Annotated in this window: 49 protein-coding genes (2 of these 49 running past the window's edge); 39 read left to right on the top strand and 10 right to left on the bottom strand. The window is 42.8% G+C overall.

The window, feature by feature from the left end:
• The 28 genes from tssC to EAE89_RS00815 form a co-directional block, all read left to right on the top strand.
• Nucleotides 1–942, top strand: the 3' portion of a protein-coding gene (gene tssC, locus EAE89_RS00950) for a type VI secretion system contractile sheath large subunit (protein WP_036772377.1). 537 nt of this gene lie to the left of the window's left edge; 942 of the gene's 1,479 nt are visible here — the last part of the coding sequence; its start codon lies beyond the left edge, outside the window; the stop codon is at nt 940–942.
• A 6-nt stretch (nt 943–948) separates the two neighbouring features.
• Nucleotides 949–1,389: a type VI secretion system baseplate subunit TssE gene (gene tssE, locus EAE89_RS00945; protein WP_214085214.1), complete on the top strand. Its 441-nt coding sequence runs from the start codon at nt 949–951 to the stop codon at nt 1,387–1,389.
• A gap of 1 nt (nt 1,390) precedes the next feature.
• The gene (tssF, locus tag EAE89_RS00940) at nt 1,391–3,220 is read left to right on the top strand and encodes a type VI secretion system baseplate subunit TssF (RefSeq protein ID WP_036772375.1); all 1,830 of its coding nucleotides are present in this window, start codon (nt 1,391–1,393) and stop codon (nt 3,218–3,220) included.
• Nucleotides 3,184–4,233 (top strand): type VI secretion system baseplate subunit TssG, encoded by a 1,050-nt coding sequence (gene tssG / locus EAE89_RS00935; protein ID WP_214085213.1) that lies wholly within the window; start codon nt 3,184–3,186, stop codon nt 4,231–4,233. The genes tssF and tssG overlap by 37 nt, the downstream gene beginning before the upstream one ends.
• A 6-nt stretch (nt 4,234–4,239) precedes the next feature.
• The gene (tagH, locus tag EAE89_RS00930; RefSeq protein ID WP_054478451.1) at nt 4,240–5,526 is read left to right on the top strand and encodes a type VI secretion system-associated FHA domain protein TagH; all 1,287 of its coding nucleotides are present in this window, start codon (nt 4,240–4,242) and stop codon (nt 5,524–5,526) included.
• The gene (tssJ, locus tag EAE89_RS00925; RefSeq protein ID WP_054478449.1) at nt 5,526–6,083 is read left to right on the top strand and encodes a type VI secretion system lipoprotein TssJ; all 558 of its coding nucleotides are present in this window, start codon (nt 5,526–5,528) and stop codon (nt 6,081–6,083) included. Before tagH ends, tssJ begins: the two co-directional genes overlap by 1 nt.
• Before the next feature lie 2 nt (nt 6,084–6,085).
• A complete protein-coding gene (gene tssK / locus EAE89_RS00920; protein WP_149616128.1) occupies nt 6,086–7,438 on the top strand; it encodes a type VI secretion system baseplate subunit TssK in 1,353 nt (450 codons plus the stop codon).
• Nucleotides 7,438–8,208: a type IVB secretion system protein IcmH/DotU gene (icmH, locus tag EAE89_RS00915; protein WP_214085212.1), complete on the top strand. Its 771-nt coding sequence runs from the start codon at nt 7,438–7,440 to the stop codon at nt 8,206–8,208. Before tssK ends, icmH begins: the two co-directional genes overlap by 1 nt.
• Before the next feature lie 10 nt (nt 8,209–8,218).
• Nucleotides 8,219–10,858, top strand: coding sequence for a type VI secretion system ATPase TssH (gene tssH / locus EAE89_RS00910; RefSeq protein WP_214085211.1), 2,640 nt, complete (start codon nt 8,219–8,221; stop codon nt 10,856–10,858).
• Nucleotides 10,855–11,655 carry a Fis family transcriptional regulator gene (locus EAE89_RS00905; protein ID WP_054478438.1) on the top strand — a complete coding sequence of 267 codons (801 nt, stop codon included), beginning with the start codon at nt 10,855–10,857 and terminating at the stop codon, nt 11,653–11,655. Before tssH ends, EAE89_RS00905 begins: the two co-directional genes overlap by 4 nt.
• The gene (gene vasI / locus EAE89_RS00900; protein ID WP_054478436.1) at nt 11,652–12,299 is read left to right on the top strand and encodes a type VI secretion system-associated protein VasI; all 648 of its coding nucleotides are present in this window, start codon (nt 11,652–11,654) and stop codon (nt 12,297–12,299) included. The genes EAE89_RS00905 and vasI overlap by 4 nt, the downstream gene beginning before the upstream one ends.
• A 5-nt stretch (nt 12,300–12,304) precedes the next feature.
• Nucleotides 12,305–13,720: a type VI secretion system protein TssA gene (gene tssA, locus EAE89_RS00895; protein ID WP_214085210.1), complete on the top strand. Its 1,416-nt coding sequence runs from the start codon at nt 12,305–12,307 to the stop codon at nt 13,718–13,720.
• Complete coding sequence (tssM, locus tag EAE89_RS00890; RefSeq protein WP_422615498.1) at nt 13,717–17,262, top strand: type VI secretion system membrane subunit TssM; 3,546 nt, start codon at nt 13,717–13,719, stop codon at nt 17,260–17,262. Before tssA ends, tssM begins: the two co-directional genes overlap by 4 nt.
• A 51-nt stretch (nt 17,263–17,313) precedes the next feature.
• Complete coding sequence (locus tag EAE89_RS00885; protein WP_214085209.1) at nt 17,314–18,660, top strand: VasL domain-containing protein; 1,347 nt, start codon at nt 17,314–17,316, stop codon at nt 18,658–18,660.
• A gap of 33 nt (nt 18,661–18,693) precedes the next feature.
• Entirely contained in the window at nt 18,694–20,664 is a 1,971-nt protein-coding gene (locus EAE89_RS00880) for a type VI secretion system Vgr family protein (protein WP_214085208.1), read from the top strand.
• Nucleotides 20,664–21,590 carry a DUF4123 domain-containing protein gene (locus EAE89_RS00875; protein WP_214085207.1) on the top strand — a complete coding sequence of 309 codons (927 nt, stop codon included), beginning with the start codon at nt 20,664–20,666 and terminating at the stop codon, nt 21,588–21,590. Before EAE89_RS00880 ends, EAE89_RS00875 begins: the two co-directional genes overlap by 1 nt.
• Nucleotides 21,591–21,612: 22 nt before the next feature.
• Nucleotides 21,613–23,235 (top strand): hypothetical protein, encoded by a 1,623-nt coding sequence (locus EAE89_RS00870; protein WP_214085206.1) that lies wholly within the window; start codon nt 21,613–21,615, stop codon nt 23,233–23,235.
• Nucleotides 23,236–23,248: 13 nt separating this feature from the next.
• Entirely contained in the window at nt 23,249–24,265 is a 1,017-nt protein-coding gene (locus tag EAE89_RS00865; protein ID WP_214085205.1) for a hypothetical protein, read from the top strand.
• Between the two features lie 343 nt (nt 24,266–24,608).
• A complete protein-coding gene (locus EAE89_RS00860; RefSeq protein WP_214085204.1) occupies nt 24,609–24,800 on the top strand; it encodes a hypothetical protein in 192 nt (63 codons plus the stop codon).
• Between the two features lie 55 nt (nt 24,801–24,855).
• The gene (locus EAE89_RS00855) at nt 24,856–25,713 is read left to right on the top strand and encodes a hypothetical protein (RefSeq protein WP_214085203.1); all 858 of its coding nucleotides are present in this window, start codon (nt 24,856–24,858) and stop codon (nt 25,711–25,713) included.
• A 438-nt stretch (nt 25,714–26,151) separates the two neighbouring features.
• Entirely contained in the window at nt 26,152–27,183 is a 1,032-nt protein-coding gene (locus EAE89_RS00850) for a hypothetical protein (protein WP_214085202.1), read from the top strand.
• Between the two features lie 126 nt (nt 27,184–27,309).
• Nucleotides 27,310–28,287 carry a hypothetical protein gene (locus tag EAE89_RS00845; protein ID WP_244866038.1) on the top strand — a complete coding sequence of 326 codons (978 nt, stop codon included), beginning with the start codon at nt 27,310–27,312 and terminating at the stop codon, nt 28,285–28,287.
• A 514-nt stretch (nt 28,288–28,801) separates the two neighbouring features.
• Nucleotides 28,802–29,653, top strand: coding sequence for a hypothetical protein (locus tag EAE89_RS00840; protein ID WP_054481744.1), 852 nt, complete (start codon nt 28,802–28,804; stop codon nt 29,651–29,653).
• A gap of 125 nt (nt 29,654–29,778) precedes the next feature.
• Entirely contained in the window at nt 29,779–30,741 is a 963-nt protein-coding gene (locus EAE89_RS00835) for a hypothetical protein (RefSeq protein WP_214085201.1), read from the top strand.
• A 139-nt stretch (nt 30,742–30,880) separates the two neighbouring features.
• Nucleotides 30,881–31,078 (top strand): hypothetical protein, encoded by a 198-nt coding sequence (locus EAE89_RS00830; protein ID WP_214085200.1) that lies wholly within the window; start codon nt 30,881–30,883, stop codon nt 31,076–31,078.
• 102 nt (nt 31,079–31,180) lie between these two features.
• Nucleotides 31,181–32,212, top strand: coding sequence for a hypothetical protein (locus EAE89_RS00825; protein WP_214085199.1), 1,032 nt, complete (start codon nt 31,181–31,183; stop codon nt 32,210–32,212).
• Nucleotides 32,213–32,338: 126 nt separating this feature from the next.
• The gene (locus EAE89_RS00820; protein ID WP_244866036.1) at nt 32,339–33,313 is read left to right on the top strand and encodes a hypothetical protein; all 975 of its coding nucleotides are present in this window, start codon (nt 32,339–32,341) and stop codon (nt 33,311–33,313) included.
• Nucleotides 33,314–33,613: 300 nt separating this feature from the next.
• A complete protein-coding gene (locus EAE89_RS00815) occupies nt 33,614–33,883 on the top strand; it encodes a type VI secretion system PAAR protein (protein ID WP_054479586.1) in 270 nt (89 codons plus the stop codon).
• Nucleotides 33,884–34,480: 597 nt separating this feature from the next.
• Here EAE89_RS00815 and EAE89_RS00810 read toward each other — a convergent pair.
• Complete coding sequence (locus tag EAE89_RS00810) at nt 34,481–35,209, bottom strand: LuxR family transcriptional regulator (RefSeq protein WP_054479584.1); 729 nt, start codon at nt 35,207–35,209, stop codon at nt 34,481–34,483.
• A gap of 558 nt (nt 35,210–35,767) precedes the next feature.
• Between EAE89_RS00810 and EAE89_RS00805 the strand changes: the two genes are divergently transcribed.
• Nucleotides 35,768–36,361, top strand: a complete 594-nt coding sequence (locus EAE89_RS00805) for an inclusion body family protein (protein WP_054479582.1) — start codon at nt 35,768–35,770, stop codon at nt 36,359–36,361.
• A 261-nt stretch (nt 36,362–36,622) separates the two neighbouring features.
• Here the strand turns inward: EAE89_RS00805 and EAE89_RS00800 are convergent, their stop codons facing one another.
• Complete coding sequence (locus EAE89_RS00800; RefSeq protein WP_149616142.1) at nt 36,623–37,351, bottom strand: autoinducer binding domain-containing protein; 729 nt, start codon at nt 37,349–37,351, stop codon at nt 36,623–36,625.
• Nucleotides 37,352–37,837: 486 nt separating this feature from the next.
• On the opposite strand from EAE89_RS00800, the gene EAE89_RS00795 reads away from it, so the two are divergent.
• The 6 genes from EAE89_RS00795 to EAE89_RS00770 all read left to right on the top strand — a co-directional run bounded on the left by EAE89_RS00795 (nt 37,838) and on the right by EAE89_RS00770 (nt 47,443).
• Entirely contained in the window at nt 37,838–38,359 is a 522-nt protein-coding gene (locus tag EAE89_RS00795) for an AidA/PixA family protein (RefSeq protein WP_054479578.1), read from the top strand.
• Nucleotides 38,360–38,375: 16 nt separating this feature from the next.
• Entirely contained in the window at nt 38,376–38,996 is a 621-nt protein-coding gene (locus EAE89_RS00790; protein WP_214085198.1) for an AidA/PixA family protein, read from the top strand.
• A gap of 471 nt (nt 38,997–39,467) precedes the next feature.
• Nucleotides 39,468–39,989: an AidA/PixA family protein gene (locus tag EAE89_RS00785; protein ID WP_054479574.1), complete on the top strand. Its 522-nt coding sequence runs from the start codon at nt 39,468–39,470 to the stop codon at nt 39,987–39,989.
• Between the two features lie 36 nt (nt 39,990–40,025).
• Nucleotides 40,026–40,589 carry an AidA/PixA family protein gene (locus tag EAE89_RS00780; RefSeq protein WP_214085197.1) on the top strand — a complete coding sequence of 188 codons (564 nt, stop codon included), beginning with the start codon at nt 40,026–40,028 and terminating at the stop codon, nt 40,587–40,589.
• A gap of 682 nt (nt 40,590–41,271) precedes the next feature.
• Complete coding sequence (locus EAE89_RS00775; RefSeq protein ID WP_054479570.1) at nt 41,272–42,939, top strand: ShlB/FhaC/HecB family hemolysin secretion/activation protein; 1,668 nt, start codon at nt 41,272–41,274, stop codon at nt 42,937–42,939.
• 61 nt (nt 42,940–43,000) lie between these two features.
• Complete coding sequence (locus tag EAE89_RS00770; RefSeq protein ID WP_214085196.1) at nt 43,001–47,443, top strand: hemagglutinin repeat-containing protein; 4,443 nt, start codon at nt 43,001–43,003, stop codon at nt 47,441–47,443.
• Nucleotides 47,444–47,638: 195 nt separating this feature from the next.
• On the opposite strand, the gene EAE89_RS00765 is transcribed toward EAE89_RS00770, so the two are convergent.
• From EAE89_RS00765 to EAE89_RS00755, 3 genes are read right to left on the bottom strand one after another with little or no spacing between them, the layout of a single operon-like run.
• Nucleotides 47,639–48,112, bottom strand: coding sequence for a hypothetical protein (locus tag EAE89_RS00765; protein ID WP_214085195.1), 474 nt, complete (start codon nt 48,110–48,112; stop codon nt 47,639–47,641).
• Nucleotides 48,076–48,435 (bottom strand): tlde1 domain-containing protein, encoded by a 360-nt coding sequence (locus EAE89_RS00760; RefSeq protein WP_054479563.1) that lies wholly within the window; start codon nt 48,433–48,435, stop codon nt 48,076–48,078. The genes EAE89_RS00765 and EAE89_RS00760 overlap by 37 nt, the downstream gene beginning before the upstream one ends.
• Before the next feature lie 2 nt (nt 48,436–48,437).
• On the bottom strand, nt 48,438–48,923 hold the full coding sequence (locus tag EAE89_RS00755; RefSeq protein ID WP_214085194.1) for an Hcp family type VI secretion system effector: 486 nt from the start codon (nt 48,921–48,923) through the stop codon (nt 48,438–48,440).
• 256 nt (nt 48,924–49,179) lie between these two features.
• Here EAE89_RS00755 and yhjD point away from each other — a divergent pair, with 256 nt between their 5' ends.
• From yhjD to EAE89_RS00735, 4 genes are all read left to right on the top strand, one after another.
• Nucleotides 49,180–50,175 (top strand): inner membrane protein YhjD, encoded by a 996-nt coding sequence (gene yhjD / locus EAE89_RS00750; protein ID WP_054479558.1) that lies wholly within the window; start codon nt 49,180–49,182, stop codon nt 50,173–50,175.
• Between the two features lie 53 nt (nt 50,176–50,228).
• Complete coding sequence (locus tag EAE89_RS00745; protein ID WP_012776434.1) at nt 50,229–50,435, top strand: 2-hydroxymuconate tautomerase family protein; 207 nt, start codon at nt 50,229–50,231, stop codon at nt 50,433–50,435.
• A 412-nt stretch (nt 50,436–50,847) separates the two neighbouring features.
• Nucleotides 50,848–51,606, top strand: coding sequence for a 2OG-Fe dioxygenase family protein (locus tag EAE89_RS00740; protein ID WP_083451922.1), 759 nt, complete (start codon nt 50,848–50,850; stop codon nt 51,604–51,606).
• Nucleotides 51,606–52,496, top strand: coding sequence for a LysO family transporter (locus EAE89_RS00735; RefSeq protein WP_149616147.1), 891 nt, complete (start codon nt 51,606–51,608; stop codon nt 52,494–52,496). Before EAE89_RS00740 ends, EAE89_RS00735 begins: the two co-directional genes overlap by 1 nt.
• A gap of 92 nt (nt 52,497–52,588) precedes the next feature.
• On the opposite strand, the gene EAE89_RS00730 is transcribed toward EAE89_RS00735, so the two are convergent.
• The 5 genes from EAE89_RS00730 to dppC form a co-directional block, all read right to left on the bottom strand.
• Nucleotides 52,589–54,073 (bottom strand): insulinase family protein, encoded by a 1,485-nt coding sequence (locus EAE89_RS00730; RefSeq protein ID WP_054479554.1) that lies wholly within the window; start codon nt 54,071–54,073, stop codon nt 52,589–52,591.
• Nucleotides 54,074–54,216: 143 nt separating this feature from the next.
• On the bottom strand, nt 54,217–54,951 hold the full coding sequence (locus EAE89_RS00725) for a HAMP domain-containing protein (RefSeq protein WP_214085193.1): 735 nt from the start codon (nt 54,949–54,951) through the stop codon (nt 54,217–54,219).
• 236 nt (nt 54,952–55,187) lie between these two features.
• Entirely contained in the window at nt 55,188–56,207 is a 1,020-nt protein-coding gene (gene dppF / locus EAE89_RS00720; protein WP_054479552.1) for a dipeptide ABC transporter ATP-binding subunit DppF, read from the bottom strand.
• Entirely contained in the window at nt 56,204–57,184 is a 981-nt protein-coding gene (dppD, locus tag EAE89_RS00715) for a dipeptide ABC transporter ATP-binding protein (RefSeq protein ID WP_214085192.1), read from the bottom strand. Before dppD ends, dppF begins: the two co-directional genes overlap by 4 nt.
• Before the next feature lie 12 nt (nt 57,185–57,196).
• On the bottom strand, nt 57,197–57,671 hold the 3' portion of the coding sequence (gene dppC, locus EAE89_RS00710) for a dipeptide ABC transporter permease DppC (RefSeq protein ID WP_214085191.1). It continues 428 nt past the right edge of the window; only the last 475 of its 903 coding nucleotides appear in the window; the start codon falls outside the window, past its right edge; its stop codon occupies nt 57,197–57,199.

Raw genomic sequence — 57,671 nt, 5'->3', positions numbered from 1 at the left:
GCGGTTGGCGCAATGGCTCACGCGCCATTCCTCTCTTCCGTTGCACCTGATTTCTTTGGCATCAGCAGCTTTACAGAACTACCCGCGATCAAAGATCTGAAATCCGTTTTCGAAGGCCCAGCACACACCAAATGGCGTGCACTGCGCGAATCTGAAGATTCACGTTATCTCGGTCTGACAACACCGCGCTTCCTGTTACGTCTGCCATATTCAACAATCGAAAACCCAATTAAAAACTTTAACTACCAAGAAGATGTCAGCAAAGATCACGAGCATTTCCTGTGGGGCAATACCGCTTATCTACTGGCAACCTGCCTGACTGACAGCTTCGCCAAATATCGCTGGTGTCCAAACATTATCGGCCCACAAAGCGGTGGTACTGTCAGCGATCTACCGGTTCACCTGTTCGAAGCAATGGGGCAAATCCAGGCCAAGATCCCAACAGAAGTTTTAATTACTGATCGCCGTGAATTCGAATTGGCGGAAGAAGGTTTTATCACCCTGACGATGCGTAAGGGTAGTGACAATGCGGCCTTCTTCTCTGCCAACTCAGTTCAGAAGCCAAAAGTGTTCCCTAATACCCGCGAAGGGAAAATGGCTGAAACCAACTACAAATTGGGTACTCAACTACCATATATGTTCATTATCAACCGCCTTGCACACTACATCAAAGTATTGCAGCGCGAGCAAATTGGTTCCTGGAAGGAGCGTCAGGATCTGGAACGTGAACTAAATACATGGCTGAAACAGTACATCGCCGATCAAGAAAACCCACCAACAGATGTCCGTAGCCGTCGTCCTCTACGTTCTGCCCAAATTCAGGTTTTGGATGTAGAAGGAGATCCAGGTTGGTATCAGGTGGCAATGCAAGTTCGCCCTCATTTCAAATACATGGGTGCTAGCTTTGAATTGTCACTGGTAGGACGTTTGGATAAGGAATAATCAGTCATGGCTGCGCTGTACAGTTGGAATAGAGAGGGCTCTGCCAGCTTGTTTGAGCGTATTCAGGGGAAGAACTCCGGTTCTTCCCGTCAGTCAAGAATGCGTGAGCTGCTCAACTCCATAAGACGGCACCTGAATAATGTTCTCAATACCCATCCGGGTGCTTGTCAGAGTGCGGTTGATCTCGGCGTTATTGATCTCAATGATGCCACAACCACTGCAACTGACTTTAAACAGAGTATTGAGCAGGCAATAGAGCACTGCATCATAAATTATGAACCAAGAATATCGTCAGTTTCTGTCAGCGCAATCCATGATGACAGTGACCCATTGCTGTTGAGTTTTCACATCAATGCCCAGGTATCCCTGGATGATATTCATGACGTCGTTGAATTTAACATTCAATTGGATAACAACCGGCGCTATTGCCTGGAGCGGACTCAATAAAATGTCACTTGAAAAATACTTCAGAGAAGAATTGGATTACCTAAGGCAACTGGGGCGGGAAGCCGCAGTTGAACATCCTCATCTCGCTTCATTTTTGTCTGAACAAGGCTCTGACCCGGATGTTGAGCGCCTGCTGGAAGGATTTGCATTTCTTGCCGGTAACTTACGAGCAAAAATTGATGATCAGTTCCCTGAGCTGACCCACGGATTACTGCACATGCTATGGCCAAATTATCTACGGCCAACACCCAGCATGACAATTATCCAGTACACACCCGATGAAAGTGTCGTCACAAAAGCCACACAAGTTAAACGCGGAGTTCAAATCAAGAGCCACCCGCTGGCAGATGATGACGATGATATTTACTCAAATAACACCGATCCGAAAAAAACAGAGATAGACAACCGCTGTACTTTTACTTTATGCCGTGATGTCTGGCTGTTCCCGGTGTCAATCCAAGACATTTCTGTCAATAACAGTAATGAACAAGGTGTCATCGGTTTGAATTTTACCTCAAAGACAGCACTCAACTTACAGGAATTACAACTTGATAAGTTACGTTTTTATCTGAGCGGTGATAACTACAGCAGTACACAACTCTATTTCTGGCTCAGTTACTACCTTGAAGACGCAAAGCTCGTCGTAGGCGATATCACCATTCCATTGCCAGATTTTGATTTCGTTCCAGTTGGTTTTAATCGGGAAGATGCTCTGCTGCCTTACCCCAAAAACGCCTACATGGGTTATCGCATCTTGCAGGAGTATTTCTGCTTTTCTGAAGGTTTCCTGTTTTTTGATGTCACCGGTTTCCCTAAATTACCCGCAGATCTTAAAGCCAGCGATTTCACGCTGAATCTCTATTTCTCGGAGGCACTCCCGCCAGAAATTAAAATCCGCCAAGATACTTTTCGACTGCATTGTGTTCCCGCAATCAACCTGTTCCCAATGGATAGCGAAGCGATTCGATTAGATAACAGCCAAGCTGAATACCCATTGAGGGCTAGCTATAGTCATCCTGATCGTTACGATATTTTCTCCGTTGATAAAGTGGAAAGTTGGCTACTCAATGCCGATGGCACACCCAACCGCACCAAAGGTAGTGAACGGAGTTATGTACCCTTTGAAAGTTTTCATCATCAAATCGAACATGAAAGTGAACTCAATACCCGTTATTTCCGTATCAGGCTCAAAGAATCCCCTTTCCGCAAAGGGCTTGAACACTATATCTCTTTTGTCCGTGGCGATGAGTCCCAGCTTCTGTTAAATAATGAAAATGTCTCTGTCAGACTGACCTGTACCAACCGTGAGTTGCCACTGCAACTACGGGTGGGTGACATTAATTTCCCGTCACTGGGCAGTCCATCATTTGCAACATTCCGCAACATAACCCGGCCATCAGTTCCACTTTATCCATTAATGAGCGGCAAGTTTCACTGGTCCCTTCTTTCCAATATGTCGCTGAATTATATGACATTGCTGGATAAAGATGCACTAAAGCAGGTACTAAGGACCTATGATCTCCCCAGCAGACATAATCGACAATCATCACGGTCATCACAAAAACGGCTAGACGCGATTGAACGGATTGAAACTCAACCAATAGACCGCCTGTTAAAAGGGCTTCCAGTGCGTGGACTAGAATCAACATTGTATATCCGGCAACAAGCTTTCAGCTCTGAAGGTGAGCTCTATCTATTCAGTACCATACTGTCACGCTTCTTTGCATTATATGCCAGCATCAACTCCTTCCACATATTGAAGGTGATCAATTTAGATAATCAGGAATGCTATCAATGGCCGGAACAGATAGGTCAACACGCGTTGATGTAATGGATAAAAACTCATCCGATAATCTGGCACCAGATTTATCAAAATATAACTTTTACCAATTGGTTGAGTTACTTAACCAATTGGCGGTAGCGTGGGAAAAAACAGGTCAAACCAATCGCCCTGACCGAGAATCAATTCGTTTCAAGTCCAGTGCAAGTCTGGCTTTTCCAACCAGAGACGTTGTCTCTGTGAACCGTACCGAGCAAGGCCGTTTTCAGGTGAAAGTCTCCTTTCTTGGATTACACGGCAGCCAGTCTCCTATGCCTGGCTACTACCTTGATTCGTTGGCATGGGAAGAAGCTCAGGACGAAAACCGACTGACTGACTTTTTGAATATTTTCAACCACCGTTCAATCGTCATTCTGCATCAAATCTGGCGGAAATATCGCTATTACATCTGTTTTGACAAGAACGGACTGGATGATTTTTCTCAACGTATGTTTGCGCTGGTAGGGCTTGGCAGTGATGTGAACCGCGCTCACTTGCAGATTAATCACAGCAAAATGTTAGCCTATGCCGGTCTGTTAGCTAGCCCTGGTCGATCGCCGGAAGTGATATCCAGCCTAGTCTCACACTGCTTTGATCTATCGGATGTCACGGTACATAGCTGGCAAATCAGGAAAGTCGCTATCGTTCCATCACAACAAAACCGCTTGGGTGGAATACTGAAAATAAATGGTCAGAAAAAAATTCAACAGTCAGTGCTGGGGGGAAACTTTTGTCTCGGTTCATGGGTGAAGGGTTGCAACGGTAAATTCCTGTTATGCATCAATAACCTCTCTCGTGAACACTTTCTATCATTTCTCCCGGATGGCAAGAATTTTCTACCACTGGTGATGTTTATCTGTTTTGTCCTACGCGATCAATTGGCCTGGGATCTACGCCTTGGACTGGCCGAAAACCAAGCTGACGGCATGGTACTTGGCACGAAGCAAAACAATAACCTGGGGTGGACCAGTTTTCTCGGCAAACCGGAAAAGAAACCCTTTATCACAATTTCAGTTGGCAGATAAAGAATTATGGAAAAACAACAACCAACCCTTTCATTACGAGTGCTCAACAGCGATCAACTGGAAAGCGGTAAATCTGCCAGTTGCTTGTTCTCCATTCAAGGCGGCACTGTCGGTAGCAGCGAAAGCCACCTGTGGTCAGTTCAGGATCAGCAGGGCAATATCAATCCGTCACAATTTACTATTCAGTGGCGTGATGGCGCATTCTGCCTGCAAATGATCGCCGGCCCTCTGTTTGTGAATAAATCACCTCTAACCGCCAATGCCGGCCTAATCCGACTGCAACAAGCGGATGAAATTACCGTCGGTAAGCTGGTGATTAAAAGCCATATCAGTTTTTCCGACGCAGATCGGATTGATCCAATGATGGTGTCACCAGAATCACTGGTCTCCAGCTATAGCAATCCATTGGACGCTATGATGGAAAAAACTCCCGTCCAGGATAACGCTTTTACAGAACATCATTCTCTGGCACCAACGATAAACCACGATTTAAACCACGACCCACTTAAGGTTCTCGATAGTGAAAATCTGACCACACTGAGTCAGACACCAATAAGTAACGAAGTAGACCAAAGCCTGCAACAAGGCCGTTACCGCGCACCATTATTTTTCTCTCCCCTCTCAGATAACAGAGGCAATGCTATGGATCGGGATTTTGTTGATTTACCGAGTATCTCTTCACCTTCAAGTGAACAATATCAGGACATGGAGCAACAGCATATTGCTATCACACCGCTGATGCGAGGATTGAACACACAATTACCTTTGCATAACAGCCAGCAGGCCAACGACTTTCTGGAAGAAATGGGTAAAACCATGAAAGCGGCAATTGAAGGTTTACTGGCACTACAGCATGCCCAGCATGGTCTGCGTGATAAACAACTGCGTCCCATCGAAGATAACCCGCTACGGCTAAATATGGATTACAACACCACCATGCAAGTGATGTTCGCTGATCAGAAAAGCCCGGTACATCTTTCTGCACCATCAGCCGTCGCTGAAAGCCTACATAACCTGCAATTGCACTATCAGGCTAACCGGATTGCGATCACTGCCGCATTGAACACGATGCTGGATGCTTTCTCACCAGAACACCTACTGAGCCGTTTTGCCCAATACCGTCGCAGTAATGAGACCCAAGAAAAAGATGCCGCCTGGGCATGGGAAATGTACTCCAGTTACTACCGCGAATTGGCTTCCAGCCGTCAACAGGGATTCGAAAAGCTGTTTGGTGAAGTTTATGAACAAGCTTATGACCGCGCTCTACGCCAAGGTTTAGAGGATACCCAGTAATGAAGCGCTCCGGTGGTAATACCTCATGGTCCGGCATATGGCTTGTATTGCTGGCAGCGCTGATGTTAAGCGGTTGCAGCAGTACATGGCAGGCAACGAAGAAAGTCGGACAGGTTGTCTGGGACCCATCAACGCCTGTCGGTCAACCTGCGGATTTACCTTCCACCGCAGCGATCACTTTGCTAGCAGAGCCTGATATCAACCCCAATAAAAATGGAGAAGCCACTCCGGTTGAAATACACCTGATTTATCTCAGTGAAGATTCTCGTTTGCTTGCTGCGGATTATGACCAGCTTAAAAGTGACGAACTGGATAAAGCGTTGGGGAAAAATTACATCGACCATCAGGATTACACCTTATTGCCGGGGCAATACAAACCACTACCCGTCATCCCGCTGGAAAAAAAGAGCCGTTACATTGGCGTTATCGTTCGCTATGCCGATATCAATCAATCCGAATGGAAAAAAGTTATCCGTGTGAAAGACACGGGACAGCAATACCACATTCTCGTGCACATCAGAGCGAACGAAGTTGAACTTAGAAAAGAGGAGCAATAACTATGCCAGGCAAAAATCGGGTGATTTGGCGCGAAGGATTATTCATCAAGCCACAACACTTTCAACAACAACAAAAACATAATGACTATCTGGCACACAGCCGCCTGACGTCCCTCACCAGTTATGGTTACGGCTTCAGTTCTCTGATTATTGACAAAGATCTCCTCGCGTTGGGACGCATCGGTATCATCGAAGCCAGTGGTATCATGCCAGATGGTACCGTGTTCTCCGTTCCGTATCAGGATGTCACTCCTCAGCCCCTTGATGTCATAGATCTTCACGAGAACAATAGCAAAGATATCTATCTGGCACTGCCAATAACCAACGATACCCTCAATGAAATCTCCCATCCAGAATCCAATAGCGCCGGTGCTATGCGCTACCGCGAACATGTGAATGATATCCGTGATCTGCACACGGAGGGTGGAGATGTCAGTCAGGTCATACTGGCACAACTAACACCGGTTTTGAAACAGGGTTCAGAAGATCTCAGCGCTTTTACCGTACTCCCGCTATGCCAGATAATAGAGAAGCTTCCAACGGGAACCATCATATTAAATGAAGATTTCGTGCCAACCTGTACATCTATTAATGTCTCCAACAAACTCAAAAATTATATGGATGAAGTAGATAGAGCACTGATAGAACGAGCCAGATCACTCTCTAACCGGATTGGTTCTCCCGGTCAGCAAGGAGTAGCGGATGTTGCGGAATTTATGATGCTCCAGCTAGTTAACCGGATTCAGCCGTGGTTTACCCACTACGCCAGACAAACCATTCTGCATCCCGAACACTTTTTCACCCAGCTGATCCAAACCTGCGGTGAACTGAGAACCTTCACTCATGCATCCCGTCAAGTGGGCGATATACCGGAATATAATCACGACAGCCTGACTGATACATTCCATCAAGTCATGCGTTCCATCCGCGAAGCAATGGGTGTTGTCCTGACCCCACGAGCGATCCCGATTAAACTACAAACTCAGTCAAATGGCATTCGGGTGGCAAATATCCATGATCGCGATGTATTGACCAAAGCGGATTTCATTCTGGCCATCCGCGCCGAAGTTCCACAGGAACAATTACTCCGTCAGTTTGTTAAGCAGACCAAAATCGCGTCTCAGGAAAGAATCCGCGAAATGGTCAGCGTTCAGTTGCCTGGCGTAGGACTGATTCCGCTTCCCGCCGCTCCTCGTCAGTTGCCTTATCACGCCGGCTACACCTATTTCCGTTTTGATCAGCAAGGTGCAGCATGGCAAGACATTCTCAAAGGTACCTCCATTGCCTTCCATGTTTCAGGAGATTTCCCCGGATTAGACCTGCAATTCTGGGCAGTCAGAAATGGGAGTGACTAATGAAGAACGAAGCCATTAACGACAATGCCATTTTGATGCAAGCCGAGACTGATACGACTTTGCACCGTCAGTATCAGTTACCGTTGCGCGGAGAAAGCCTAAACCCGATGATTGATGCCGCAACACCGTTGCTCGGCATGGTCATGCGTCTAAAAGACATGGGTGATGAGGCGCTACCGGATCAGCTTTATCAGCAGGTCGTCACCGATATCCAGGCAATCGAACAATTTTTACAAACCAAAGGTTATGAACCGGGCGCAATTGTCTCTTTCCGCTACATGCTGTGTACTTTCATTGATGAAACTGCACTGGGTCATGGCTGGAATAGTCAAAACGGCTGGCTGCAACAATCTCTATTGGTGCAATTCCACAATGAAACCTGGGGTGGTGAAAAAGTCTTTGTGCTACTGGAGCGTTTAATGGGTGAACTTCAACGCTATCAGCATCTACTGGAATTTATCTATCTCTGCTTCTGCCTCGGCTACCGTGGTCGCTACAAAGTGAGTTCGCAGAAAAGTGATGATTTTGAACGTTTATTCCGCCGGTTACATCAACAGTTACACTCGCTGCGAGGCGAAGCACCACCAACCATTCTGCACAGTAATGCCAACGAGCGTGACAGCCGCTACCGTTTGGGTAAGCGTCTAACTATCAAACACCTCTTATGGAGCGGTATTGGTCTGCTCGCCGTGGTCTATGGCTTTTATGCTATCCGGCTGCACAACCAAACCCAGAACATATTACAACAGCTAAATAACTTACTGAGTTAGGAAATAACCGATGATTCAGATTGATCTACCCACATTAGTTAACCGCTTAAATCCGATGACCCGGCATGCGCTGGAAACGGCGGCAGCGCAGTGTGTCAGTCAGCAGCAACCTGAGATCACGGTCTCTCAGCTACTGTTGCAGATGATCAACACGCCTCTCAGTGATGTCAGAGCGATCTTCAGCCAAGCCGAAGTGGACAGTGACTTGCTAAAAGAACAGCTTGATCAGATGGTCCCTCACCATCAGGCAATGGTACAAGCCTACCCCAGCTTCTCACCCATGTTGGTGGAATGGCTACAGGATAGCTGGCTGTTAGCATCAACCGAGATGCAGCATCAGGAATTACGCAGCGGTGTCATGCTGATGACACTATTGTTCAGCCCATTACGCTACCTGACACCACAATCTTCCCGTTTGCTATCGGGAATTAACCGCGAATTACTGCGCCAGAATTTTACTCAGTGGACAGCAGGTTCAGCGGAACAACCGGTTGTAGAAAACGATAAAAACGGACAAGGCAAAAACGCAGCCAATAGTGACAGCTTACTCACCCGTTTTGCCCAAAATATGACAGAACAGGCTCGTCAGGGAAAACTCGATCCCGTTCTGTGCCGTGACGCCGAAATCGACCTGATGATCGATATTCTTTGCCGCCGACGTAAAAATAACCCCATTGTGGTGGGTGAAGCGGGCGTGGGGAAAAGCGCATTAATTGAAGGACTGGCTCTGCGCATTATCGACAATCAAGTACCAGAAAAATTGCGCAACAGTGAATTGATGACACTGGATCTGGGTGCATTACAGGCAGGTGCGGCGGTAAAAGGAGAATTTGAAAAACGTTTCAAAGGCATAATGAGTGAAATCAGCCAGTCATCTGTACCGATTATTCTATTTATCGATGAAGCTCATACGCTAATTGGTGCGGGTAATCAACAAGGCGGACTGGATATCTCTAACTTGCTGAAACCCGCTCTGGCACGTGGTGAACTGAAAACTATTGCCGCAACCACTTGGGGCGAATACAAAAAATATTTTGAAAAAGATGCTGCTCTCTCTCGCCGTTTTCAACTAGTCAAAGTGGCGGAACCCACAGCGGAAGAAGCCATTATCATTATGCGTGGCCTGCGGGCAATTTATGAACAATCTCATGGCGTATTGATCGATGACGAAGCACTGAAAGCCTCCGCCGTATTAAGTGACCGTTACCTCTCCGGTCGCCAGTTACCAGATAAAGCTATTGACGTATTAGATACCGCCTGTGCACGCGTTGCCATCAATCTGACTTCACCACCGCGTCAGATTTCCGCACTAAAAAATCAGCGCCACCAGCAGCAAATGGAATCGGATGTGCTGACGAGAGAACAGCGCATGGGGCTGAACCAACATACTGACAGGCTAGAGGCGCTTCAACAACAACAACAGGAAACGGCAGAAAAACTGGCTGAACTGGAAACCAGTTGGCAACAACAACAGCAATTGGTTCAACAAGTTATTGAACTGCGCCGTCAACTGTTAACAAATGAAACACCCGATGAAACCGAAGAGCATGAAGCACCTGCGGAAATCGTGACGGAAGAACTGGTTACAAAACTGTCTGAACTTAATCAACAGTTGGAACAGTTACAGCAACAACAAACGCTGGTTTCCCCTCATGTGGATAAAAACCAAATTGCGGCGGTTATCGCCGAATGGACTGGCGTCCCCCTTAACCGTTTGTCACAGAGTGAATTATCCATTGTCACTGAACTGCCAATTCATCTGGGGCAAAGCATCAAAGGGCAGGAATTTGCTATCAAATGCCTGCATCAACATCTATTAACTGCCAGAGCAGACCTGCGCCGTCCTGGTCGCCCACTGGGGGCCTTCCTGCTAGTGGGGCCAAGCGGTGTTGGTAAAACCGAAACCGTTTTACAGCTTGCGGAATTAATGTTCGGTGGCCGTCAGTACCTGACTACCATCAACATGTCCGAATTTCAGGAAAAACACACGGTTTCTCGCCTGATTGGTTCACCGCCGGGCTATGTCGGATATGGGGAAGGTGGCGTACTCACCGAAGCCATTCGCCAGAAACCGTATTCCGTCGTCCTACTTGATGAAGTGGAAAAAGCGCATCCTGACGTACTCAACCTGTTCTATCAAGCATTCGACAAAGGAGAACTGGCTGACGGTGAAGGCCGGGTGATTGACTGTAAAAATATCGTCTTCTTCCTGACATCCAACCTTGGCTATCAAACTATCGTTGATAATGCCGATAAACCGGAAAAGATGAATGACCTGCTCTACCCTGAACTGGCGGCATTCTTCAAACCGGCATTATTGGCGCGAATGGAAGTCGTACCTTACCGGCCTCTGGGATACGACACCCTGAAAACTATCATTCAAGGCAAACTGGCTCGCCTCGATAACCTGTTGCGTCAACGTTTCAATGCTGAAGTCACCATCAGTGATGACGTGATTGAAGAAATCCTGCAACGAGCAACTCGTGCTGAAAACGGTGCACGAATGCTGGAGTCAATCATTGACGGCGCGTTGTTACCACCGCTATCTCTGCTGTTGCTGCAAAAAATGGCCTCAGGGAAACAGATCCGGGCTATCCAGCTAACCGTTGATGAACATGAATTCAACGCGGTGGTTGAGGAACTCCAATGAAACAACGGCTGAAAAGCGCATTAGCGTTACTGGAAAATGACTCGATTGAGCAACTGGTTCATCACTTTCTTCAGGTGAACCACCAACGCCAGCGTTTTGATGCCTTGCTGGTTTCCCTACTTAACATGAATGAAAACCGTCTGGAATGTTATCGGTTACCAGCACCAAACCAGATAAGCGCCCTACAACTGGATGTCAATATCGGCGATATCAACCACCCGCTGGTACAAATTCTGTATAAAGGCACACCTATAACATGGGAATCACTCAATCAAGGGGTACGAATAGACAATCAGAACTTTCGCACCTTTATAGAAGAGTTGCCCTACCGCTGTGGCTTACATGCCATCCCACTGTTCAACTGCAACGGACAAGCATGTGGTGTGATTGCTGTTTTCGCCGAAGATGCTCATCGTTTTGCTGACGATAACAACATGTTTTACATCTACTGCCATGTCATGCAGCACCGACTGAAAAAATTACAGGAGTTGGAACAACTGCGTGAACAACTACGCCAAATTCGTCAAGTTTTTCAAGCTCAACGCCAGAAAGAAAAACAACTTGATGAACTACTGGCTTCGTTGAGCACCACCTCAGAAAACAAAACATCGGCCAACATCTCTCACGATTACAGCAAAATCGACAACCTGCCACAGGCACTTGAAGAGTTTGAATGTGCAATATTGGTCCAACGCCAACACATCTATGGCGATAACACCAAACGGATTGCAGAAAGCTTAGGCATTGCACCACGCACACTGACCTACAAGCTGGCGAAATACAGGTGTAAATTATGAGTTTCTTTTTACTTGTCAGTTCATTAATCGCATCCCTGACTGGCACACCTGAAATTCAGCCAGCTCAGGAAACCACAACGGCGCCCTCGCTACCGGCCTTGCTGCAATGCCGTTCAGAACCTTCACCGCTGATCAGGCTGGATTGCTATGACCGTCTATTAGATAAAGTGGATAGTGCTGTCGTCATTCCGTTAGAAAAAACTGGCCCGGCTTGGCGACAAGCCATGGAACAGGAAATGAAACGGACTGACCACTCAACGGGTTTTATCACGACTCAATCCAAAGGAATACCGACCCGCGTCATACTCACTACACCTGCGATCGGCGTTCCACCTCCACGACCGGTACTCGTACTGAGTTGTATCGATAGCATTACCCGGATACAAGTCGCCCTGACGACGCCACAAGACAGCGGCACAGTCATGATTTCGACTGACGTAACCCAATTCAGTGCTGACTGGTTTTTGCGCGAAAACGGTTACTTGCTGGAATCCAGCCGTGGGCTACCGGGCATTGAAACACTCAAACGACTGATGACAGGTGACACCCTGACCATCAAAACCAGCAACGGAAACCGGATGACATTCAACATTTCTCAACTGGAACAGGCGGTAAAACCCTTACGCTCCGCCTGTCGTTGGTGATCCCAATGGATATCAGGAAACAATTTGACTGGCAGGAACTCCTGCTGACACCGCTATCAGACGAACTGACCAGCAAGGAACTGAATGAGAACGAACTGGCTTGGGAATATATTGATGGTGAAATGATTAAGCTGGGATCACTGGCCCATTCCACGATCAACATTGAAGAAATCCAGCGCCAGGCGCTGCAACTATTCAGCGAAAAAAGTAAAGATTTCAGGCTGATGGTTCACCTGTTGCGGACACTACAACACAGCGGCAACCCCGCTGAGCTAATACTGGCAATGGAACTGCTAGCCGATTACATCAAACATTACTGGCAGATTGCCTGGCCACAAAAACCCCTGCTTAAGCGCCGTCTGGCGCAGCAGGTTATTAAACGTTTTGACTCTGCTCAGGCTAGCTTCTGTGAACAAGCGGATGAGACTCAACGGGAAGAAGCACAAGGCGCACTCGCTCATCTGGCGCAATGCTGGCATACCGACGAACCGGCACTGGCTAAAGAGATCGATCAGTTACGTTCCCGCTATGCCCGCAAGCCGACCCCCAAACTGGTAGCAGCCCCCACGGAACCAGCAGAAAACACAACACAACCGGCCGTTCCCCCAGCGCCGGACATAGCGGTAGACAGCTCCAGTGAAAAAGCCTGGAAACAGACACTGCTGACTGTGGCCGATCTACTATGCGAACGCCAGCCTGACTCCTCTACGGGCTATCGGCTGCGCCGTTATGCAATCTGGTACACACTGACTACCGCACCGATAGCCAACAGCGAAGGCAAAACTCCACTGGCGCCCATCTCAGCAGACCGTACTGCGGATTATCTGACGAAACTGCCCGCTGCCGATAAGTCTTTACTGCAACAGATAGAGCAGAGCCTGACGCTCGCCCCTTACTGGCTTGACGGACATGCTATCGCAGCTCAAGCCGCCGAGAAACTAGGTTATACCGCAGTTGCCAACGCCATCCGTGATGAACTGAAAGCATTTCTTGACCGCTTGCCGATTTTACAGACCCTATATTTTTCCGATATGAGTCCATTTATTTCAGCCACAACCCTGAACTGGCTGCAACCCCCAACAACCACTACGAGTAGTGGCGGCTCCACTCAGGATCAAAAAGCTATCTGGCAATGTTTCCAACAACATGGACTGGAAGCGGCACTCAACGCAGCAGAACAACATCAGCAACAACTGACTGAACCCCGAGATCAGTTCTACGGTCAACTGCTCACGGCACAATTGTTTGAAAAAGCGGGAATGACCGCACTGGCGCAACAACATTACCGACATCTATTGCAGGCAGGACAACACATGTTACTCACCCATTGGGAACCCAGCCTGTTGGCAGGACTGGCAGAAAAAGCCTCAACTCACTGCCCGCCAAAGGATACGGCAGCAAACAGGAGCGTTAACCCATGAACTGGCTTTCTCTTCTTCTGAAAAATATCAAAAAACCGGCAATGCCGCGTTTGCCACCACTCAAAGCCACATTCTCGCTGATACTGGCTCTTCTGCCCTGCCTGGCTCTTATCTGGATATGGTGGTGGGGACCGAGCTGGCAGTTCAAACAAACTTACCCGCTGGAAAATCTCTCTGCCCGCTGGCTGGCAACCGCTATCATCATCCTGGTAGTACTAGGTTTTGTCGGCACAAAAATCTGGCGTCGCTTACAGCAACTGGAAAAATTAAAACTAGATGTGGAACTGAAAGTCGTTGATCCGGTGCTGACCGACATTGCTCGTCAGGACAGCTACCTCAACCACTGGAAAGCGCAGCTACAACGCCATCTCGGCACCTGGGATTACCTTTACCAACGCCCCTGGTACTTAATGATTGGCAACACCGACAGCGGCAAAACTTCGCTTATCCAGGAAGGTTACAAATTGACTGACATTGCCGCGCCAGACGCTCTGAAAGGGGAAGATGGTCTTCCACTGCACCTACGCTGTTGGCTAGGAGAAAAAGCGGTCATTATCGACCCGGACGGTTTCCTTATTGACCAAACAGCCATGCCGGATAGCAACAAGCCCCAACTGCCCACTCGTCTGTGGCATGCCCTGCTTACCTGGCTGACTGAAAACCGTCAGCGTCAGCCTCTTAACGGTATTATCTTGACCGTAGATACCCACCGTTTACTGACCGACAACAAAGAACAACGTGAACGGTATATCGCTGCGCTCCACCTGCGCCTGCAAGATCTGCGATTAACCTTACACAACCATCTTCCCTTCTATCTGGTACTGACCAAACTTGATTTGCTACACGGCTTTGGTGCAGCATTCCAGTCATTGGACAGACCACAGCGCGCACAGATCTTGGGGGTCACCTTCAGCCTGAACGCCTCAGATGAGGACGGCTGGCACACCGAACTGGCACAATTCTGGCACCAGTGGATGCAACAGCTTAACGCCGCTATGCCGGATATGATGCTCAACAAAGTGGATATCAGCCAACGCGGTCCGCTATTCAGCTTTACCCGTCAGATACAGGGATTGCACAGTTACCTGATACAGCTGCTGGATGGCCTGCTCTACAACGGCGGACCGGCACAACCCGGGCTGCGCGGTGTTTATCTCACCTCGTCGAAACAAATCGGCCAGATGGATGACACCTTCACCCAATCTGCTGCCGTGCAGTATCATCTGGGACCCCAGGCATTTCCAACCTGGCCGGTCGCCGATACCGCTCCCTATTTCACCCGAACGCTGTTTGAAGAGGTCCTGCTGGCCGAACCCAATCTGGCCGCAGAGAACCGCCTCTGGTTAAGCCGGAACCGCCGAAAACTACTGACCTTCTCAACCGCCGGCTCAGTCATAGCACTGGCCCTGTGGACCGGCTGGCACTACTACTATCAGAAAAACTACCGGGCCGGCGAAGAAGTCCTGACGCAGGCTAAAAACTTCCTATCCGTTCCCCCACCCAAAGGGGAAGACCGTAACGGCAATTTACAATTGCCCCTGCTCAACCCTGTCCGGCAAGCCACCCTCGCCTACGGCGATTACCATCATAAAGGGCTGCTCGCTGATATGGGACTCTATCAGGGTTCGGACGTTGGTCCGTATGTCGAAAGCACCTATCTGCAACTACTGTCTCAACGCTTCCTGCCAGCCCTGATGAACGGCCTGCTAGATGACCTGAATCACGCCCCCAAAGGTAGTGAAGAAAAACTGGAAGTACTGCGTATCATACGGATGCTGGAAGATGGCAGTGGTCGCAATAAATCGCTGGTCGAACAGTATATGCGGGAACGCTGGAGCCATACCTTTAACGGCCAGCGCCCGACGCAGGAACAACTGCTGACCCATCTGGACTATGCTCTGGATCACACCGACTGGCGGGCCGCACGGGAAGCCGGTGACCCAGCAGCCATCAGCAGCTTCGCGCCTTACAAGCTCCCACTCATCAATGCCCAAAAGGAACTCAGTCAGCTTTCCATTTACCAGCGGGTCTATCAGAACCTGCGCCTTAAAGCCCAGGATTCTCTGCCACCACCGCTCAACTTGCGCGACCAGATTGGCCCCAGTTTTGACAGTATCTTTATCGCCAATAATGACAAGCAGCTGATTATCCCCCAGTTCCTGACAATGAATGGTTTGAACAACTACTTCGTCAAACAGGACGACCAGTTGATTGACCTCACCGTGATGGACAGTTGGGTGCTGAACCTGTCACACAACGTCCAATACAGCGAAACTGACCGTAAAGAAATCCAGCGACAAATCACAGAACAATATCTGGGGGATTACACCGCCACTTGGCGCAGCGCCATGAACAATCTGGACATCCGCGATTTTACTGATATCCCGCAGGCCATCGGCGCCATTGAGCAGGTCATCAGCGGAGAACAGCCAATCAGCCGGGCGTTGCAAATCCTCAGCGACAACACCCGCCTGCCGGTGATTAACGATACCCTGCCCGCCAAAGAGCAGCAGCAGTTACGTGATGCGCCGGACTACCGCCTGTTGGTGCGAGTCAACCGAGAATTCGCCCCGGAAACTGCGGTACTGATGGAATACGGCGAAAAAAACAGCACCCTACAGGAAGTTTACCAGAAACTAACTGCACTACACCGCTACCTGCTGGCTATCCAGAACGCACCCGTGCCGGGCAAAGCCGCCCTGAAAGCCGTTCAGATGCGGCTTGAACAGAACAACAGCGACCCGATTTTCGACGTGCAGCAGATGGCGAAAAACCTGCCAGAGCCACTTAACCGCTGGGTTGGCGAACTGGCAGAACAGACATGGCGGGTAGTCATGATGGAAGCCGTCCGCTCGTTGGAAGTTGAATGGCATGACAACGTAGTCAAACAGTACCAGACCTATCTGGCCGGACGCTATCCATTCAACCCGGATGCCACTCAGGATGTCCCGCTCAGTGAGTTCGACCGCTTCTTCCGTCCGGGTGGGACACTGGATGCCTTCTATCAGCAGAACCTCAAACCATTTGTTGAAAACAACCTAACCTACAGCGCTGACGGTCAACAACTTATCCGCCCGGATGTACTGGCACAACTGAAGCTGGCTGACCGTATCCGCGACACCTTCTTCACCCCGCAAAATGGCCTTGGTACCCAGTTTGCCATTGAGCCTATCAGCCTGACTGGCAACAAACGCCGCAGCCTGCTCAATCTCGATGGTCAGCTACTCGATTATGCCCATGGTCGCAGCAGCATCGTACATCTGGTCTGGCCAAACTCCATGCGCGCCGGGGTGGAAAGTCAACTCACCCTGATACCGGATGCCAGCGGCAAATCCCCGCGTTCAATCAGCTTCACCGGGCCGTGGGCCCAGCTGAGGCTGATTAACAGTGGCAAACTGACCAACGTGCGTCAGGATTCGTTTGATGTGCTGTTCTCCGTTGATGGCGGAGATATGACCTACCGTATCTACGTGGATGAATCTGACAACCCGTTTGCCGGTGGCCTATTCAGCCGATTCCAACTGCCTGACACCCTCTACTAATCAAAAAAACCTGTCCCCCGCGCCGGCGGGGGTAGGTAAGGATGAACTGCCATGAGTGAACACCCTGAAAACCTGATTATCCGTGCCGGCGGTAACCCAATGAACCTGCCGGCATTCACCGCGATACGCGAAGAAATCAACAAAATTAACCACCCGTCTCAGCCAGCGGTAAACTGGCAACTGATTGAATCGCTGGCCCTGACCCTGTTCCGCTCCCACGGCGTCGATTTACAAAGTGCAATTTACTACACCCTGGCCCGAATGCAGCTGAGCGGTCTGTCCGGTTTTACCGAAGGCTGTGAACTGCTGGCTGGCGTGATTGTCAGCCAGTGGGATGAACTATGGCCGCCACAGCCGACGGTACGGACCGAAATGCTCGACTGGTTTAACACCCGCAGCGGCAATGCGCTGCGCCAGCACGATTACACCACGCGCGACCTGCGCATGATTTATCGGGCGGAACGGGCCTTACAGCTGATAGTTGACCGACTCCAACAATCCGATCTGAAACGCCTGCCTAAAGTCGAAAACCTATTATGGTTTTTCCAAAACACCGCGAAAAAACTGGAAAGTGCCCGCATCATACCCAAACCCGCAGCCAAACCGGTGCAAATGCCGCCGCTGGTTTACCTCGCCAATACAGAGCCGGAACCGGCAGAACCCGAAACCAGCTACGATACCAGCTATGACGATCAACCCAAAGTACAGGTCCGGTTTCCTGAGCCACCTCCCCGGTCAATGAATGCCTTACAGGGCTTCGGACTGGGTGTACTGCTGGGCGTTTTTGTCCTGACGGGCAGTTGGCTGGGGTTTTACAAACCCTTACAACAACAGCTCACTGCCCTGACCGGAACACAGGATGGCGCGAGACTGGCCTGGTTGTATCAGCCCGACCTGCAAACCTATGGACAACAGTTAACCCGGTTAACCGACACCTCCCCGCTGGTCGTGCTGCAAAATGCCGAACAACTGACCGATATAGCACAGAAAACCTGGCCACTGGACAACAAACAACAACATGAAACCGACCGCTGGCGGCAGTTACAGGCCGTAAGACTGGAGAACGCTCCAGTACAGGGCAGCTGGCATCAGACTCAGCATCAACTCCAGCAACTGGCCGACAAAATCCTTGAACAGGAACGCAACCGTGGCAGTTTCACCCTCTCTTACCTGAAAACAGCTATCTATCAGATACAGAACAGCCACAACCGTGAAGTGCCGCTGGAAGAATTGTTACGCCAATTCTCCACGGCGATAGAACAGGGGCAGACCGTCTCACCCGCACTGATAAAAAAAACTGACGACCGCTTTAATGCCCTGCTTAGCCGTTACTACACATTACAAAAAGACGCCGGACTGACCACACAGAAGCAACCGCTCAACCCGTTAAGCCAATAAACACCCCATGACAATGTCATCAGGAGAAAACTCATGGCAGATTCAGGACTGGTTTTTACCCTCACCGTGGGTAACCTCCCTGCTCAGACTTTTGCAGTCGTTGAATTTACACTGAATGAAGCTCTGTCAACCCCATTCAGTCTCGACACCACGCTCACCAGCGCTAACCCCGACATCGATTTTAAAGATGTCCTGGATAACTCCGCCACCCTGACCGTCTACCGGGACGGACTACCCGAACGCGAGGTGACCGGAATTATCACCCAGTTTGAACAAAGCACCACCGGACGCCATCGTAGTCATTACTCCCTGACCCTCCAGCCAGCGCTATGGCGGGCCGGATTACGCGTCAACTCCCGGATTTTTCAGCATCAATCCATTACCGATATCATTGACACCCTGCTGAAAGAGAATGGCATCCGGGATATGGTCTATACCCTCGGCTATGAACATCCCGAGCGGGAATTCTGCGTACAGTACGACGAAAGTGACCTGGCCTTTCTCCACCGCTTATTAGCTGATGAAGGGATTTTTTACTACTTTGAGTTTAATCAGGGGAAAAACGGCCAGACAATTTTCTTTGCCGATTCCTGCCTGGCACTCGGTAACCGCTTCTCCGTTCCCTATAACCCAACACCGGATGTGCAGGGAATACAGGGCAGTATCCAGCAGTTCCGCTGGCGTGAACAGGTCGGGATTCAGGGCATTTCTCTGCGGGACCGCACCTTTAAAAATCCCCCCTGGACCGCCGAATATTACTTTCACGAGTCTAAATCGGCCAACCAGCGAACCGATTTACCCAGTTATTATCACTATGATTTCCCCGGGCGTTATAAAGACGAACGCGGGGAACGCATGAGCCGCTATCGTCTGGAAGCCTTGCGCCGCAATGACCTCCTCGGCCACGCGCAAAGTGACTGTTTTTTCCTCTGGCCGGGCCTCATGTTTACCCTCGCCCAGCACCCGAAAGAGAAATTTAATATCCCGTGGCAGGTCATCAGCATCCACCACCATGGCCGGCAGCCACAGGCCGATGAAACCCGCTCCGGTGGCACGGGCACCACGCTGACCAACCACTTTACCTTTGGCGACCGCGACCGTTCCTGGCGTCCCTCCCCCTACCCCAAACCCCGTATTGACGGCCTGCAAGTGGCCACCGTGGTCGGTCCCGAAGGGGAAGAAATCTTTTGTGACGAATACGGTCGGGTGCGGGTACAGTTTGCCTGGGATCAATATGGTCAGTTTAACGACCAAAGCTCCTGCTGGATACGGGTCAGCCAGGCATGGGCGGGAAAAGGCTGGGGCATGATGGCCATCCCGCGCGTCGGTCAGGAAGTGCTGGTAGACTTTTTACATGGCGATCCGGACCAGCCGATTATCACCGGGCGCGCTTACCATGCCAGCAACCTCCCGCCAAACCGCCTGCCGATGACTAAAACCCAGATGTCAATCCGGTCAAAAACCCACAAAGGGGAAGGCTTTAACGAACTGCGTTTTGAAGACGAAAAAGATCAGGAAGAAGTGTTTATTCACGCCCAGAAAAATCTGGCGATTCAGGTACGCAACTCCCGGGACGAGCGGATTAACTACAACCGGACCACCAGTATCGGCCATGATGACGAACTGGTGATTGCCAACAACCGCAAAGTAACCGTAGAAGGGCAACAGGAGCATAAAACGACCGGGAACTATCTTGCCCAGATTGACGGTGACAACGCGTTGCAGGTCAAAGGTGATGTGGCCCAAAAAATCCAGGGCGTATTCAGTGTTGACGCGAACGGTGACCTCACTGTGCAAAGTGGCAGCAAAATCAGCCTGCGAGTCGGCGGTAACTTTATCGTCATTCATGCCGGGGGCGTTGATATCAAAGGCCCGGCCATTAACCTCAATTCCGGTGGCAGCCCGGGAGACTTATTGCAACCGGCTAATCCGGCGATTCTACAGGCCGCCGCCAGTGCCGGCTCCCTGTTCGTCGCACACTGTCCGATGAAGGATGATCAGTAATGGCAGAAGAAAAACGTTATGCCGTCATTGACGGTGCCGCCGAACCCCGACTGTTTTTTATCCTGGAACACTTTGATCCGCCTGTGACGTGTCTGTATGACGAATCTTTACAGCCTGAACTCTTGAAAGTGGCCCCATATCTGGTGGAGGTGACCGAAAAAGTCGGGCTTTTTCTGGCAGAATGGGGAACGCCCTGGGGAATACTTCTTCACTCGCAAGCCGACATGAAAACACTGCGCCAGCATCTGCGTAAATATCTTCAGGTCTTATTGCCCGATCAGGCCAAACCGGTGTTTTTCCGATTTTATGACCCGCGCAATATCTGGGATTTTCTCAGCATCCTGAGTGACTGGGAAATTCACTGTTTTCTCGGGCCGATAGATAAAATTGCCACAAATTATCCGGGGATTGACAGGCAGGATAGTTTTCACGCCGCCAGAAAACAATTTCCCGCCGAAGCCCGTTCCAGACAAAAAATGTTGAAAATTACCAAAGAGCAATATGCTCATTTCAACCATCTCTTCGCACAAAGATATATTAATAAATTGACGCATTTTATTAATGAAGTGAGTTATTATCATGCAGCCGATGCAATGAATATTCCACACTCCGTCCTTACGGCACTTTCAGACAAGATATTAATCAACCCGCTTCCTAATATTCCGTCTTCTCCAACCCATATAGATGAAGAGGCATTAATACGTCATCAAAATCTGGCAGAGGCGTGTTTTTATTTTTGTCAGGATAACGAAATCACCGATGAACGTTCTATCCGGGGATTTCTCTATCTGCTGATGGAAAGGCGCATTGAGCAGTTTCAGCACATCCCGCCAACATGGTTAGCTCAACTCAGCGATAATCAAGGGCCAGGCTATTATCGAATGGAAAAATTATTAACCAGCGAATTAGGGTTTATTCCCAAATAAACCCGCTAATAAGGTAATCGATATGACTCAACAACGTACTTCTCCCCCTGCCGGGGCTGCTTGTATGACATGTAACAACCCCGATCCCTGTCTCTGTGAAATCAGTGTCACTTTTGATAAGAAAACTCAGGTCTGGCCTAAAAAGCCCATGATTAACATGAACCTTGTTGATGATGGGAAAGGCCAAACCGGGACAATACACATTGCAGAAAAGTGTGATCACGCCAAACATCAGGCTGTACTGCTTGGGGGACCAAAAGAGAAAACATTAAAATTTAATACGCCTGAAAAGGTCACGTTATTCTACAAAGAGCACTTAGAAGACACCGATATTGAAAACGGTCTGGAAAGTGTCGTGTCTTATCTGTCTAATATTGCTAACCCCACCGATATGTACAAAGCTCCCCGATATTATAAGCTCGTGACAGAAGCCTGTACGGGTCGCCAAAAGTACGTGACGATAGCGGTTTACCCCTCGGTCAGTTTTATGATCTCGGTGGGATTTGGCTTTGATTTTTCCCATGGTGAACGGCCCATTAAAGAACGGCGTGATGAACAGAGAAAAGCCCGTCAGGCTATGGCAAATGTCAAACCTAAAGATGGCAATAAATTGCGTGGCGGGTGGACCGTTCACACGGATAAATTTTACCTGACCAGAGAAACCGCCCTTAACGTTGAGTACGCCTTAACCGTTCAGGATATGGATTACTCAAACAAATTTGCCAAAGCCAATAAAGTCAGGAAAACCCGGGAGAGTTTAGATGCCATCAATCGGGTCGAAAAACTGTTGGGATACACGAAAAAATACCTGGCGCCCGCGCCTGATTCAAAAGGTAAAGGTACCCATGATTACCAACTGTTTGACCTCAAAATTGATCCCATCAACATCGGGCTGGCTTATGCCTATAACCGAACCACCTCAGTCGATGACAGCTCCCATTTTGTGGGTTTCAGCGCCGCCCCGTTTATGGGCATGACGGCCAAACTGGACCTCATCCAAATGGGTGCCGCTTATTGCAAGATAGACAAAATTGCCGCCAAATTCCGGAAAGCAATAGAACGTAAGAATGCGAATGACAAAAACTACTTAGAGATTGAATGTTGCCTTATTTTGACCTGCAATCTGTCCTTTCAGCTGGGTGCTGCCTATAGAAGCAAGCAATGGACTTTTGATGCCGGTAATAAAAATGCGCTGAAATTAAGCCTGGAAGGAAAAATAAATGCCGCCTTTAAGACCAGGATTATGATAATGGAAGTTGCGCTAAATGCGAAAGGCGCTATCAAAACTGCGGCAGGTTTTAAATTCGATCAACATGATAAGGGGATCGATCTCGTCGGTTACCACGATGGGATTACAGCTGAAATTGAGTTAACTGCGGAGGCAGAAATCGATGAGAGACTAAAGTACAGATCAAAAAACATATTAAAAGCCAAGAAAAAGTGGAAATGGGTTATTGCCGATCCGTTAAAAGCCAGTGAATCCCCACTAAGAATTAATCTGCTAGGGGAAGAACGGCCTGTTGTTCGACCGGAAATTGTCCCGGGCGCTGAAACCGCACCATGGTCAATGGGCTACGACCCTAACGCTAAGCCCAAACTGGATAAAATCCCATTTATCACGGCAGGATTCCCAGGAATGAGATAAGAAAGGATAAAAAATGAAATTAAAACTGTTATTACTATTATTAGGAGTGCTTATTATGTCCGGTGCTAACGCAGATGAACCTCGGCTATATATTCGCAGTTTATTCGATATCCAATATGCCTTTTGTGATATTAAAACCAATGGCGTAACAGGGTTCAGTAACCGTAACTCAGCCTTGGAAGGACGAGGGTTTGGTACCGCCAGCACGGGTTCTATGTTATTTATGGAAAACGGCGAAAACGAAATCAGTCTGGAATTTGGTGCACTGGGTTGGTTCTCTCCTGATGAAATGTCAGATAAAGCCCGTAACCATTTCAACCCTGAAGCTACATGCAGGCTAGAGCTGACTGCCATGCGCGGTAAGGATAGTGAGGTGCTAACAGCGATTGAAGTGGCAATAAATAAAAACGGCCAGCCTGTAGCAACCCCACCAGTGAATGAAACCAAATATGCCGCTATCAGCACGCCGGTTGCACGCCATATGATACAAGCGGACAATGTAGAAGCCGGACATATAGATAAAAATTACTTTGATATTCAAAAATTCCCACCCAATATGACCTTATACCGATTTAGCCGTAGTGTGAAAATCAGTAGCTTGCCTGATTGGAAATGGGTGAAGGCAACTCCCTACACTGATACCCCGGAACAACGTCAGCAACTGCAACAGGCTTATATGGCTGTCTGGCAGGCTTATCACATCAAAGATGTAAATGCTATCCGGGAACAACAAAAAGTCTCGCTTAAAGCCTGGGCCTGGGCCACCGGCGAAAGTGAAGAGAATATCTTTACCAGCAAATTTTTTCATCATGATTTCAAAGAAAAAAGCTTCAGAATGAGGACAATTAACTGGAATGACTACCGGGTTAAAATAATGAACCAAGGCAGAATGGTCAGACTAGTGAATAAATCAGATTTAAGGAATTCCCCAATATCCTATTATGTTAATGATGAAGATGGTGATACTGATCTAGTTACAATCGCACCCATTTTTTCATTAATTAACGGTCGCTTTGTCCAGGTAATTTAATTAACCCATATCGGGTTATTTAACCCGATATTTTTTCTTAATGGAAAATGTAATAAATCGGTGACATCTGTAGATCTCATAATCATGATGAATCGACACAAACTAACTCCAATTTTTTAGTATTAAAATAGCAGCTACTTTCCAGATCAATAGGGAAATGTTTTGTACCATATTTATCTTCATTGATAGCAGCACCATAAACATTGATTAACTCCCAATAATAATTCATTATATTCAATTATAAAAACCCACTGACTATATTATTATTTACATTACCCATTACTGGGTATCTAAAGAAAGTTAAATCTCTATAAATAACAAAATAGAATCCATTAATTACAGATTGGAAATTAAAGTAAATAAATGCTCAATAGAATTATTCATTAATGTAATTGGAGAAAAGGCTGAAAATAAAAAACTTAGTGGTTCTAAATCAACAACTATGAGAAATTTACAAGATGAAATTGAAGAAGAGTGGGTACTTCAAGAGCCGTTACCAAAAGAAAAATCGAAATTCAGGATATCGCTGGGTTAGTACTCCGCTAATTTTACTCCTCATGATAAGTTATTCCACATCGGGGAAAACACCTATGATCGAACACAAATATCTGTTGTCGTTTAAAAGCCAGCGTAGTCTCTGTGTGGCGAGAATTAATGGCATGATCGCACTAGATAATATTGATTCACGAACAGGCACACAATCCAGCGGTTTCAATGCTACAGCTTTTGTGGAGAACGGCCAGAACAATATGGAATTATTGATGGGCCGGAAGTCTTTTGACCGGGAGACGAAAAAGTTTCACCCGGAAGCATGGTGTGAAACTACGTTGACCAGAGCTTCCCCGTATGGGGATAAAGATGAAATAGTCAGCCATATCAAGTTGACTGTTGATGATAAAGGCAATGTCACGACACAAGAATCGAAAAGCCAGTTACCAAATGGTAAAGCCGGCCTTGATTACGCAGCCATGTCAAAAATAGAAGCGGAAGAAGGACTATTTGCTGCACAGAAAACCTTTACGCTCAGTGGACTGCCTGACTGGATATGGACAACAGCGCGACCCGTTTCGGAAAAAAATGATATGGAGGCAATAAAAAATTTCTATCTGGAAATCAGCAATACCTTACATCAACGAGATTTAAATAAATTATGGAAAATGAGTCAACCCGCTTGGGAAGAATGGGCAATAGCTGAAAACAGTCAGCCGGAAATTTTCTTTAACTCATTTGGATTTAAAGAAAAACTAGAAAATAGAAATTATGTCGTCAGAGCACCTGATTGGAGTAAATACAGACTAATAAGTTATAAACAAGGGCGATTATTCCGATTAGAATTTGGTGTATGGGGAGGCTCACCTATCCGAATGGATAATAAAAAGGAAGATAAATATTTTGAATACAATCCTTATTTGTCGATTATTAATGGCAAAGTGATGATTGTCCGTTAAGTAAAACCATGGTAATTATTCAGCCTAAGATAAAAATCATCTTAGGCTGAAAATAACAGTCTCCTGCAACAATCATGTATACAGCAATATGTTTTCTCCAAACAACATTCAAGGTAAAACGGAATACAGACTATTTATGAACTATAACCAAAAAAAAACCGAAATTCATTGAGACATAACATTCAATTTTCACCTTTAGATTTTAGTCAATCTAAAATTAATATTTCTCTTGATGGTCGGGTTATTTTTATGTCTCATTCACCACTTGCATTTATTGATAAAAACAATACACTATTAAATTCAAAATATCGTTTTGATGGAAACGATGTGTTTTAACCTGATAATAATTTGAAAGACAAAGAGGATTTACCCTTCTTTGAATAATAGATAAATTATTATTCCATAATAAATTTAGATGAAAGAACTTGAAGGTAAAAAATGAAATTAAAGTTGTCTCTTCTTTCCTCACTATTACTTTCAGCAAGCGCCCTTTTTATGTTTAGCGCTAATGCAGATGAACCCAGACTCTATATTCGTAGTGTATTCGATATCCAATATGCCTTTTGTGATATTAAAACCAATGGCGTAACGGGGTTCAGTAACCGTAATTCGGCTCGAGCAAACCGGGGATTTGGCACATCCAGCACTGGCTCTATGCTATTCATGGCAAATGGCGAAAATGAAATTAGTCTGGAATTTGGTGCTTTAAGTTGGTTCTCCCCAGATGAAATGTCAGATAAGGCCCGTAATCATTTCAACCCTGAAGCTACATGCAAGCTGGAGCTGACCGCCATACGTGGTAAAGACAATCAGGTGCTGACAGCAATTGAAGTAGCAATTGATAAAGACGGTCAACCTATGGTGACCACACCAGTGGATGAAGCAAAATATGCCACGATCAGCACGCCGGTTATACGTCATGTAATACAAGCAGACAATGTAGAAACCGGACATAAAGATGAAAATTATTTTGATAACCGAAAATTCCCGCCTAATATGACTTTATATCGGTTTAGTCGCAATGTAAAAATCAGTGGCTTACCTGACTGGGAATGGATTAAAGCAACACCTTATACCGATACACCTGAACAACGTCAGCAACTGCAACAGGCTTATATGACTGTCTGGCAAGCCTATAATGCCAAAGATGTGAATACTATTCGTGAACAACAAAAAGTTGCATTACAAGCTTGGGCCTGGTCAACCGGTGAAAATGAAGAGAGCATTTTCACTGATCAATCTGTTTACCGTAATATCAAAACAAAAAGCTTCAAAATGATACCGATTAACTGGGATAATTACAGAGTTAAGATAATGAATCAGGGTAGAATGGTCAGATTAGTGAATAAATCTGATTTAAGGAACTCTCCAATATCCTATTATTATGTTGACGAAGATGGCGATACTGTTCTATCTACTATCGCACCCATTTTTTCATTAATTAACGGTCGCTTTGTCCAAGTGATTTAATTAACCAATATCGGGTTATTTAACCCGATATTCTTTTTTAATGGAAAATGTAATTCCCTGGAATGAGATAAGAAAGAAAAAAGGATAAAAATGAAACTATTATTACTATTATCAGGAGTGCTTTTTATGTTTAGTACCCAAGCAAATGAACCCCGGCTATATATTCGCAGCGTATTTGATATCCAATATGCCTTTTGTGCCATTAAAACTAATGACGTACTGGGAATGGATAACCGTAATTCAGCCCGAGCAGGCCGAGGATTTGGTACTGGAAGCACTGGCTCTATGCTATTCATGGCAAATGGCGAAAATGAAATTAGTCTGGAATTTGGTGCTTTGGGTTGGTTCTCTCCAGATGAAATGTCAGATAAAGCCCGTAATCATTTCAACCCTGAAGCTAAATGTAAGTTGGAGTTAACCGCCATGCGCGGTAAAAACAGCCAGATTCTGACAGCGATTGAAGTGGCGATTGATGAAAATGATCAACCCGTGGCAACAAAATCGAAGGATGAAACCAAATACGCCACTATCAGTACGCCGGTTATCCGCCATGTAATACAGGCGGATAATGTAGAAGCCGGGCATATAGAGAAACAATATTTTGATCCAACAGAATATCCACCTAATATGACCCTATATCGGTTTAGTCGTAATGTGAAAATCAGTGGCTTACCTGACTGGGAATGGATTAAAGCAACACCTTATACCGATACACCTGAACAACGTCAGCAACTGCAACAGGCTTATATGGCTGTCTGGCAAGCCTATAATGCCAAAGATGTGAATACTATTCGTGAACAACAAAAAGTTGCATTACAAGCTTGGGCTTGGTCAACCGGTGAAAATGAAGAGAGCATTTTTACTGATCAATCTGTTTACCGTAATATCAAAACAAAAAGCTTCAAAATGATACCGATTAACTGGAATGATTACAGCGTCCAGATAATGAATCGGGGCAGAATGGTCAAGTTAGTAAATAAGTCAATTTTAGAATATTCCCCAATATCCTACCACTACGTTGATGATGAGGATGGCGAAACGGTTCTATCTACTATTGCACCTATTTTCTCATTAATTAACGGTCGTTTTGTCCAAGTGATTTAATTAACTAATATCGGATTATTTAACCCGATATTTTTTCTTGATGGGAAATGCCATAATAATTATGGCAGCTACTTTCCAGATCAATAGGGAAATGTTTTGTACCATATTTATCTTCATTGATAGCAGCACCATAAACATTGATTAATCCCCAATAATAATTCATTATATTCAATTATAAAAACACACTGACTGTATTATTATTTACATTGCCCATCACTGGGCATCTAAAGAAAGTTAAATTTCTATAAATAACAAAATAGAACCCATTAATTACAGATTGGAAATTAAAGTAAACAAATGCTCAATGGAATTGGATAAAAGGCTGAAAATGAAAATAAAAAACTTAGTGGTTCTAAATCAACAACTATGAGAAATTTACAAGATGAAATTGAAAAAGAGTGGGTACTTCAAGAGCCGTTATCTAAAGAAAAATCGACGTATAGGGTATCTTTGGGGTAGTACCTTTCTAGCGTTATTATTGATGGTAAATTCTTCGATATCGGGAAAAACAAATATGGTTGAATATAAATATCTATTGTCACTCAATACGCATCGTAGTCTCTGTGTGGCTAGAATTAATGGTATGATTGCACTGGAAAACAGTGATTCGAAATCTGGAACACAATCGAGTGGTTTTAATATGACTGCCTTCGTTGAAAATGGTCAGAATACGATGGAATTGCTGATGGGATCTATGGATGAAAATTCTGATATTTTTTCTCCAGACAATTGGTGTGAAGCAACCCTCACTAAAGCGTCTCCGTATGGTGATAAAGATGAAGTGATCAGCCATATCAAATTGACTGTTGATGATAAAGGCCATGTCACAACACAAGAATCGCAGAGCCAGTTACCAAATGGTAAGGCCGGCTTTGATTACGCAGCCATGTCAAAAATAGAAGCGGAAGAAGGGCTATTTGCTGCACAGAAAAGCTTTACGCTCAGTGGATTGCCGGTCTGGATGTGGACAACAGCACGACCCGTTTCGGAAAAAAATGATATGGCGGCGATAAAAAATTTCTATCTGGAAATCAGCAATACCTTACATCGGCGAGATTTAAATCAATTATGGAAGATGAGTAAACCTGCCTGGGCAGAGTGGGCAATAACTGAAAACAGTCAACCGGAAATTTTCTTTAACTCATTTGGATTTAAAGAAAAACTAGAAAATAGAAATTATGTCGTCAGAGCACCTGATTGGCATAAATACAGACTAATAAGTTATAAACAAGGGCGATTATTCCGATTAGAATTTGGTGTATGGGGAGGCTCACCTATCCGAATGGATAATAAAAAGGAAGATAAATATTTTGAATACAATCCTTATTTGTCGATTATTAATGGCAAAGTGATGATTGCCCGTTAAGTAAAAAAATCACGATAATCATTCAGCCTAAGATGAAAGCGATCTTAGGCTGAAAATAACAGTCTCCCTACAGCAATATGTTTTCTCCAAACAACATTCAAGGTAAAACGGAATACAGACTATTTATGAACTATAACCAAAAGAAAAATCGAAATTCAGAATATCGCTGGGTTAGTGCTCTGCTGACTTTACTATTAATGATGAGTTATTCAGTATCAGGAAAAACACCTATGGTTGAACATAAATATCTGTTGTCATTTAAGACTCAACGTAGCACTTGCGTGGTGCGAATAAATGGCATAATGGCCCTAGATAATATTGAGTCACGGACGGGGACACAATCCAGTGGCTTTAATATGACGGCTTTTGTTGAAAATGGTCAGAATACAATGGAATTGCTGATGGGACCGCTATCTTTTGAAACAGATTCTGAAGGACTTTATTCCGATTCCTGGTGTGAAGCAACATTAACTAAAACCGCACCATATGACGAGGAAGGAGTGGTTATTAGCCATATCAAGTTGACTGTTGATGATAAAGGCAATGTCACGACACAAGAATCGCAGAGCCAGTTACCAAATGGTAAAACCGGCTTTGATTATGCCGCCATGTCGAAAATAGAGGCGGAAGAAGGTTTTTTTGCCGCACAGAAAACCTTTACGCTCAGTGGATTACCGGACTGGATGTGGACAACAGCGCGGCCCGTTTCGGAAAAAAATGATATGGAGGCGATAAAAAATTTCTATCTGGAAATCAGCAATACCTTACATCGGCGAGATTTAAATCAATTATGGAAAATGAGTCAACCCGCCTGGGCAGAATGGGCGATAGGTGAAAATAGCCGACCAGAGACTTTCTTTAATTCATTCGGTTTTAAAGAAGTATTAGATGATAAAAATTATGTTGTCATACAACCTGTATGGGATAAATATGAGTTAGTACGCTATAACGAAGGACGATTATTTCGTCTGGAAGCCGGGGTATTGGGGAGTTCTCCAGTCAGAATGGAGAATAAGGTTACAAATGAAATTTTCAAATACAATCCTTATTTATCGATTATCAACGGCAAAGTGATGATTGCCCGTTAAGTAAAAAAATCACGATAATCATTCAGCCTAAGATGAAAGCGATCTTAGGCTGAAAATAACAGTCTCCCGCAACAATCATGTATACAGCAATATGTTTTCTCCAAACAACATTCAAGGTAAAACGGAATACAGACTATTTATGAACTATAACCAAAAAAATTTAAATTCATTGAGACATGACATTCAATTTTCATCTTTAGATTTCAGTCAATCTAAAATTAATATTTCTCTTGATGGCCGGGTTATTTTCATGTCTCCTTCACCACTTGCATTTATTGATAAAAACAATACACTATTAAATTCAAAATATCGTTTTGATGGAAACGATGTATTTTAACCCGATAATAATTTGAAAGAAAAAGAGGATTTATCCTTCTTTAAATAATAGATAAGTTATTATTCCATAATAAATTTAGATGAAAGAACTTGAAGGTAAAAAATGAAATTAAAGTTGTCCCTTCTTTCCTCACTATTACTTTCAGCAAGCGCCATTTTTATGTTTAGCGCTAATGCAGATGAACCCATACTCTATATTCGCAGTGTATTCGATATCCAATATGCCTTTTGTGATATTAAAACTAATGGCGTAACGGGGTTCAGTAACCGTAATTCGGCTCGAGCAAATCGGGGATTTGGCACATCTAGCACTGGCTCTATGCTATTAATGGCCAATGGCGAAAATGAAGTCAGCCTAGAGTTCGGGGCGCTAAGCTGGTTTTCCCAAGATAAACTGTCAGATAAAGCCCGTAATCATTTCAACCCTGAGGCTAAATGTAAGTTAGAGTTAATCGCCATGCGCGGTAAAAACAGCGAGGTGCTAACAGCAATTGAAGTAGCGATTGATAAAAATGGTCAGCCAGTGGCAATAGCACCAATGGATGAATCCAAATACACCGCTATCAGCACCCCAGTTGTGCACCATGTAATACAGGCCGAAAATACAGAACCCGGACATATAGAGAAACAATATTTTGATCCCAAAGAGTTTCCACCTAATATGACCTTATATCGGTTTAGTCGCAACGTAAAAATCAGCGGCTTACCTGACTGGGAATGGATTAAAGCAACGCCTTATACCAATACGCCGGAACAACGTCAGCAACTGCAACAGGCTTATATGGCCGTCTGGCAAGCCTATAATGCTAAAGATTTAAATACGCTTCGTGAGCAAAAAAAAGTCGCGCTTAAAGCCTGGGCCTGGTCAACTGGTGAAAGTGAAGAGAGCATTTTCACTGATCAATCTGTTTACCGTAATATCAAAACAACAAGCTTCAAAATGATACCAATTAACTGGGATGATTACAGAGTTAAGATAATGAATCAGGGTAGAATGGTCAGACTAGTGAATAAATCTGATTTAAGGAACTCTCCAATATCCTATTATTACGTTGACGAAGATGGCGATACTGTTCTATCTACTATCGCACCCATTTTTTCATTAATTAACGGTCGCTTTGTCCAGGTGATTTAATTAACTAATATCGGGTTATTTAACCCGATATTCTTTTTTAATGGAAAATGTAATTCCCTGGAATGAGATAAGAAAGAAAAAAGGATAAAAATGAAACTATTATTACTATTATCAGGAGTGCTTTTTATGTTTAGTACCCAAGCAAATGAACCCCGGCTATATATTCGCAGCGTATTTGATATCCAATATGCCTTTTGTGCCATTAAAACTAATGACGTACTGGGAATGGATAACCGTAATTCAACCCGAGCAGGCCGAGGATTTGGTACTGGAAGCACTGGCTCTATGCTATTCATGGCAAATGGCGAAAATGAAATTAGTCTGGAATTTGGTGCTTTGGGTTGGTTCTCTCCAGATGAAATGTCAGATAAAGCCCGTAATCATTTCAACCCTGAAGCTAAATGTACATTAGAGTTAACCGCTATGCGCGGTAAAAACAGCCAGATTCTGACAGCGATTGAAGTGGCGATTGATGAAAATGATCAACCCGTGGCAACAAAATCGAAGGATGAAACCAAATACGCCACTATCAGTACGCCGGTTATCCGCCATGTAATACAGGCGGATAATGGAGAAGCCGGGCATAAAGACAAAAACTATTTTAATATTCGAAAATTCCCGCCCAATATGACCTTATACCGGTTTAGCCGAACGGTAAAAATCAGTGGTTTACCTGACTGGGAATGGATTAAAGCAACGCCTTATACCGATACACCTGAACAACGTCAGCAACTGCAACAGGCTTATATGGCTGTCTGGCAAGCCTATAATGCCAAAGATGTGAATACTATTCGTGAATTGCAAAAAGTCTCGCTCAAAGCCTGGTCTTGGTCAACTGGCGAAAGTGAAGAGGGTATCTTCATTGATCAGCCTATTTACAGTGATATCAACGCAAAAAACTTCAAAATGATACCGATTAACTGGAATGACTATCGAGTTAAAATAATGAACCAAGGCAGAATGGTTAGACTGATAAATAAATCAGACCCAGAGAACTCTCCAATATCTTACTACGTTGATGATGAAGACGGTGATACTGTTCTAGCTACTACCGCACTAACTTTCTCATTGATTAACGGACGTTTTGTTCGAGTGATTTAATTAATAGCATCGGGTTATCTGACCCGATATTTTTTTAATGGAAAATGTAATAATGATTATTTTTCATCAATAAGATTAGATGAAATTATAGATTCATCTGATCTTAAACTTTTACCTTTAGATTTTAGTCAATCTAAAATTGATATTTCTCTTGATGGTCGGGTTGTTTTTATGTCTCCCTCACCACTTGTATTTATTAACAAAAACAATAATAAAAACAAAGAGGACTTATTATGTTAATCTACCTAGGAAAATTATATTTCAAGATAAACTTAACTTCTCTTAAATAAGGAAAACATGATGGGAAATGCAGTAAAAATAGGTGATATCGGTACAGCACATGATGATTGTGAAGCAACATCGGTGATTTCCGGCTCCACCAGTGTGAAAGCCGATGGTATTCCTCTCGCCCGCCAAGGCGATAGCTTAGCACCACATTCGTCTCATCCACGAACTATTGCAGCCGGTTCCAGCACTGTCTTTATTGATGGCAAACCCGCAGCCAGAACCGGTGACGCCGTCAGTTGTGGTGGCGTAGTCATTGGGGGTGGCAGCGTTAATATTGGTTGAACTGATTAGCGTTGACATACAAGAGGGTATCTCCCCCACCTTTGCTCTTCGTGACTTAGGAGGGGGATTCCTTAGCACAATGGGGATTATTGAATAAATAGCACCGTGGATTATCTGGTGAAATGACTCACTACTGATAAACATTTTAGAAGAAAACATTCATCCTTTACTGGTTTAATCGGCACATTACAGAGAATTAATAACCTTAAAATTATACATATATTCAGCAAAGGGTAAGCAGAATTATAATATTCCATTTTTGCCTAAAGAGAAGTGTATTGGATTGAACCTATTTTTATATTTTGAATAAATATTATTTTCATCCATTAGGAAAAATCTCTCCAATTCCTATTTATACCCGTCATCTTTCAAGTTGCTTCTTTGTTGGCTGCGTTCACTTACCCCAGTCACATCGTTATCTATGCTCCTGGGGATGCGTTCTCTTGCCGCCGCAATGCATCTTGAAATCCATAGGGTATATAATAGTACCAATAAAGATGCAGAGGTAAAAATAAATGTCTATTCCCCCCTATCAATCTATTCGAGTAATAATATTAGTAATCCAGATCAGTGTACAAAGTAAAATATAAACATAAGTTATATATAGCCAAGTAATGCAGCTTTAGCTATTGCCTGAAATTTGTTTCTACAGCCAAGTTTCTTAACAATATTCATTAGATGAAAATCAACGGTACCTTTAGTTACACAGATAATCGATGCAATCTCACTTGATATCATTCCATCTGCGGTATATCTTAATATTTCTAATTCTCTATTTGAAAATGAAGTTTCATCTACATAGAAAAATTGTAAATACTTTGTGTGTGAGGTCAAATATCTTATTATCCTAATATACACACCTAAAATTTCCCCACTGCATTTATACATTGTCTCGTTATCAATATGCCCCTCTTTCCCCGCAACAGAAAATATTCCGTAAGTTCCTGAGAATGCAGGAAGCCCAAATGTGATCCCAGAGCGAAACCCATGTTTCTGATTCACATACCAAAGCTCTTGCCCATTAGATTCTGAAAAAAAATCCAAGTCCCATACTTTTGAAAAAGAAGGTGGAGCAGGTCGGAAATTTAAAATAGGATCAATCATCCAATACTTTTTTTCTATATACAGATTTCTCCAGGATTCATGATAATTATTAAATAAATACACTTCACGGTTAGATATAGGAAAGCGCGCCTTTAATATCAGAGAGAACAAACTAAACCCTGAAATTTTGTTAATGGTTTCACAAACTTCAGCCACAAAATGAGTATCTACATCTAATTCATGGAATCTATATGGTAAGGTATATGCCCGATAAATATTCATTCAATGTCCTCTGAAAAATGAAGAATATTGATAGTAAATCTCAATATTTATTATAGTAGTAAAGCTTCCATTTAATAAAGAAAATGATCATTTTCTGTTATACAGGAGCAAAGTATCTAATACGTCAAAATGTGCTATTCGTAAACAAGAGAAATTATATCTATGGGATTGAAATTTTAATCACCATAGGAAATTATATATACCCAATAGATTTCAGGTTGCAGCGCGGTGGTAAGTGAACGTATCCCCAGCATACATATATAACTATGTGACAGGGGTAAATGAAAGCAGTCAACAAAGCAGCAACTTGAAAAATGAAGGATATAGTCACATGAATAATATTAAGCTATTTTCAAGGTAATTTAAGATAAATTTAACTATATAAGTCAGAACCTAATAAATATACGAGTAATTTTTCCATACAAACTATGATTTATACCAGTAGCAGTTTTAACTTTAATAGTTAATTATATAAAAATAAATTTATTAGAATAATAATAAGTAATCAAATTAACCTTGTAATTACAGATGAATAATTTAATTGTGTAAAGAGGTGTTATGATGAGTGAAGTCATTCAGAATAAAGATGATTTTGTTACAGCCAGGAACTCTGTTACAGCTGATGTGACCTTTGTTATTGATGTTGATTCAATCATTGAGTATCTTCGTGATAATAATATCAAAAATTCTCTGGACCCTACAAATCCAATAACTATCCGTCAGCATGTATATATAGCTAATTATACTCCAGCACTTGGACTGAAAGTGGCGAGTTCATCTGGTGCCCGCGTAACTGTTCCTATTAATGCAAATATTAGGTGGAGAGCTACAACTGTATCTAATAATTTCGACTATACGATTATATTGTATAAATTCAAAAAGCTTAGTACAGCAGAAGATGTTATCTCTGTCCCATCACAAATCTGGTCACAAAACCCTATGGGCAAAAAAGTTCCAATGGTCCCTTCAGGAGTTAATGCAGATGGGAATGAACCTACAGTAATTTTTATTGAATCTAAAGATAGTTATTTCCAGGCAACAGCGCATAAACCCGGTGTAGAACAATATACATGGTTTTTTGCCGCTTATGACGGCACTAAGCTTCTGGGTTATTATCGATATGATCCCTATATTGAAGTAACTAATAGTTAAACACCTATATGATGTAATTTCTCACTGGAAAATTATTTTAATAATTTTCCAGTTTTTTTATTTTTCACAATATAAAATATAGCTCAATATCTATAAAAACATTAAGTAAAGAACAAGCAGAACTGTGATATTACAATTCTGCCAGAGGAAAAGAGTATTTGATTAAACGTGTTCTTCGATCTTAAAAAAAATATTATTCCTATTTTGCTAGGTAAAACTATTCCTGATCCCTATTCACTACGGTAACAACAAAAGCTAAAATTATATATACCCAAATAATGCAGCTTTAGCGATTGCCTGGAATTTATTCCTACAACCCAGCTTCTTAACGATATTCATTAGATGAAAATCAACGGTACTTTTAGTTACGCAAATAGTTGAAGCAATCTCACTGGAGATCATACCATCTGCGGTATACCGTAGTACTTCTAATTCTCTACGCGAAAATGAAATCTTATCTATATAAAACGTCTGTAAATACTTTGTATGTGATGTTAAATATCTTATTATTCTAATATATACCTTTAGAATCTCCCCACTACATTTATACATTGTATCGTTATCAATCGGCCCATCTTTCCCTGCAACGGAGAATATTCCATAAGTTCCCGAAAATGCCGGCAGCCCAAATGTGATCCCAGACCGAAACCCATGTTTCTGCGTCATATACCAAAGTTCTTTCCCATTGGATTCAGCAAAGAAATCCAAATCCCATGCTCTTGAAAAATTAGGCGGTACAGGCTGGAAGTGTAGAATAGGATCGATCATCCAATACTTTTTTTCTATATAAAGCGCCCTCCAAGATTCGTGATAATTATCAAAAAAATGCACTTCACGGCCAGATACCGGGAAACGAGTTTTTAATACAAGAGAAAACAAATTAAATCCTGAAATTTTTTCAATAAGTTCACAAATTTCAGCTACAAAGTAAGCATCTACATCTAATTCATGAAATTTATAGGGTGAAATATACGGTCGATGAATATTCATTCAAGTCCCTCTTAGAAATTCAGAGTATTGATAGTGAACCTCAATATTTATCATAGTGGAAGAAATTTTATTTGATAAGTAAAATTTTTATTTATTGTGATAAAAAAGCGAAGAATTGGATAACCAACTATGTTTTATTCATTAACCAGAAGAACTATATCAATATGGTTGAAATTTTTATCATTGTTCCAAACAATATATGCACACATCCCATAGCCATCTGAAAAGCATATTGCACTGCTTTTAAAGCAATTTAATCTATTATTTTAATATATTAATCTAAAATAAATATTTTTTTCTTTTTTAAATAATTAATCACCGGTACATTGCCAAATGTATTTCATGTACTAAGTCAGCCTCTAAACCATATCAGTAATTTTCTTATATAAACTATGATTTATACCAGTAGAAATCTCAACCTTAATGGTCAATTATTAGGTGATAACTAACTCTTCAAGCATCTTAGTTCAGTGAAGGAGCATGGGAATGAGTAATATTGTAGATATTCTTGTTTGTGTAGATGCCAGATCTATTATTAAAAAATATCCTTCTTTAAGCCAAGATCCTGAAAATCCTACTCTAATAAACGATGAATTATTTTACTATATTACTAATTTTAGCAACATCTATATTCCTGAAAATAACACTAATGGAAAAATGGAAATAAAAGCTTATATTGGTGACAATATTAGATGGAGAGCAATATCTCTATCACAACAATTTGAGTATGCAGCAATTTTATATAAGATGACAGGAACAATTATCAACAAGATTATAACAAATCCAAAATTAGATCAAAGTGAAATAAACTCTAGTTATATTGTAAATAATAGTGATAGACTAGATATAGAAAAAGAATTAAAAAAGAAAAGTTTTTTTCAATCAGTGGCTATTGGATCAGGCGGGGGAAAATATTCTTGGTTAATGGCTATATATCAACAAAAAGAACTCAAGGGATATATTAAACATCCCCCTTTAGAAATAGGAAAAATAACATTCCCTATATGATTATTAGGATAACACAATGAATAATATATATAGTTCAAATAACCTTAAAATCCCCAAAAATAATAACAATCAATCAATTGAAATAATTGATATTTTTATCGTTGTTGATGTAGAACTTATCATACAAGATATCCAAACATCGGAATTAAGTTTTAGCCAAGACTACAAAAAACCAACCGTACGTGATGGTAGATATTTTTATTATATGACAAGTCAACAGAAAACTTATAATAATATAGGTAACCTTAAAGTTACAGGAAACATTGGCGACATAGTTAGATGGCGGGCTTCGAGCTTATCTGCCCAATCTGAATACCAAGTACTTTTATACGATATGAAAAAAATAACTGGTGAGAATAATATTTCTTTTCCTGTAAACCTTATTAAAGAGGTCACTGATATTCCCATTCCACAAAAAAATAGCGTAACCCCATCTATTACCTATCAAAAGGAGCATATTTCTTATCAGGAATCCACTTTACTTAACACAGGATTTTCTTATTATGCATTATATCTGGCTATTTATAATAGATCGAAACTTATTGGTTATTGTTCTCATGGTCTATCAAGCAAAGAAAGCCTACAGGGTTTAAATGGCCTGCCGCTTACTGTTACGATTAGTAGTTCAACTGACTGAATATTTTTATTGAATCTAGTTGCAATAAAATAAAGCGAATAATAAACCCGACATTGGATTTAAATTCGTTAATCTCAAGTTCGTATGTAGCAAACTAATTATAATAAAAAATACACCTTAATATATCTAACTCTGTATAGTAAAAAAGCCTTATTGTTACTTAAAATATCCGTACTGAATCTATATATGATTTTGTTATTTATCAATAATTCATTGATTTAAAAAACAATATAAATTTATAGAATAAATCGAAACAACCTATAAAATAACTCAACAGCATTCACCCTTAAAAAGAGCTAAAGGTAATATTTAAATATATTTAAGAAAGACATTGATAAATATATAAGTAGTTTTCTTTTATAAACTATCAATTATACTAGTAGCTTTTTGAGCATTAATGATTAATTATATAAATAGTTATTGAACGACCTAATATGAGCAATCTAGCACTTTTAACGAAGGAGCATAGAAATGAGTAATAATATCGTAGATATTCTTGTTTGTGTAGATGCAGAATCTATCGTTAACAACTATCACCTGTCTCCTGACCATTCCATTCAGGTAGATAATAAATACATGTACTATATAGTTAGAAGTAAAGCTAAAGGTACATATTATGCCCCTACAGATAATGCTACAGGGGAAATGATCATAACAGTTAATAGCGGTGATTCTATCAGATGGAGACCAATATCTTTAACACAACAATTTGGCTACGCAGTACTTTTACAAACAATGTCAGGCGGAGAAGTAGGTCCTAATATAAGCAAGCCACAACTTATTATTAGTAACATTAATGTTCCATATACAGATAGCGACGACCCAAATAACTGTCATGAGGTAACAAGTTATTATCATCAATCAGAAGCTATCGCTCCAACTAAAGATACATTTGATAGAAGTGAAAATTATCTTTGGAATATGTCTATATACCAAGGATCAAATCTTATAGGATATATTGATCATGATCCTTTCATTATCGTTAAGGGTTAATAGTATATAAAAATATCGAACAATGGAGAAAAAATCATGAACAACAATACTATTGATATTCTTGTTGCTGCTGATGTCGAATCGATCTTATCGGATATGCCTGATTTAAACAAAGATAGAAATAATCCAACTAAAGTTAATGGGAAATATTTTTATTATATTACCACTCAACATCAAATATACTCCATAAGCCAGAATGCCTCAGATAAACTTATACTTACAGGTAGAATTGGTGATATAGTTAGATGGAGATCTTCAAGCCTATCTGCCCAATTTGACCATCAAGTATTTTTATATAAGATGGAGACAAAAGCACCCCTAACACTGATTACGGCTCCATTATTACTACCAGAAACGTCTATGGTTATGGTGCCTAATATAGAAACCTCACAAGGAATAACAAATACACCATATACCCCTATACCCGAAAGCGATAAAAATGTCTATCAACAATCTACACTAACCGGTCCAGGTAACGTTGAGTACACATGGTATATAGCTATCTATAATAGAGCGCCAACAACAGGCGATCCTGAGAGTGGATTAGTTGGTTATTGTTATTACACTACAGACAATACTGTAATTAATATCATTAATTAATTTAAATATAACCTATGTAACCAATAGAAAAGTATTTAGATAAGATAACCTTGTACTGGAAAATTATTTTAATAATTTTCCAGTATTGTCCGTTTTATCAATTTTACCTATACCCAATAGATTCCAATTTGCAGCGCAGCGGCAAGTGAACACATCCCCAATAGCATAGATAACTATGTGACTGGGTTAACAATCTTACGACAATTATTCTATTTAAGATTTAAGCGCTATCCCTTCTATTATTCATTTCTATAAAAAATCACTCATAAAAACTATCACATTAGATACTATCATTTTTTAAGTTAAATAACATCGAATAGGAATTTATCTTATCATTACTTATTTGACTTAAAACTCTATTTATTTAAAGATATTCCTAATATGATTATTATATTACCCGTCAAAATCACCTCCTGTTATTCATTCCACTTAAGTTAATTCATTAATAAGCAATAAAATAAGTGCTCTTATTAACTTATTATTATCTGCATAACCAACTAATTGAAATTTCTAATAGAAAATCTAGATGTAAAAGAAACGCCACTCGTTAATCAGAGCATGATATAACCTAGAATATGCTTTAATAACTAATCAGTTAGCCAATACGCATGCAATTACCTATCAGGCTAAAACCCCATATTTTTGTTTTATGGAATAAAATATCATCCTTATTGGTGAATGTATGATAAAAAGAATATCTATTTTAATATTGTGGTGTATTTCCTCTCAAATAACCGCTTCACCCGCAGAGATAAATGATAATCTGCCGATGACTGAGGCCAGGAGAACGTTGCAAGAGAGTTCTCGGGAAATTAACCAATTAATAGAACAACGCCGATATCAGCAATTAAAACAGCAGGCTAGTACCGTCCCCGAATCAACGCCTGTACCTGCATTGCCGGAATCCAGGCAGTGCCTGCCATTAACCGGTGTTTACCTTAAAGGGATTTCTCTTCTCTCTGCACGAGATTTAAATACTCTCAGCGCTTTGTCCCCAGAGTGTATCAGTAGTCATGATATTAACCGGCTCAGCCATGAGCTTACTCGTCTCTATATCAGTAAAGGCTATATCACTGCCCGTATTCAATTTATTGCTCCCGATGCAGATGGCGAGTTAGGGCTAAATGTTATTGAAGGGTTTGTTGAGAAAATCGAAGGCGGTGATCGTTGGGTTAATAGCAGTATGTTGTTCCCCGGTCTGGAAAAACAGCCTCTTAATATCACGCAACTTGATCAGGGTTTAGATCAGGCTAATCGGTTACAGTCCAATAAAACCACACTGGATATTTTACCGGGGACAGTGAACGGCGGTTCAGTCATTAAACTGCATAATCAGCACAGTAAACCTTGGTTGCTGAATATCATTACTGATAATTATGGGCAGAAAAGTACCGGGAAATGGCTGGCTCGCACAAATGCAAGTTTCGATAGCCCGTTTGGTTTATCTGACTTTATTAGCTTGAATGTCAGCAGCACGTTGGATAGCCCATCCAATCGCTACAGTCGCGCGGCAACCCTTCTCTATTCAGTACCCTACGGTGCAGCAACATTCAGTGGATTTGGCAGTTATTCCCAATATGCCAGTCATCCCCATTTGCAAAACAAAACCGTAAAAATCTATGGGAATACTCAGCAAGTTGGGATGCGTTCTGATTTTGCTTTCTATCGTAATCAATCTCAGATTAATACTGTCAGCGGACAACTTATTTATAAGAATTACAACAATTATATTGGTGACGCCAAGATTGGTGTCAGCAGCCAGACGCTGAGTGTATTTGAACTCGGTGTTAACCATTTACAAATTATCCCTACCGGTTTAATCACGCTGAATCTGAGTGTTGAGCAAGGGTTACCTTGGTTCGGTGCACAAACTGCCACGACTTATCTCAATGAACAATTCACCAAAGGTAAGTTGATGGTCAACCTGTATCAGCGGTTTACGTTATTCAACTCCCCTTATCAGCTCAATAACCTGTTTTATGGGCAATACAACCGGCGCAGTTTACCCGGTGTCGAATGGCTGAATATCTCTGATCGAAATGCGGTACGGGGATTTAGCAAAAATACGCTATCCGGCGATAACGGCTGGTATCTGCAAAATACGCTGTCCCGCACGTTCCCAATTGCCAACAGTACATTATCAATGCGTATCGGTATTGATGTCGGCCAAGTTCAAGGCTATCGCAGCCCTCAAGGCTGGCAAAGTAGTGCGGGTATAAGCACCGGAGCCACGTTGAGATACCAACGCATGGTGTTCGATATCGAAGCCAGTCGCGGGAAATGGCTTTCCAACCGCAAAGCCGTTGATGAACCCGTTCAAGTCCTAACCCGTTTTTCTTACACCTTTTGATGGTTTTAAGCAGTACCCAATGTTGTGCACATAAATATAAATAATATATAGAGACTCATGTATGAAAAATAAAAAATTCAAGTTATCTCCTACCGGCAAGCTTGCCGCGTCCATGGCAATCATCCTTGTGTCCTGTTCTACCAGCTTTGCCAATGAAATCGTTGGTGGTGGCGATTCGGCACATCGTCCCGATATTTTAGCTACCGAAGGTAAAGCAACGGTTATTAATATCGTGCCCCCTTCTGCTTCCGGGCTGTCACATAACCAATATTTGGATTATAACGTCGGCCATGCAGGTGCCGTTCTGAATAACGCTTTACAGGATGGCCAATCACAATTAGCAGGCCAACTCGCGGCTAACCCCAATCTAAATGGCCAAGCCGCCAGCCTGATTCTGAATGAAGTTATCAGCCGAAATCCTTCCCTGTTATTAGGGCAACAGGAAGTTTTTGGCATAGCCGCAGATTATGTGTTAGCAAACCCGAACGGTATTACATGTAATGGATGTGGTTTTATCAATACCAACCAAGCTTCTCTGGTCGTTGGTAATCCACTGGTGGAACAAGGCAATCTGCAAGGTTTTAACACCTTTAATAATCAGAATAGTTTGAAAATTAAATCAGGTGGCCTAACCGCCAATGCGGTTCTTGATCTTATCGCACCCAAAATTGATAACCGGGGCACCGTCACGGCTCAAAAAGCGATTCATGCTATCAGTGGTGCGAATACAATCTCAGCCACAAGAGAAGTACTTGACTCTCAGCAAGAGCTGACTGGCGTACTGGATAGCTATTATCTCGGCAGTATGCAAGCCGGACGTATTCATCTGCTCAATACAGCAAAAGGCAGCGGGGTGAATCTACAAGGTTCTCTTACTGCCAGTGACGAGATTATTGTGAATTCTCATGGCAACCTTAATTTAACAGCTGCACATCTACAAGGCGGAAATGTTGATCTCTTGGGCGATAATATTGAGGTAAAAGGCCAAGTCAGCGAATCGAAATATCATCGTGACGGTAGTAATAATTACCAAAGCTTTTTCAATGAACGTTATACACATGACAGTAAAAGCAGCCAATCACTGACCCGGACTAAATTAGCCGGTAAAAATATCTCGTTAGTTGCTAATAATAATAACCAGATTACCGCCACGGATATAGTGGGTGACGGTGTTAATCTCAGTGGCGCTAATCTGACTTTAGATGGGCAGCAATTAATTCAAACCACTAAGAATATTGATAACCAACAGGGTTATACCTGGCGACACGATGTGACTCAAGAGAGTGAAAAACGGCATCAGGAAAGAAACAATATTCAGGCGAAAAAAAGTGTGGCTTTAAACGCGACAGAAGGTGACGTTAAGATCCTGGGTAGCAAAATAGATGCCGGGGATAAACTGACTATTACCGCGGAAAAAGGTGTCCAAATTGCCGGTCTGACTGAAACAGAAAAAACCGCAGAAACAGGTTATAAGAAAAATCACACAGCTAAATTGCAGACAGGAGGTTGGGAAGAAAGTAAACAAACTCAGCGTTTGATCGCCAGCGAATTACAAGCAGGAACTGATCTTAATATTAAAGCAGGAACCCAAGTTGACATTCTTGGCGCGAAAGTTCACGCAGGTCAAAATATGACCGTGAATGCCGGTCAAGAACTGCAAATCAATGTTCAGAAAATCGCTGATAGTCATGCTGTACGTGATGATAAGAAATATTGGGGCGGGATTGGCGGTGGTGATAATAAAGACAACAATGAGTTGAAAGAAACCAGCCATGCCTCTGAACTGACGGCCAACGGAAGTTTATTGCTGTCAGGCCAAAAGGGTATATCCATTACCGGCAGTAAAGTCAAAGCGGTTCAAGGTGCTTTTGTTCATGCCAATAGCGGCGAATTAACGATCGATAATGCGGTCAGTCATCTTAATCAGAACATTGACGAGCGAACGGGAACCGTATTCAACATTACCAACGGCTCACAAAAAACCAACAACAAACAACAGAAATCCCATGGCAGTGAGTTAGTTTCTGAAGCGGATCTCAAATTACTCGGTGATGAAGATTTCAATGTTGTTGGCAGTCAGGTAAGAAGTGCTGGCACTCTCGACTTAAAGACATCCGGTAATATTAAGGTACGCTCTTATGGCGAACAGCAACAGGTTGATAAACAAAACACCTCTTTAGATCTGCAAAGTCAGTTCCAACAAAAGACGGATAAGCAGTATCGTGCTGGCGTGGGGATTGAACATACCAGTAACAACCAGAAAAATCAGACGATAATCCAGAAAACGTCCACCTTGAGCGGAGGAAGTATCACTATCGATACGGATAAAGACGTTATCCTCAGTGGTTCCAATCTGGTGACAACTCAGGGTGATGCGAAGATTACCGGCACCAATGTTCATCTGTTAGCTGCGGAAGATAAAAAATCTGAAGAGAAGTTTCAGAGTAAAAAACACGTCGGTGTTTATCTCACCGGAGGAATAGATAAAGTCGGTTCCGGTATTCACGGTGGCTATGAAGGTAATAACAGCGCTCATACCAATAGTTCCGCCGTGGTTTCTGGTTCTCAGATCGCAGGTGATCTGAATATTAAAGCCAATGGTGAGTTAGTTCAGGAAGGTACAAACCATAAAGTTAATGGCACTTACACTGCTGAGGCAGGTAAAGTCAGCAATTTGGCCGTCACCAATACGGCATCCCATTCCAACAGTAAACTACAGGTTGGCACCGATATTGGCGTCAATATAGATTACAGCGCGGTCACCCGCCCAGTTGAGAAAGCCGTGAAAGAACCTGCTAAAGCCGCGCTGGATGGCACATTCACCAAGAAAGGTACCCCCAATCTGGGAGCCGATCTGGCAGCCAACGGCAGTAGCATTCAGACAGAGAACAAAAAGTCCGAAGCCGTTGTGACATCTGTTCAAGCCAGCCATGTCGTTATTAAAACCCATGGCGAATTGTATGATCAAGGTACTCAATACCACGCCGACAAGGGCAACGTTACATTGGAAGCCGGCAACCATACCAGTGAAGCAGCGCAGAATCGCCACGAAAGCAGCCACAGTGAAACCAGCGGCAATGCTGACCTACGAGTTTATACCACAACCGGCGAAGATATCTCCGCGAATGGTAAAGGTAAAGGCGGCACCCAAAGCAGCTACACCTCCACAACCCAATCTGTTACCAGCCAGATTACCGCAGCCAATGACATTAATATCCGTGTCGCAAGGGATGCTGAATATCAAGGTACCTCTTTGAAGGCTGACACAGGCAAAACCAATATAGACGCTGGAGGTGATATCCGTTTTGATCATGCCACCAACAGCACAACGAAAACCACAACCGGTTATCACGGTGAAGCTTCTGCTAAAGGCGGAAACTCCCCAGAAGGCGAGAATCTTCACATCGGTCTCGGCGGCGGTTACAACACAGATAGCAAAAATAGCAGTACAGCTCAGGTGAGTGAAATTGGCGGTCAGCAAGGTGTCAAACTGGAAGCAGGTAATAACCTGACGCTGAAAGGCTCGGCAGTGATAGGTAAACAGATCGACCTGAATGCTAAACAAGGTAATGTTGAGTTGGTATCAGCTCAGGATCGAGTGAATAACGATGGTTGGGAATTCAATCTGAAAGGCAACGGTGGTCATTCAAGCTCCATCAAAAAAGCGGAAGATGACAGTACAACTACCACCACAAAGCAGAACTTTGGCGGAGAACTAAAAGCCGGCGTTGATCGCTTGCAAGCAACAACTCAGCATAATAGCCATATCAAAGGTGAAAATGTCATCATCAACAGTGGCGGTGATACAACAATTAGCGGAGCACGGATAGACGCAGATCACGTAACAGGTAACATTGGCGGTGACTTGCGGGTCGAAAGCCGTAAAGACACTGAACATGGATTGAATGTCGGTGTTGATGCGGGTCTTAATTACGCGAAAGAATCCAAAGTAAAAAGTGACGACGCACCTAAAGATGAGGTAACGAAAGATAATACGTCTTTGGATGATTCGTCTAAAGATGATGTATCAAAAGACGATCCAGCTCAAACCCCAACAGAAGAGCCACAACAGAAAGGATTGCAGGAAAGGCTAACCTCCGCATTTAACACTATCAATAACATTAAAGGTATTAATGGTGTTACAGGTAAATTCAAAGGCAATGTCGATATCAAAGATCGGGAAAGTGTCAGCGAACAATCAGCCATTTCCGGTCATCAGGACGTTAATCTGGAGGTAAAAGGAAATACACATTTGATCGGCGGGCAGATTAGTAGCGAGAAAGGCAATGTCATTCTTAATACCCAAAATGTAGAGCAACAATCTGTCACAGGTTATGACAATGGTAAAGGAGGTAACGTTGCATTACCTGATTCTGTTAGCGGAATAGTCAAAGCCGTTCAGGAAGGTGTATTGTCCGGCAAAATACCTTTGGTGAAAACCTATAGTAATGAGACAGAAAATGGCATAACTCATGGTGAAATAATTAACCATAAGTCTCAATAATTTTTTCTTTTATAAAAGATCCTTCCAAGGAAGGATCTTTTTATTGCCGTTGATATTTCATAACTCATATTCTTTTCAGCAGATGAGCAAGGCAAACCATCTTTAACAGTTGACCATCCAATGCAAATATTTTATATATCAAATCATAAGATAATAAGCCACCTTGATGAAGGTGGCTTTTAAATAAAGCCAGCATCAATATTTTTTTATTTCCTTTAAAATTTGGTAAATATTCTCTATACCAATAGAACATTCATCATCTGAAGCTAAAGTCGTTGTTATGAAACTGAGTCTACCCCTAGATTTGTTGGTAAATGTTACATGATACATTTGCCTATAAATCGGCTGAGATAAATAAATATCATCAAACTCATGTTTCTCATTCAGTACTTTGCCCCTTTCAGCCTTAGCTATTTCACGTTGTAAAATAATAGCTACTTCACTTTCATTTAATTTCTCAGAAAGAATTAATGATGTTTGCGTTTTATCGAAATCGATATTATGTCTATCAATCCCAAAGTCATCCAAACTATTCGCAGTAAGCTGGGTTGCCCATCCGTTTATATCTGAGCAATCAGGTCCCGCTGCAATAGCAGATATTGACAGTGACAACATAGTCACAGACATTAATATTATTCGACCGTTAAATCGTGATCGCCACTGCACCATATTTGTTTCCTGATGGATAAACTAAGAACAATACAACCGTCAGAGCCTGTTCCAGGATGTTTCCTGTTGTCACCATGAATTTTAAAAGCATCCCTTCCACACATACTATTGCTGCTATTCGGGTATAAAGATAAAGTATAAGCTTTTGTTTTCACACTGTAATGAGGGGCACCTATCTTGTAACTTCCGTGAGGCAGAGGTCCTTTGAAGGGAATACATTCATTGTCTGTATTATTTTTAAATCCAACAGCACCAGAATATCCTTTAGCAATGAAGGTTCCATCATGATATAGCTTGCCCGAATTAACCTGAAATACCCACATATTTATCCCCTCTCAACCAAACTATCTGAATGAATGATATTTCCATCAATGTAATGCCACGTTATTTTTTCATAGCTTAAATCAATATACTCATGATGGGTGTGTTTTTCAAAAACACCATTTTTAATATCATGCATGAATGTAGCAATAGAAGAAACTCTAACGTTTTCCAATATAATTTTGAAATACTCCTTTTCTTTACCAGAGTCATCTATCTTATAGAATCTAAACTCAGCCTTCTTTAAGGTTTGCCCTATACTTAATGCTTTATATAAATAAGGTGACGATGAATCGATTTCTTTCTCAAAAGCAAATCCACCATGCACACATTTCCCTGTAATCTTTCCTGTCATATCATCCGTTGGTAACTCGACAGTATGCATAAGTTCCAACACTTCAATGCTACCTTCTCGGCTCATTACGTCTACAGATCCTTTTATATCTGAACCACCATCGTCTTGAAGCCAAAGATAAACCGGTATAGCCATATTAATTACCTCCTGAGTTATTGTTTCAATGGTTAATATTACACCTATATGATTAATAAATGAAAGGTTAATTTTTATCCTCGACTGCCGTCTGGAAAATCAGCGTTACCGAAAGTTTATCGTGACCACATTCTCCCCGTTAAGCAGACAACATATCACTTGGATAAAAGCTCACATTTGACAACAGAGTAATCTCGTAGAAATATGGCATTATGAGATCACTCATATTTATTCAAAGTAACTATTGAGGCTATACATGCCAAAGGATGCAGAAAAACAGGAAATAGCAGCACATCAGCCGGAAAGGTTATCCAGAACACCTTTGGAGAAGGGAATTCATCACGGTAAAAAAGCCTTTTCTCTGACGGTCAGAGTAGGAAATTACATCCGCAATATTCCTGTCGTCGCTCACTTTATTCGTGCAACGCTGCGCTTTCATGATCGGATGGGTAATCAGTTTGGCGCCGCAATAACGTATTTTTCATTTTTATCACTTATCCCAATCCTGATGCTTTCTTTCGCCATTGCGGGTTTTATTCTGGCCTCTAATCCCGATTTGCTGGCAAAACTGATCAATGGTATCGCAAACAGTATTAGTGATCCGACGCTCGCCAATACGCTGAAAAATAGTGTCGATACCGCAATTAAACAACGTACTACGGTGGGGTTAACCGGTTTAGCCATTGCTCTTTATTCCGGTGTGAACTGGGTAAGTAATTTACGCCAAGCTATTCTCGCTCAATTTCACCCTGTTTGGGTACGTAATCAAGAAGACGAAAAGAAGATCTATTTTAAATATATTCGTGATGCCATTTCTTTAATTGGGCTACTATTAGCGCTGGTTATCACGCTGTCGCTGACCTCTATCGCTGGATCTGCACAGGCAATTATCGTCGAAATATTAGGATTAAGTGGCATTGAGTGGCTGCGGCCATCTTGGTTCCTGATTGGCTTGGCAATTTCTATTGCAGCTAATTATTTGCTGTTCCTGTGGCTATTCTGGGTGTTACCCCACCACCAGCCAGAACGCAAGGCGCTGTTGAAAGGGACGTTGATGGCAGCTATCGGCTTTGAAGTGATTAAGTATATTATGACCATGACACTGCCACGCCTCGCCAGTTCCCCTTCTGGTGCCGCATTCGGCTCTGTTATTGGTTTGATGACATTTTTCTATCTCTTTGCCCGTTTAACGTTATTCTGCGCTGCCTGGATAGCCACCGCAGATAATAATCAAGATAAAAATACCGAATAAGTGTGTCCTGGCAGATCTCATCTGCCAATAATAACTCATGAAAGGAGCTGTTTATGCCATTTGTTAATATCAGAATTACCCGTGAAGGTGCTACAGCAGAACAAAAGAAGCAATTGATTGAAGGAGCGACTCAGTTACTGGTCGATGTATTGGGTAAAAATCCTGCAACAACCTTTGTTATCATTGATGAAGTCGAAACGGATAACTGGGGAATCGGCGGTCAGAATGTGACTGAACTTAGAGCCGCAGCTAAAAAATAGCTCGACTTTAGTATGATAAAGGCGGTATTTCCGCTAAGGTATCCTCGTAAAACGAGGCAGGCATAGAGTTTTGTGATCTTATTAGTTATTCCAATAATTCAATGAGATAGCTCTATGCCTGTTTATTTATTATGCCAGAATTTTTTCCAGGATGGGCTTGTTCTTCTGCATATCCTATCGTCAAAGAGTCCTCATTGACGTCATTGTGATGTAACCCTTTCTTTATGTGACTAATTAAGTTACAGACATCAAATAAGCATTAGTAAATCTACTAAGTTTTTAGCGATTTCCCCTCCGTTTATTGCTTCATTTTTAGTTATGTATTTGTTAATTTAAAATTAAAATAATTATAGACATAATATTCATTTTTGATATCATCACATTACAATAAAACATAAATTTTTTTAATAATATGGCTAAGAATAACTTAAAATCTGTAGGCTTCTCCCATTATCAACTAAATCTGGAGTATTCAGAGAAAGATAAAAGTAACTTATTAAATGAATTCAGTAAATTGGAACCCGACACTTATGCTCCTGCCGAAGTTTCCCGATTCCGTCGGTATGGAAATGCCATCATTATTCCATGGTTAAAAGAACCCAAGTTGTATTGGTTACCAACAGTAAAGGATGATAACGGCAATAATTTATCTGGTTATGATCAAGGAAGTAACAATCCAGAACATAAAAACATGAGATATTTTAGAGCATTAAGTGATGAAGTAAAAAATAATGCACTATTAGAGAATATAATTCTTGATGATTTTAAGAATACATTTGGGCTAAGTGAGCAATATCTACCCATATATGTTGGAATACACTTTGTTAAGGTAAAGTGTTCGGATAATAAGCTACCCGGATTTAGTTCTCCTGATTGTTTCCACCAAGACGGTGAGCCTTTTACGTTTGCTCATTTAATAAATAGAAGTGAAAATATCGATGGCGGAATAAATTATATAGGAAAAGTTTCAGCTAGGAATAAAAAAATAGAAGAGGTTAGTAACGACGAAATAATCAGTCAGTTTACATTAGAAAATTTCCTAGAGAGTTTCGCGGTATGCGACGAATTAGTCAGCCATTATATCTCTCATATTACGTTAAAAGAAGATGGTGGCGAGTCAGAAAGGAGCATGATCCTTATAGACTTCTCAATGACTAAACAGGATATATAATGAAGGAGTCAATCACTTCAATTCTTATTATCTGTTTTTTACTGGCTCTAGGTTTCTTTCTTGGTAAATTAATCAAGGAAAATATCAAGGCAAAGTTAGTAGGAAGTATAACTATGATAGTTATGCTTCTACTTTTTATGATGGGAATTGAATTAGGTGAAGTTTTCATAAATAGTAACCTTGGAACATCAATTATCATTGAATCCATAGTGTTATCTTCTTTAATATCGATATCAACATTCTTGATATTATTTAAAAGAAAACTTTGCCAGATTGAAAAAAAAGGGAAGCAATCATTCTTAGATCCATTTATTGGGTGTTTTAAAGCTATAATGTTTTTCTGCTTAGGCGTTTTAGTTTATAAATTTACAAATTTATCCTTAGCAGAATACAATATCTCGAGTAATTATGCGTTATATACGTTGATATTACTTGTAGGGTTAGATTTGGTTAATTTCAGTTTTAATGATATAAAAATTAATCACATTAAAATCCCTATTTTCACTATCGCTGGTACTGTTATTGGCGCGCTGATGTTTTCTATGTTGACTGACTATTCTATCAGTGAGTCTATGTTAATATCGAGTGGATATGGGTGGTTTTCATTATCTGGACCTATGGTGACATCAATGACAAATCCTCATTATGGATCTTTGTCTTTCATGACTGATCTATTTAGAGAAATATTTAGTATATTCTTCCTTTATTTTCTTGGGAAAAGTTATCCTCAAGGCGCAATAGGGATATCTGGTGCAGCAGCATTAGACTCAGCTTTACCATTTATTAAAGAAAATTGTACTAATGAGGATATTAAATATGCAATCGCAAGTGGATTTGTACTAACGTTGTTAGCGCCATTATTTATATCCGTATTTGTTGGACTAGTTTGATTTTTTTAGCCACTCCGCTCTTCTGCTTAAAATAAGCAGAAGAGCGTGCTATGACCCTATTTATTCTGTAGGAAAGGTATACCTGTTATCTTTCAAGAAGCCTTTGCTTCCGGTTTGGATTCCGGCGGTTGTGCCGGAGGATCAACCTTATGCGATGCAGGCAACATTATCTGATCAAAGTTATCTCTTAACTGGTTCACATCCATCTCTGTCTCCCCTTTTGGCTGAATTAGAACAAACGCGACTTCTTGCGAAAGGATATATTTTAGTTCATGGTTAAGCATTTCAGGTGTCAAGGAAGCCAAAAAGGCTTGCCTCAAACTCTGGTACTGTTCAGGAGCAATATCCACAACATTACTTTGTTGGGATAAAAGGCGCTGATTAATCAGAATATCCGTGCTGGTATGGCCGTACATGGCAAATAGTTGCTTGAGCTGTGTCTGTTTCTGCGTATACAACTCATCAAACTGCCCTTGCGGTAATCCTTTATCACGCAATGTCACTAATTCAGCCGCCAGATATTCCATTGCTGGCTTTAGATTACCTGCCGTAGTATTGAGATTCAGAGCGCAACTCGCACGCTGATACTGAACTTTGCAGTCCAATCCCAATTTCAGCGCCTTATCATTTTTTTTCTCAAGCCCCAGTTGCAGGTAGCGATAAAGTGCCTCTCGGGTAATATCACTAATCCAATAATGGCTAAGCACTTGTGAATCATTAATCGGCTGCCAGTTAAGATCCCAAATCAGGGATAAGGTATCTCCTTTATTTTTATCGCTAATGATCCCGATTGTCTCCGGTTTCATGGGTGACAATGTTGCAACAGTCGCTGGAGTATGACGTTTGCCTTTCAATGATGAAAACGCCTGGCCGATATTTTCCGGTAGAGTACGGCTATCCACGTGGCCCGCGACATACAGCGTCATCATATCAGGGGTATACCACTGCCGGTAAAACTGCTTAAGTTTATCTAAATCAACAGGGTGAGCAGCGCTCTGAGCCGGATCATGCCCTAACAAGGTTGAACCTTTCAGGCGTCTACGCCATACCGGGTCCTGTATATCCGGTGGATAAGTTGCTACCGATGTATTGGCCATTTTCATAGCATGTTGTAAGGTTTCTGGCGTAAACGCCGTTTTACCCGCAGCATCAGCCAACCAACTTAACGCACTTTTCAGTAATTCAGGGCGGTTATGTGGCAAGCTCAAGCTATAGAGGGTGAAATCATATGAAACAATAGCAGGAGGCAGCGGATATTTCGGATCAATGGCACTGTTCCATAGCTGTTCCAGTTTGGCAGAAGATAAACTTTTACTACTGAACAGAGCGACTTTAGGAATCAGCCAGGTATAACCTGTTTGCTGAGTTTTCTCCGCTAGCGAACCTGTTTTCACGACCAAACGCAACTGTATTCTGTCATTAGGACGTTGTGGTGTCTGTAAAATTTGCCAGTTAAAACCGTTCTCCAGCTTACCCTGTTTCCAGGCAGGGTCAGGTTGCAGGACTTCTGCCTGCGTCTGGCCTGCAACGACCAGTATTATCCCACCAATAAAATAACGAATTTTCGTACCCTGCATGTAAGCCCCTATAGATGTCTATCCTTGGTTTTAGCCTTCTATTGATAAATGGAAGAGGCTCCCCTTGATCAATAACAATCGGTAGAAAAAGCAAAAACCTGAATTTTAGCAGGCGAGATCCTGTCAGGATTATAAATTGAAGATTAGACCTCAAACCGCCCCGAATGGTTTCTTGATGACGGAAATTTATGCTTATCAAATTGACGATTATATCCCCTGATCAGCAGGCCCAGCTCATCATCCTGATGGTGTTTAGGGCAAATCATTGGCTCCGGTGGTTGATCGTTATTAAGATCCCGTGCAATGTCGCGCAATGGGTGCACAATAATCCGGTTGATACACCAGCTTATTGATACCGTAAGAATAAGCGCTAGCAATAAATAAGCTGTCAGCATCAGTGCTAATGTGTTAATAGCAAAACGATATACCCGATTGGAATCCACTTGTAGAATTAAATGTCCCAACGGTTTGGCATTTGCTGGTACTGAGCCATACGCATAAAGAGGAATGCTCACTTCAACCGGTATCCCAAAAACACGTTTAGCCAGTTCGGGAATCGGGCGATGGGTGGCAAAATTCAATCGTATCACCCGGATATCCTCCGGTAACACCACATCTGCCCGCCCTAAAATACCCGCTGTACGCAGCCCTATCAGCAACTCTTTTGCTTTACTGAGATCAGAACTGAGCAGTGCTTCTGTTAACGGTGCCTGCACCTGAACCGCTGCATTATTAAGCTGGCTGATATAATCATCTTTACGTTGCTGTATAAGATGGCATAACTGAATAGCAATAAAAATAGCAATGGTCACCAACGTGACGCCAGTCACTGCCGCCATCTGTTTAATGGTTAACGAACGTTTGACGCGCAATTTCATTTTCACTCAAACCAATGCCTATGGGATATTGCAGTTATAACATGCCCTCAATGGAACTGAGTATACTTGATTTTATCGCTAACGATCCCTGTTTCACTGATCTAAGTCGTTATTTTTCAGAAATAATTACCTTTGGTAGCTATCTGTAACTATTAGAAATACAAACAAATATTTATATGGTGATAATGGCTAACCCATTATCACCAAAAATATTTTATTAAATCCTTACCAAACCATTATTCCACAGCAACATTTTCATCCTGATCAACCGCAAAACAAGCAATCAGTTGATCACCATGTTGATTCAGTTTTGGTTGCAACTGAGTACAAACGCTAAGTGCCCGGCGACAGCGGGCCGCAAATGCACAACCGGGTGGTGGATTCATTGGGCTTGGCAATTCACCGGTCAGTTTTATCCGTTCACGGCGTAATTCAGGATTCAGCCTTGGCGTTGCTGATAATAACGCTTGCGTATAGGGGTGACGTGGGTTACTGAAGATCATCTCCTTACTGCCTTTTTCCACACAGCGACCAAGGTACATCACCATCACTTCATCAGCGATATGCTCGACCACAGATAAATCATGAGAAATAAAGACATAAGACAGTCCCAAATCTTGCTGCAAGTCCATCATCAAATTTAATACCTGCGCCCGCACCGATACATCCAGCGCAGAAACTGGCTCATCTGCAATGACTACATCTGGATTCAACATCAGCCCACGGGCAATCGCAATTCGCTGACGCTGACCACCAGAAAACATGTGTGGATAACGGCTGTAGTGTTCGGTTTTCAGCCCCACTTTCTCCATCATCTGCAATACCTTCTCTTTACGCTCATGTGCACTCAGCTTGGTATTGATCAGCAGTGGCTCCTCCAGGATCTGCCCAACTTTCTTACGTGGATTGAGTGAACCATAAGGATTTTGGAACACAATCTGAATTTTCTGGCGACGTAACTTTTCAGCTTCCTTATTTGGTACCAGTAAATCCTGTCCCTGATAATAAAGCTCACCCTCTGTCGGCTTTTCAATCATCGTCAGCAGCCGCCCTAGCGTGGATTTACCACAACCAGATTCACCAACAACTGCCAGCGTTTTTCCCTTCTCCAGTTCGAAAGAGACACCATCCAACGCTTTTACGGTACGGATAGGTGAAAAAAGTCCCCCTTTGATTGGGTAATATTTTTTCAGTTCTATCGCCTTTAATAACAGCGCTGTCGATGTTTCCCGTTCCTGATAAGTCTGTTCACTCATATCGTTGGCCTCCCCGCATCATCCAGCGGCATATGGCATTTCACCTGGCGTTCTCCTACCGTTTTTAATTCCGGCTCCGCTTGACGACAATAGTCACTAGCATATGGGCAACGAGGATTCAGCAGACAACCGATAGGCCGGTCATATTTCCCCGGCACAACGCCCGATAAAGAGGCAAGACGGGATTTATCCGTGGCAAATTCAGGTAATGCTCTGAGCAGCGCCTGAGTATACGGATGGCGTGGCGCCCGAAAGATTTCCGATGCCTTGCCGGATTCCACAACCTGCCCAGCATACATCACGATAATATGATGAGCCGCTTCCGCAACCAATGCCAAGTCATGGGTGATTAGTACCAGCGCCATATTTTCCCGTTGTTGTAACTCCAACAACAGTTCAATAACTTGCGCCTGAATGGTGACATCTAAAGCGGTTGTCGGTTCATCAGCAATCAGTAATTTTGGTCGGCAAGCAATCGCCATTGCGATCATGACCCGTTGACTCATACCACCAGATAACTGATGCGGATAAACATCCAGACGCGATGCAGGATCAGGAATACCAACCAATGTCAGCAAATCAATCGACCGCTGACGGCGGGTACGACGGTTTCCACCCTGATGTACTTTCAGCGCCTCCATAATCTGATACCCAACGGTATAGCAGGGATTCAGACTGGTCATCGGGTCCTGAAAGATCATTGCCACTTCCGCACCGACCAATTGGCGGCGCTCTTTCTCGGAGATTTTGGTTAAATCACGCTGGTTAAATTCCAGTTTGTCCGCCATCACCCTGCCCGGATAATCAATCAACCCCATCACCGCCAATGAACTGACTGATTTACCAGAGCCGGATTCTCCAACAATCCCGACAACCTGACCCTGTTCAACACGGTAACTGATGCGGTCAACGGCGCGGAATGGTGCCTCTTCATCACCGAAGTGAACCGATAATTTTTCTACATTTAACAGTGCCATTTCGCTACCTCGCTACTGCTTGAGTTTAGGATCAAGTGCATCACGCAAACCGTCACCCATCAGGTTAAATGCCAACACTGTCAGCAGAATTGCCAATCCTGGGAATGTCACCACCCACCAGGCACTTTGTGCAAACTGCAATACATCAGACAGCATCGTTCCCCATTCCGGCGTGGGTGGCTGTGCCCCCATCCCCAGAAAACCCAAAGCAGCCATATCGAGAATGGCATTAGAAAACCCCAGAGAAGCCTGCACAATCAACGGTGCCAGACAGTTAGGCAAAATATTGACAAACATCTGGCGCGTGGAACTGGCACCCGCGACTTGTGAAGCCATGACATAATCGCGATTAACTTCCACCAGCACCGCAGCGCGGGTTAAACGGATGTAATGTGGCAGAGCGACAAAAGTCAGCGCCAGCGAAGCATTGACAATTGATGGGCCAAATATTGCTACCAACACCAGAGCCAGCAGCAAGCTTGGCAGT

Origin of the sequence: Photorhabdus heterorhabditis (assembly GCF_018448905.1) — a bacterium.
In the GTDB taxonomy this organism is placed as follows: domain Bacteria; phylum Pseudomonadota; class Gammaproteobacteria; order Enterobacterales; family Enterobacteriaceae; genus Photorhabdus; species Photorhabdus heterorhabditis.
This window is presented reverse-complemented; position numbering and strand designations above follow the sequence as displayed.

Excerpts from the sequence above, each read along its gene's own strand:
- tssE (WP_214085214.1), top strand. The coding sequence starts at position 949 with ATGGCTGCGCTGTACAGTTGGAATAGAGAGGGCTCTGCCAGCTTGTTT.
- tssF (WP_036772375.1), top strand. The coding sequence starts at position 1,391 with ATGTCACTTGAAAAATACTTCAGAGAAGAATTGGATTACCTAAGGCAA.
- tssG (WP_214085213.1), top strand. The coding sequence starts at position 3,184 with ATGGCCGGAACAGATAGGTCAACACGCGTTGATGTAATGGATAAAAAC.
- tagH (WP_054478451.1), top strand. The coding sequence starts at position 4,240 with ATGGAAAAACAACAACCAACCCTTTCATTACGAGTGCTCAACAGCGAT.
- tssJ (WP_054478449.1), top strand. The coding sequence starts at position 5,526 with ATGAAGCGCTCCGGTGGTAATACCTCATGGTCCGGCATATGGCTTGTA.
- tssK (WP_149616128.1), top strand. The coding sequence starts at position 6,086 with ATGCCAGGCAAAAATCGGGTGATTTGGCGCGAAGGATTATTCATCAAG.
- icmH (WP_214085212.1), top strand. The coding sequence starts at position 7,438 with ATGAAGAACGAAGCCATTAACGACAATGCCATTTTGATGCAAGCCGAG.
- tssH (WP_214085211.1), top strand. The coding sequence starts at position 8,219 with ATGATTCAGATTGATCTACCCACATTAGTTAACCGCTTAAATCCGATG.
- EAE89_RS00905 (WP_054478438.1), top strand. The coding sequence starts at position 10,855 with ATGAAACAACGGCTGAAAAGCGCATTAGCGTTACTGGAAAATGACTCG.
- vasI (WP_054478436.1), top strand. The coding sequence starts at position 11,652 with ATGAGTTTCTTTTTACTTGTCAGTTCATTAATCGCATCCCTGACTGGC.
- tssA (WP_214085210.1), top strand. The coding sequence starts at position 12,305 with ATGGATATCAGGAAACAATTTGACTGGCAGGAACTCCTGCTGACACCG.
- tssM (WP_422615498.1), top strand. The coding sequence starts at position 13,717 with ATGAACTGGCTTTCTCTTCTTCTGAAAAATATCAAAAAACCGGCAATG.
- EAE89_RS00885 (WP_214085209.1), top strand. The coding sequence starts at position 17,314 with ATGAGTGAACACCCTGAAAACCTGATTATCCGTGCCGGCGGTAACCCA.
- EAE89_RS00880 (WP_214085208.1), top strand. The coding sequence starts at position 18,694 with ATGGCAGATTCAGGACTGGTTTTTACCCTCACCGTGGGTAACCTCCCT.
- EAE89_RS00875 (WP_214085207.1), top strand. The coding sequence starts at position 20,664 with ATGGCAGAAGAAAAACGTTATGCCGTCATTGACGGTGCCGCCGAACCC.
- EAE89_RS00870 (WP_214085206.1), top strand. The coding sequence starts at position 21,613 with ATGACTCAACAACGTACTTCTCCCCCTGCCGGGGCTGCTTGTATGACA.
- EAE89_RS00865 (WP_214085205.1), top strand. The coding sequence starts at position 23,249 with ATGAAATTAAAACTGTTATTACTATTATTAGGAGTGCTTATTATGTCC.
- EAE89_RS00855 (WP_214085203.1), top strand. The coding sequence starts at position 24,856 with ATGATCGAACACAAATATCTGTTGTCGTTTAAAAGCCAGCGTAGTCTC.
- EAE89_RS00850 (WP_214085202.1), top strand. The coding sequence starts at position 26,152 with ATGAAATTAAAGTTGTCTCTTCTTTCCTCACTATTACTTTCAGCAAGC.
- EAE89_RS00845 (WP_244866038.1), top strand. The coding sequence starts at position 27,310 with ATGTTTAGTACCCAAGCAAATGAACCCCGGCTATATATTCGCAGCGTA.
- EAE89_RS00840 (WP_054481744.1), top strand. The coding sequence starts at position 28,802 with ATGGTTGAATATAAATATCTATTGTCACTCAATACGCATCGTAGTCTC.
- EAE89_RS00835 (WP_214085201.1), top strand. The coding sequence starts at position 29,779 with ATGAACTATAACCAAAAGAAAAATCGAAATTCAGAATATCGCTGGGTT.
- EAE89_RS00830 (WP_214085200.1), top strand. The coding sequence starts at position 30,881 with ATGAACTATAACCAAAAAAATTTAAATTCATTGAGACATGACATTCAA.
- EAE89_RS00825 (WP_214085199.1), top strand. The coding sequence starts at position 31,181 with ATGAAATTAAAGTTGTCCCTTCTTTCCTCACTATTACTTTCAGCAAGC.
- EAE89_RS00820 (WP_244866036.1), top strand. The coding sequence starts at position 32,339 with ATGTTTAGTACCCAAGCAAATGAACCCCGGCTATATATTCGCAGCGTA.
- EAE89_RS00815 (WP_054479586.1), top strand. The coding sequence starts at position 33,614 with ATGGGAAATGCAGTAAAAATAGGTGATATCGGTACAGCACATGATGAT.
- EAE89_RS00810 (WP_054479584.1), bottom strand. The coding sequence starts at position 35,209 with ATGAATATTTATCGGGCATATACCTTACCATATAGATTCCATGAATTA.
- EAE89_RS00805 (WP_054479582.1), top strand. The coding sequence starts at position 35,768 with ATGATGAGTGAAGTCATTCAGAATAAAGATGATTTTGTTACAGCCAGG.
- EAE89_RS00800 (WP_149616142.1), bottom strand. The coding sequence starts at position 37,351 with ATGAATATTCATCGACCGTATATTTCACCCTATAAATTTCATGAATTA.
- EAE89_RS00795 (WP_054479578.1), top strand. The coding sequence starts at position 37,838 with ATGAGTAATATTGTAGATATTCTTGTTTGTGTAGATGCCAGATCTATT.
- EAE89_RS00790 (WP_214085198.1), top strand. The coding sequence starts at position 38,376 with ATGAATAATATATATAGTTCAAATAACCTTAAAATCCCCAAAAATAAT.
- EAE89_RS00785 (WP_054479574.1), top strand. The coding sequence starts at position 39,468 with ATGAGTAATAATATCGTAGATATTCTTGTTTGTGTAGATGCAGAATCT.
- EAE89_RS00780 (WP_214085197.1), top strand. The coding sequence starts at position 40,026 with ATGAACAACAATACTATTGATATTCTTGTTGCTGCTGATGTCGAATCG.
- EAE89_RS00775 (WP_054479570.1), top strand. The coding sequence starts at position 41,272 with ATGATAAAAAGAATATCTATTTTAATATTGTGGTGTATTTCCTCTCAA.
- EAE89_RS00770 (WP_214085196.1), top strand. The coding sequence starts at position 43,001 with ATGAAAAATAAAAAATTCAAGTTATCTCCTACCGGCAAGCTTGCCGCG.
- EAE89_RS00765 (WP_214085195.1), bottom strand. The coding sequence starts at position 48,112 with ATGGTGCAGTGGCGATCACGATTTAACGGTCGAATAATATTAATGTCT.
- EAE89_RS00760 (WP_054479563.1), bottom strand. The coding sequence starts at position 48,435 with ATGTGGGTATTTCAGGTTAATTCGGGCAAGCTATATCATGATGGAACC.
- EAE89_RS00755 (WP_214085194.1), bottom strand. The coding sequence starts at position 48,923 with ATGGCTATACCGGTTTATCTTTGGCTTCAAGACGATGGTGGTTCAGAT.
- yhjD (WP_054479558.1), top strand. The coding sequence starts at position 49,180 with ATGCCAAAGGATGCAGAAAAACAGGAAATAGCAGCACATCAGCCGGAA.
- EAE89_RS00745 (WP_012776434.1), top strand. The coding sequence starts at position 50,229 with ATGCCATTTGTTAATATCAGAATTACCCGTGAAGGTGCTACAGCAGAA.
- EAE89_RS00740 (WP_083451922.1), top strand. The coding sequence starts at position 50,848 with ATGGCTAAGAATAACTTAAAATCTGTAGGCTTCTCCCATTATCAACTA.
- EAE89_RS00735 (WP_149616147.1), top strand. The coding sequence starts at position 51,606 with ATGAAGGAGTCAATCACTTCAATTCTTATTATCTGTTTTTTACTGGCT.
- EAE89_RS00730 (WP_054479554.1), bottom strand. The coding sequence starts at position 54,073 with ATGCAGGGTACGAAAATTCGTTATTTTATTGGTGGGATAATACTGGTC.
- EAE89_RS00725 (WP_214085193.1), bottom strand. The coding sequence starts at position 54,951 with ATGAAATTGCGCGTCAAACGTTCGTTAACCATTAAACAGATGGCGGCA.
- dppF (WP_054479552.1), bottom strand. The coding sequence starts at position 56,207 with ATGAGTGAACAGACTTATCAGGAACGGGAAACATCGACAGCGCTGTTA.
- dppD (WP_214085192.1), bottom strand. The coding sequence starts at position 57,184 with ATGGCACTGTTAAATGTAGAAAAATTATCGGTTCACTTCGGTGATGAA.